The organism is Streptomyces botrytidirepellens (assembly GCF_003721215.1).
GTDB classification, from domain to species: Bacteria; Actinomycetota; Actinomycetes; order Streptomycetales; family Streptomycetaceae; genus Streptomyces; species Streptomyces himastatinicus.
Genome location: NZ_RIBZ01000330.1, coordinates 1 through 55689 on the forward strand (window position 1 = coordinate 1; position 55689 = coordinate 55689).

The 55689-nt window shown below is 70.7% G+C and carries 40 protein-coding genes, 2 tRNA genes and 1 pseudogene; 12 read left to right on the forward strand and 31 right to left on the reverse strand.

Annotated features, from left to right (window positions below):
- From EEJ42_RS51180 to EEJ42_RS29875, 14 genes and pseudogenes are all read right to left on the reverse strand, one after another.
- A pseudogene (locus tag EEJ42_RS51180) lies at positions 1-425 on the reverse strand (ribonuclease E/G); the annotation flags it as partial.
- A gap of 223 nt (positions 426-648) precedes the next feature.
- Positions 649-1428: a TIGR03936 family radical SAM-associated protein gene (locus EEJ42_RS29815; RefSeq protein WP_123104815.1), complete on the reverse strand. Its 780-nt coding sequence runs from the start codon at positions 1426-1428 to the stop codon at positions 649-651.
- A gap of 155 nt (positions 1429-1583) precedes the next feature.
- Positions 1584-3509: a TIGR03960 family B12-binding radical SAM protein gene (locus EEJ42_RS29820; RefSeq protein WP_123104817.1), complete on the reverse strand. Its 1926-nt coding sequence runs from the start codon at positions 3507-3509 to the stop codon at positions 1584-1586.
- A 76-nt stretch (positions 3510-3585) separates the two neighbouring features.
- Positions 3586-5187 (reverse strand): CYTH and CHAD domain-containing protein, encoded by a 1602-nt coding sequence (locus tag EEJ42_RS29825; RefSeq protein WP_123104819.1) that lies wholly within the window; start codon positions 5185-5187, stop codon positions 3586-3588.
- A gap of 51 nt (positions 5188-5238) precedes the next feature.
- A complete protein-coding gene (gene rodA / locus EEJ42_RS29830; protein WP_246097483.1) occupies positions 5239-6372 on the reverse strand; it encodes a rod shape-determining protein RodA in 1134 nt (377 codons plus the stop codon).
- Between the two features lie 65 nt (positions 6373-6437).
- Complete coding sequence (gene mrdA / locus EEJ42_RS29835) at positions 6438-8585, reverse strand: penicillin-binding protein 2 (RefSeq protein WP_123104823.1); 2148 nt, start codon at positions 8583-8585, stop codon at positions 6438-6440.
- 100 nt (positions 8586-8685) lie between these two features.
- The gene (mreD, locus tag EEJ42_RS29840) at positions 8686-9408 is read right to left on the reverse strand and encodes a rod shape-determining protein MreD (protein WP_123104889.1); all 723 of its coding nucleotides are present in this window, start codon (positions 9406-9408) and stop codon (positions 8686-8688) included.
- Positions 9409-9414: 6 nt separating this feature from the next.
- Complete coding sequence (gene mreC / locus EEJ42_RS29845) at positions 9415-10356, reverse strand: rod shape-determining protein MreC (RefSeq protein ID WP_123104825.1); 942 nt, start codon at positions 10354-10356, stop codon at positions 9415-9417.
- Positions 10357-10508: 152 nt separating this feature from the next.
- Entirely contained in the window at positions 10509-11528 is a 1020-nt protein-coding gene (locus EEJ42_RS29850) for a rod shape-determining protein (RefSeq protein WP_039941926.1), read from the reverse strand.
- Positions 11529-11846: 318 nt separating this feature from the next.
- Positions 11847-12260, reverse strand: coding sequence for a nucleoside-diphosphate kinase (gene ndk, locus EEJ42_RS29855; RefSeq protein ID WP_123104827.1), 414 nt, complete (start codon positions 12258-12260; stop codon positions 11847-11849).
- 88 nt (positions 12261-12348) lie between these two features.
- Positions 12349-12702: a DUF4233 domain-containing protein gene (locus tag EEJ42_RS29860; protein ID WP_123104829.1), complete on the reverse strand. Its 354-nt coding sequence runs from the start codon at positions 12700-12702 to the stop codon at positions 12349-12351.
- A 1-nt stretch (position 12703) separates the two neighbouring features.
- Positions 12704-14224: a bifunctional tetrahydrofolate synthase/dihydrofolate synthase gene (folC, locus tag EEJ42_RS29865; protein WP_123104831.1), complete on the reverse strand. Its 1521-nt coding sequence runs from the start codon at positions 14222-14224 to the stop codon at positions 12704-12706.
- A 79-nt stretch (positions 14225-14303) separates the two neighbouring features.
- The gene (locus tag EEJ42_RS29870) at positions 14304-15767 is read right to left on the reverse strand and encodes a peptidoglycan D,D-transpeptidase FtsI family protein (RefSeq protein ID WP_123104833.1); all 1464 of its coding nucleotides are present in this window, start codon (positions 15765-15767) and stop codon (positions 14304-14306) included.
- 180 nt (positions 15768-15947) lie between these two features.
- A complete protein-coding gene (locus EEJ42_RS29875; RefSeq protein WP_123104835.1) occupies positions 15948-18581 on the reverse strand; it encodes a valine--tRNA ligase in 2634 nt (877 codons plus the stop codon).
- A 121-nt stretch (positions 18582-18702) separates the two neighbouring features.
- Between EEJ42_RS29875 and EEJ42_RS29880 the strand changes: the two genes are divergently transcribed.
- From EEJ42_RS29880 to EEJ42_RS29890, 3 genes are read left to right on the forward strand one after another with little or no spacing between them, the layout of a single operon-like run.
- The gene (locus tag EEJ42_RS29880) at positions 18703-19641 is read left to right on the forward strand and encodes a hypothetical protein (protein WP_184503339.1); all 939 of its coding nucleotides are present in this window, start codon (positions 18703-18705) and stop codon (positions 19639-19641) included.
- Between the two features lie 32 nt (positions 19642-19673).
- The gene (locus EEJ42_RS29885) at positions 19674-20687 is read left to right on the forward strand and encodes a hypothetical protein (protein ID WP_123104839.1); all 1014 of its coding nucleotides are present in this window, start codon (positions 19674-19676) and stop codon (positions 20685-20687) included.
- Between the two features lie 60 nt (positions 20688-20747).
- Positions 20748-21602, forward strand: a complete 855-nt coding sequence (locus EEJ42_RS29890; RefSeq protein WP_123104841.1) for a hypothetical protein — start codon at positions 20748-20750, stop codon at positions 21600-21602.
- An 88-nt stretch (positions 21603-21690) separates the two neighbouring features.
- Here EEJ42_RS29890 and clpX read toward each other — a convergent pair whose 3' ends face one another.
- From clpX to EEJ42_RS29915, 5 genes are all read right to left on the reverse strand, one after another.
- Positions 21691-22977, reverse strand: coding sequence for an ATP-dependent Clp protease ATP-binding subunit ClpX (gene clpX / locus EEJ42_RS29895; RefSeq protein ID WP_123104843.1), 1287 nt, complete (start codon positions 22975-22977; stop codon positions 21691-21693).
- Positions 22978-23160: 183 nt separating this feature from the next.
- The gene (locus tag EEJ42_RS29900) at positions 23161-23817 is read right to left on the reverse strand and encodes an ATP-dependent Clp protease proteolytic subunit (RefSeq protein ID WP_039941924.1); all 657 of its coding nucleotides are present in this window, start codon (positions 23815-23817) and stop codon (positions 23161-23163) included.
- Between the two features lie 61 nt (positions 23818-23878).
- A complete protein-coding gene (locus tag EEJ42_RS29905; protein ID WP_281291531.1) occupies positions 23879-24493 on the reverse strand; it encodes an ATP-dependent Clp protease proteolytic subunit in 615 nt (204 codons plus the stop codon).
- 289 nt (positions 24494-24782) lie between these two features.
- Positions 24783-26231, reverse strand: coding sequence for a trigger factor (gene tig, locus EEJ42_RS29910; RefSeq protein WP_184503340.1), 1449 nt, complete (start codon positions 26229-26231; stop codon positions 24783-24785).
- 154 nt (positions 26232-26385) lie between these two features.
- Positions 26386-26462 (reverse strand) — tRNA-Pro (locus EEJ42_RS29915).
- 151 nt (positions 26463-26613) lie between these two features.
- On the opposite strand from EEJ42_RS29915, the gene EEJ42_RS29920 reads away from it, so the two are divergent.
- Positions 26614-26687: transfer RNA gene (locus EEJ42_RS29920), tRNA-Gly, on the forward strand.
- 913 nt (positions 26688-27600) lie between these two features.
- Complete coding sequence (locus EEJ42_RS29930; RefSeq protein ID WP_123104851.1) at positions 27601-28782, forward strand: acyltransferase family protein; 1182 nt, start codon at positions 27601-27603, stop codon at positions 28780-28782.
- Positions 28783-28862: 80 nt separating this feature from the next.
- On the opposite strand, the gene EEJ42_RS29935 is transcribed toward EEJ42_RS29930, so the two are convergent.
- The 5 genes from EEJ42_RS29935 to EEJ42_RS29955 form a co-directional block, all read right to left on the reverse strand.
- Complete coding sequence (locus EEJ42_RS29935; RefSeq protein WP_246097481.1) at positions 28863-31373, reverse strand: FtsX-like permease family protein; 2511 nt, start codon at positions 31371-31373, stop codon at positions 28863-28865.
- Positions 31370-32182, reverse strand: coding sequence for an ABC transporter ATP-binding protein (locus EEJ42_RS29940; RefSeq protein WP_123104853.1), 813 nt, complete (start codon positions 32180-32182; stop codon positions 31370-31372). Before EEJ42_RS29940 ends, EEJ42_RS29935 begins: the two co-directional genes overlap by 4 nt.
- Positions 32183-32309: 127 nt before the next feature.
- Entirely contained in the window at positions 32310-33455 is a 1146-nt protein-coding gene (locus EEJ42_RS29945; protein WP_123104855.1) for a PP2C family protein-serine/threonine phosphatase, read from the reverse strand.
- Between the two features lie 349 nt (positions 33456-33804).
- Positions 33805-34614 (reverse strand): Fpg/Nei family DNA glycosylase, encoded by an 810-nt coding sequence (locus tag EEJ42_RS29950; protein WP_123104857.1) that lies wholly within the window; start codon positions 34612-34614, stop codon positions 33805-33807.
- Complete coding sequence (locus tag EEJ42_RS29955; protein WP_123104859.1) at positions 34614-35102, reverse strand: ribose-5-phosphate isomerase; 489 nt, start codon at positions 35100-35102, stop codon at positions 34614-34616. Before EEJ42_RS29955 ends, EEJ42_RS29950 begins: the two co-directional genes overlap by 1 nt.
- Before the next feature lie 182 nt (positions 35103-35284).
- Here EEJ42_RS29955 and EEJ42_RS29960 point away from each other — a divergent pair, with 182 nt between their 5' ends.
- The gene (locus EEJ42_RS29960) at positions 35285-36718 is read left to right on the forward strand and encodes an amino acid permease (protein ID WP_123104861.1); all 1434 of its coding nucleotides are present in this window, start codon (positions 35285-35287) and stop codon (positions 36716-36718) included.
- Positions 36719-36791: 73 nt separating this feature from the next.
- On the opposite strand, the gene EEJ42_RS29965 is transcribed toward EEJ42_RS29960, so the two are convergent.
- Positions 36792-37385, reverse strand: a complete 594-nt coding sequence (locus EEJ42_RS29965) for a biotin transporter BioY (protein WP_123104863.1) — start codon at positions 37383-37385, stop codon at positions 36792-36794.
- Positions 37386-37652: 267 nt separating this feature from the next.
- Here EEJ42_RS29965 and EEJ42_RS29970 point away from each other — a divergent pair, with 267 nt between their 5' ends.
- Positions 37653-39074, forward strand: coding sequence for an amino acid permease (locus EEJ42_RS29970; protein ID WP_123104865.1), 1422 nt, complete (start codon positions 37653-37655; stop codon positions 39072-39074).
- 160 nt (positions 39075-39234) lie between these two features.
- The gene (locus tag EEJ42_RS29975) at positions 39235-39873 is read left to right on the forward strand and encodes a superoxide dismutase (protein ID WP_123104867.1); all 639 of its coding nucleotides are present in this window, start codon (positions 39235-39237) and stop codon (positions 39871-39873) included.
- Between the two features lie 96 nt (positions 39874-39969).
- On the opposite strand, the gene EEJ42_RS29980 is transcribed toward EEJ42_RS29975, so the two are convergent.
- Positions 39970-40605 (reverse strand): mycothiol-dependent nitroreductase Rv2466c family protein, encoded by a 636-nt coding sequence (locus tag EEJ42_RS29980; RefSeq protein WP_123104869.1) that lies wholly within the window; start codon positions 40603-40605, stop codon positions 39970-39972.
- Between the two features lie 164 nt (positions 40606-40769).
- Between EEJ42_RS29980 and pepN (EEJ42_RS29985) the strand changes: the two genes are divergently transcribed.
- Together pepN (EEJ42_RS29985) and EEJ42_RS29990 are read left to right on the forward strand one after the other, a co-directional pair.
- Complete coding sequence (pepN, locus tag EEJ42_RS29985) at positions 40770-43388, forward strand: aminopeptidase N (RefSeq protein WP_123104871.1); 2619 nt, start codon at positions 40770-40772, stop codon at positions 43386-43388.
- A gap of 122 nt (positions 43389-43510) precedes the next feature.
- Positions 43511-44533, forward strand: coding sequence for a hypothetical protein (locus EEJ42_RS29990; protein WP_123104873.1), 1023 nt, complete (start codon positions 43511-43513; stop codon positions 44531-44533).
- A gap of 20 nt (positions 44534-44553) precedes the next feature.
- Here the strand turns inward: EEJ42_RS29990 and EEJ42_RS29995 are convergent, their stop codons facing one another.
- Positions 44554-46290, reverse strand: coding sequence for a TIGR03767 family metallophosphoesterase (locus tag EEJ42_RS29995; RefSeq protein WP_123104875.1), 1737 nt, complete (start codon positions 46288-46290; stop codon positions 44554-44556).
- Positions 46291-46615: 325 nt separating this feature from the next.
- Here EEJ42_RS29995 and EEJ42_RS30000 point away from each other — a divergent pair, with 325 nt between their 5' ends.
- Together EEJ42_RS30000 and pepN (EEJ42_RS30005) are read left to right on the forward strand one after the other, a co-directional pair.
- Positions 46616-47641 carry an aspartate-semialdehyde dehydrogenase gene (locus EEJ42_RS30000; RefSeq protein WP_123104877.1) on the forward strand — a complete coding sequence of 342 codons (1026 nt, stop codon included), beginning with the start codon at positions 46616-46618 and terminating at the stop codon, positions 47639-47641.
- A 163-nt stretch (positions 47642-47804) separates the two neighbouring features.
- On the forward strand, positions 47805-50378 hold the full coding sequence (pepN, locus tag EEJ42_RS30005; protein ID WP_123104879.1) for an aminopeptidase N: 2574 nt from the start codon (positions 47805-47807) through the stop codon (positions 50376-50378).
- A gap of 129 nt (positions 50379-50507) precedes the next feature.
- Here the strand turns inward: pepN (EEJ42_RS30005) and EEJ42_RS30010 are convergent, their stop codons facing one another.
- From EEJ42_RS30010 to EEJ42_RS30025, 4 genes are all read right to left on the reverse strand, one after another.
- Positions 50508-52334: a tetratricopeptide repeat protein gene (locus EEJ42_RS30010; RefSeq protein WP_246097482.1), complete on the reverse strand. Its 1827-nt coding sequence runs from the start codon at positions 52332-52334 to the stop codon at positions 50508-50510.
- 21 nt (positions 52335-52355) lie between these two features.
- Positions 52356-53330 (reverse strand): acyl-ACP desaturase, encoded by a 975-nt coding sequence (locus tag EEJ42_RS30015; protein ID WP_123104883.1) that lies wholly within the window; start codon positions 53328-53330, stop codon positions 52356-52358.
- A 239-nt stretch (positions 53331-53569) separates the two neighbouring features.
- Positions 53570-53815 (reverse strand): hypothetical protein, encoded by a 246-nt coding sequence (locus tag EEJ42_RS30020; RefSeq protein WP_123104885.1) that lies wholly within the window; start codon positions 53813-53815, stop codon positions 53570-53572.
- 49 nt (positions 53816-53864) lie between these two features.
- The gene (locus EEJ42_RS30025) at positions 53865-55559 is read right to left on the reverse strand and encodes an alpha-L-fucosidase (protein ID WP_425472980.1); all 1695 of its coding nucleotides are present in this window, start codon (positions 55557-55559) and stop codon (positions 53865-53867) included.
- Positions 55560-55689: the final 130 nt, after the last annotated feature.

Consider the following 55689-nt stretch of genomic DNA (forward strand, 5'->3'; position numbering starts at 1 on the left):
GCCGGGGCCTCGGCGGGCTCGGACGGCTCGGCGGCCTCCGCCGGAACCACGGTCTCCGCGACCTCCGGCGCACCCGCCGGTGCGGCGGTCCTGCGCGTGGCCCGGCGGCGCGCACGGGCGGGCGGAGCGGCGGAAACGGTGTCACCGTCGGAGGCGGCGGAGGCGTCGGAGGCGCCGGACGCCTCGGCGGCGGCCACGGCGGCACCGGCGGCGATCGACTCGGCCGGTATGGCCGGGACGGCGGGCGTGGTCACCTCGGCGCCACTCGCGGCGCCCACCGGCGGACCGGCGGGGCGGGAGGCCGCACGACGGCGGCGCGGCGGCAGGGTGTCGCTGGGTGAGGTGGAATCCCCGGCGCCGGCGGCGCGCGGCGCGGCTTGTGCCTGGGGCTGGATAGGTTCGGTCGGCTCAATGGGCTCGAGCATGCGGGCGGTTCTCCCGTCACGCTCCCGGGCGCCGCGCCTGCTTCCGGCCGGGCCCCGCGCGCTGCGCGGGTTCCGCCGTCCGGGGCGCGGGCGCCGCACGGGAGCTGTCGTATCGCTCGCCGGGCCGGTTTTCAGGGCCGGGACCGGCGAAAGTCTCCTGGTCAGTGCGCCTGCCGGACCCGGGTGGCTCCCAAGTGCCTGGGCGGCGCATCGACGGCGGTCCTTACGCGGAACCTTCCGGCGCCACCATCGCGGCGGTCAGCTCGGCGGCCGTGGGTGGGGCGGCCTGAACTGCCTCGCGATCGGGCGCGAGCGGGTCGGTCACCGTGCCGGACTCCTCATCGAGCAGCCCCTGCGCCAGCCTGGTCACCGCTGCGGGGACCGGCGGCGCCAGGTCGGCCGTAGCGCGGAGACCGGACAGGACGTCGTCGGGTCGCACGGCAGGTGTCAGATGCCGTACTACCAGCCGCAGTATCGCACAGCCACCGTCGCCAGGCCTATCGCCCCGACCTGCGGACGCTTCCAGGCGGGCCACCGCGGCGCGGGCGTCGAAGGTGCGCATGCCGTTTTTCGTCCGGCGCTCGACCTCGACGGTCTCGGCCTCCAGGAAGGCCGCCACGGCCCGTTCGGCCTCCGCCGGGGCGACCCGGTCGAGCCGGATCTCCCACACGGACGCCTGGAGCCGGTCGGCGAGCCCGGAGGTGCGGGCCTCGACGGCGTCGGTGATGTCGAGCCCGTCGGGCAGCGACTCGTTGAGCAGCGCCCGCAGCGTCTCGGGGTCCCGCGCCTCGGTGAGCTGGATCTCCAGGTACTCGGCCTCACTGCCGGTGCCGGTGGGTGCGGCATTGGCGTACGACACCTTGGGGTGCGGGGTGAAGCCCGCCGAGTACGCCATGGGCACCTCGGCGCGGCGCAGCGCCCGCTCGAAGGCGCGCTGGAAGTCGCGGTGGCTGGTGAACCGGAGGCGGCCGCGCTTGGTGTAACGCAAACGGATGCGCTGCACCGCGGGTGCGGGCGGCGGGCCTTCGGGCTGTCGCTTGCCCAGGGGACTGTCTCCTTGTGCTTCTTCGCTTGTCGGCGCACGGGCCTGTGCGGCCCGTGCGCCTTCCAGCGTACTTTGTGACCGGCCGGTTGCCCGAGGGCTACCTCGCCCGAGGGCTACTTCACGACCGAGAGCGGCAGCAGCTTGCGGCCGGTGGGACCGATCTGGATGGACGTGTCCATCTGCGGGCAGACGCCGCAGTCGAAGCACGGGGTCCAGCGGCAGTCCTCGACCTCGGTCTCGTCGAGCGAGTCCTGCCAGTCCTCCCACAGCCAGTCCTTGTCGAGACCGGAGTCGAGGTGGTCCCAGGGCAGGACCTCCTCGTAGGTGCGCTCGCGGGTGGTGTACCAGTCGACGTCCAGCCCGAAGTCGGGCAGGGTGCGCTCGGCGCACTCCATCCAGCGGTCGTAGGAGAAGTGCTCGCGCCAGCCGTCGAAGCGGCCCCCGTCCTCGTAGACGGCGCGGATGACCGCGCCCACCCGGCGGTCGCCGCGCGACAGCAGGCCCTCGACGATGCCGGGCTTGCCGTCGTGGTAGCGGAAGCCGATCGAGCGGCCGTACTTCTTGTCGCCGCGGATCCGCTCGCGCAGCTTCTCCAGCCGGGCGTCGGTGTCCTCGGCGCTGAGCTGCGGCGCCCACTGGAACGGGGTGTGCGGCTTGGGGACGAACCCGCCGATCGAGACGGTGCAGCGGATGTCGTTCTTGCCGGACACCTCACGGCCCTTGGCGATCACCTTGGTCGCCATCTCGGCGATCTGGAGCACGTCCTCGTCGGTCTCGGTCGGCAGACCGCACATGAAGTACAGCTTCACCTGCCGCCAGCCGTTGCCGTACGCGGTGGACACCGTACGGATGAGGTCCTCTTCCGAGACCATCTTGTTGATGACCTTGCGGATGCGCTCGGAGCCGCCCTCGGGGGCGAAGGTGAGACCCGAGCGGCGGCCGTTGCGGGTCAGCTCGTTGGCCAGGTCGATGTTGAAGGCGTCCACCCGGGTCGACGGGAGGGACAGGCCGATCTTGTCTTCCTCGTACCGGTCGGCGAGGCCCTTGGCGATGTCGCCGATCTCGGTGTGGTCGGCGGAGGAGAGCGACAGCAGGCCGACCTCCTCGAAACCGGTGTTCTTGAGGCCCTTGTCGACCATCTCGCCGATGCCCGTGATGGAACGCTCGCGCACCGGGCGGGTGATCATGCCCGCCTGGCAGAAGCGGCAGCCGCGGGTGCAGCCGCGGAAGATCTCCACCGACATCCGCTCGTGCACGGTCTCGGCGAGCGGCACCAGCGGCTGCTTCGGGTACGGCCACTCGTCGAGGTCCATGACGGTGTGCTTGGAGACGCGCCACGGCACGCCCGAGCGGTTCGGCACGACGCGGGAGATCCGGCCGTCGGCCAGGTACTCCACGTCGTAGAACTTCGGCACGTAGATGCTGCCGGTGCGGGCGAGGCGGAAGAGCAGTTCGTCGCGGCCGCCCGGACGGCCCTCGGCCTTCCAGGCGCGGATGATCTCGGTCATCTCCAGGACGGCCTGCTCTCCGTCGCCGATCACCGCGCAGTCGATGAAGTCCGCGATGGGCTCCGGGTTGAACGCGGCGTGGCCGCCCGCGACCACGACCGGGTGGTCCACGGTGCGGTCGGCGGCGTCCAGCGGGATACCGGCGAGGTCGAGCGCGGTGAGCAGGTTGGTGTAGCCCAGCTCGGTCGAGAAGGAGACGCCGAAGACGTCGAAGGCGGACACCGGGCGGTGCGCGTCCACGGTGAACTGCGGCACCTGGTGCTCGCGCATCAGCTCTTCGAGGTCCGGCCAGACGCTGTACGTGCGCTCGGCGAGCACACCCTCGCGCTCGTTGAGCACCTCGTAGAGGATCATGACGCCCTGGTTGGGCAGCCCGACCTCATAGGCGTCCGGGTACATGAGCGCCCAGCGGACATCGCAGGAGTCCCACGGCTTGACCGTGGAGTTGAGCTCGCCGCCCACGTACTGGATCGGCTTCTGCACATGGGGGAGCAGGGCCTCAAGCTGTGGGAAGACCGACTCGACAGACATCAGTAACCTTCGTGCGCGGACAGGGGTGACCCTCAAGCGTACCGGTCCCGTCCGGGCCGGATCGCCACGGCCGGCTCTACGGTCGGCTCTCCAGCGCCGCCCGGTGCTCCCGGCGGGAGACCTCGGCCCACAAACCGGGCAGTTCACGCTCGCGGGCGGCCGCGAGGGCCTCCTCGCGGCCGTAGAGCAGGCCGACGGTGAAGGTGGACTCCCCCGCCGCCTGCGCCTGGACGGCCAGCTCGCGCAGCGCCTCCCGCGCGACCACGCTGTCCTGGTGGTCGCCGAGCAGCTCCTGCACCTCGGTCATCAGCCCCGCGAACGCCTTCGCGGGCGCGCCGAGCGCCGGGCGGGCGACCTCGGCGGCGTAGCGGGCGCGCTTGGCGTCCTTGCGGGCCTCGTGCAGGACGACGTCGCGCTCGGGCCCCGAGGGGGCGTCCAGGACCGGCTCCAGGCGGTCCGCGAGCCGTTCGTAGTCGCGCAGCACGGCCTTGCGGATCACCTCGGCGGCCGGGCGGGCGGCGGCCCGGCGCAGCGGCGGATCGGTCAGGAGCGCGTCGAGGGTGTCGAGCAGCGCGAGATAGCGCTCGCCGTCGAGGACGCCGATCAGCCGGTCGCGCGAACCGGTGCGGCGGGCGTGCGACCAGATCTCCAGTCGGGCGGCGACGGGGCCGAGCCGCAGTTCGACGGGCACCTCGGCGAGCCGTTCGCCGATGCGCGCGGTGAGCACTTCGCGGTCCCGGTCGATGCCCAGCTCGGCGGCCAGCCACTTCAGCTCGGCGCCGATGGGGTCGGTGACGGTGCGGTCCAGGACCTTGCGGTACGAGCGGAAGACGCTGCGCAGCCGGCGGGTGGCGACCCGCATGCGGTGCACGGAGTCGTAGGTGTCCAGGCGCACGGCGGGGTCGAGGGTGACGATCGCGGTGATCTGGCGGCGTACGTAGTCCAGGACGATGTCACCGGCGGTGGCCGTGGCCTTCTTCTTTCCTGCGGCCTTCTCTCCGGCCTTCTTCTTGCCGGGCTTCTTTCCGGGCTTCCGACCGGCCTTCTTCTGTCCGCCCTCGCGCGGGCCGGTTTCGGCCAGGGCGCGGGCGAGCTTGGAGGGGAGGTCGGCACGGCGCAGCCCGGCGTCCGTCAGATGCGGTTCCAGGGTGTCGAGCAGCACGGGGTCACCGCCCTCGGCCAGCTCCACCTCGACCTCGGTCCAGCTCACCGGGTCACTGGGGGCCGGGGCCAGTCGGCGCGCGGTGACGGTGTCGGCGGACAGCTCGGCGAGCAGCGTGCCGTCGTCGTCCACGAGGTGCCGGACATTCCGCTCCGACAGCAGGTGGACGAGGGGTACCAGGCCGGTGCCGCGGGTGCGGGAGCGTACGAGGCCCGCGAGGTGGGCGGGCAGCGTGTCCGAGAGCGGGGCGCGGATCTCGTCCCGTACGTCCGGGCCCACCGGCAGCTTGAGGTGCCAGCCGGCGTCGTCGCCCCCGGTGCGGCGGCGCAGCGTGATGCCGTCGGCGGCGAGCCGCTGCCCGGGGGTGTCGTAGTACGTGGCGTCGAGTGTGACGACGCCCCGGTCCCTCACCTGCGCGATCCCGGCGACCCCGGCCAGCTCGGGCAGGCCGCCGGTCCCGGCGTCACCATCGGTGGTCTCGTACTTGCGTTCGATCTCCCGCATCATGTCCACCATGGCCTGAATGTAGTCGCCCGGCGCCCTCGGCGGGAGGTCCCTCGGCGCGGGTCAGGCCGATACGGGGCGTTGCACCTTGATGGACTGGAGCAGTCCGATCCCGATCCATACGGCGAACATCGACGAGCCGCCGTACGAGACGAACGGCAGCGGCAGACCGGCCACCGGCATGATGCCCAGCGTCATCCCGATGTTCTCGAACGACTGGAACGCGAACCAGGCGATGATCCCGGCCGCGACGACCGTCCCGTACAGCTCGGTGGTGCCCCGGGCGATCCGGCAGGCGCGCCACAGGACGACGCCCAGCAGCACGATGATCAGGCCCGCGCCGAGGAAGCCCAGTTCCTCCCCCGCGACCGTGAAGACGAAGTCCGTCTGCTGCTCGGGCACGAACTGGCCGGTGGTCTGGGTGCCGTGGAAGAGCCCCTTGCCGGTGAGACCGCCCGAGCCGATCGCGATGCGCGCCTGGTTGGTGTTGTAGCCGACGCCCGCCGGGTCCAGGGCGGGGTTGGCGAAGGCGGCGAAGCGGTCGATCTGGTACTGGTCCAGGACGTGCAGCTGCCAGATCAGCAGCGCGCCGAGCACCGCGGTGGTGATCAGCCCGGCGATCCAGCGGTTGGACGCGCCGGAGGAGAGGAGCACCGCGAGCACGATCACCGCCATGACCATCACCGAGCCGAGGTCCGGCATCAGCATCACGATCGCGATGGGCAGCGCGGCCAGGCCGAGCGCCTGGACGACCGTGCGGTGGTCGGGACTGAGCCGGTCGCCCGCGTCGACGCGCGCGGCCAGCAGCATCGCCATGCCCAGGATGATCGTGATCTTGGCGAACTCGCCGGGCTGGAGGGAGAACCCGGCACCGATCACGATCCACGCGTGCGCGCCGTTGATGGTCGAGCCCAGCGGGGTGAGGACGGCGAGGACGAGGATGACGGACAGCCCGTACAGCACCGGCACCGCGCCGCGCAGGGTGCGGTGGCCGAGCCAGACGGTGCCGATCGCGAGCAGCAGCCCGATGCCGGTGTTCAGGGCGTGCCGGACCAGGAAGTAGTACGGATCGCCCTGGTTCAGCTCGGTGCGGTTGCGGGTCGCCGAGTACACCAGCACCGCGCCGATCGCGGACAGCGCGAGGCAGGTGAGCAGCAGCACCCAGTCCAGGCGGCGCAGCAGCGAGTCGCGCGCCATGAGCTTGCGCCAGGTGCCGCGCTCGGGAGTGAAGCGGGGGACGGAGTAGCCGTGGGTGGACGCGCTCACTGCTGCGCACCTCCCCGCCGCCGGGTGTCGCCGAGCAGGGCGAACGGCTTGCCCACCGGCTGGGCCTCGATCGAGCCGTCGGAGGAGATCTTGGGGAGGTCGGTCTGCGGCTTGGGCAGCAGCGCCTTCTTCTCGTTGATCTTGCCCTTGCCGTCGACCCCGTACAGCGCGTTGTAGATCTTGCGCACGGCCGGACCCGAGGCGCCGGAGCCGGTGCCGCCCTGCGAGATCGTCATGACGACCGAGTAGTCCTTGGTGTACGTCGCGAACCACGAGGTGGTCTGCTTGCCGTAGACCTCCGCGGTACCGGTCTTGGCGTGCATCGGGATCTTGTCCTGCGGCCAGCCCTGGAACCGCCAGGCGGCGGTGCCCCGGGTGGCGACGCCCGCGAGCGCCTTGTCGATCCGGTCGTGAGTGTCGCCCTTCATCGGCAGCTTGCCGTGGGACTTGGGCTTGATCTCCTGGATGTGCTTGCCGTCCGGGCTGACGATCGCCTTGCCGACGGTCGGGTCGTAGAGCGTGCCGCCGTTGCTGATCGCCGCGTAGATGGTGGCCATCTGGATCGGGGTGACGAGGGTGTCGCCCTGGCCGATCGAGTAGTTGACGGAGTCACCGGCGCGCATCTTCATGCCCTCGAGGCAGTTCTCGTAGGACAGCCGCTGGGTGTAGTTCCCGTCCTTCTTGCCGTTCTTGCACCAGGCGTCCTTGTTGGCCTTCCAGAAGTCCTTCTTCCACTGGCGGTCCGGGACCCGGCCGCTGACCTCGTTGGGGAGGTCGACGCCGGTCTCCTTGCCGAGGCCGAACTGATGGGCGGTCTTGTAGAACCAGTCCCCCGGGTGCTTCTTGGGCTTGTTGCCGCCGTCCTTCTTCCACTGCTCGTAGGCGAGCCGGTAGAAGACGGTGTCGCAGGAGACCTCCAGCGCGCGGCCGAGGCTGATCCCGCCGTGGTTCTCGGACTCGAAGTTCTTGAAGACCTGGCCGCCGATGTTGAACGAGCTGGTGCAGGCGTAGGGCCCGTCGAAGCCGTACCCGGCGTTGACCGCCGCGGTCGTCGGGATCACCTTGAAGATCGAGCCGGGGGCCGCCTGGCCCTGGATCGCCCGGTTCAGCAGCGGGTAGTTGCTGTCCTTGCCGGTGAGCTTCTTGTAGTCCTTGCCGGAGATGCCGCCGACCCAGGCGTTGGGGTCATAGGCCGGGTTGGACGCCATCGCCACCACCCGGCCGGTCTTGGCCTCCATGACGACGACCGAGCCGGAGTCCGCCTTGTACTTCGTGCCGGTGTTCCGGTCGTACTGCTTGCGGGCGTCCTTCATCGCCTGGTCCAGCTCTTTCTCCGCGACCGCCTGGACGCGTGCGTCGAGGCTGGTGACGACGTTGTCACCGGGCCGGGCCTGCTGGCTCTCCCGCTGGCCGATGACGCGGCCGAGGTTGTCGACCTCGTAGCGGGTCACCCCGGCCTTGCCGCGCAGCTTGCTGTCGTACTCGCTCTCCAGCCCGTTGGAGCCGACCTGGTCGGAGCGGAGCAGCGGCGACTTGGTGTGCTCGGCCTTCTTGATCTGCTCATCGGTGACCGGCGAGAGGTAGCCGAGCACCTGAGCGGCGTTGGAACCGGCCGGGGCGGCGTAGCGGCGCACGGCGGTGGGCTCGGCGCTGATCCCGGGGAAGTCCTCTTCGCGCTCGCGGATCTGGAGCGCCTGCTTGGCGCTGGCCTCGTCGGTGATCGGGATGGGCTGGTACGGGGAGCCGTTCCAGCAGGGCTGCGGGGTCTCGGCGTCGCACAGCCGGACCTTGTCCTGGACGTCCTTGGGCTTCATGTTCAGGACGCCCGCGAGCCGGGTGAGGACGGCCTCGCCGTCGTCGGGCTCCTTCATCAGCGCGGTGCGGCTGGCGGAGACCACGAGCCGGGTCTCGTTGTCGGCGAGGGGCACCCCGCGGGCGTCCAGTATCGAGCCGCGCACGGCCGGGTGGACGACCTGCTGGACGTGGTTGTTGGCGGCCTTCTCGGTGTATTCGTCGCCGTTGCGGATCTGTAGGTACCAGAGACGTCCGCCGAGGGTGAGCAGGAGCGAGAAGACGAGGATCTGGATGGCGACGAGGCGGACGGTGACCCGGGGAGTCCGTCCGGTCTCCGGGATATTGCTCATGGCGCTCCGTTGAGGGTGGAGGCGGGAGACGGGAGGGCTGCGGGCGACCGGAGGGCGGCGGTCGGCGGAAGAGCGGCGGGGGTCGGCGGGAGGGCTGTGCTCACAGGCGCTTGACCCCCTTGAGCTTGATGCGGCCGTCCTTGATGCGGCCGGTCCGCTTCGTCGCCTTCGTCAGCAGGCCGCCGCCCTGGCCGCCGAACCGGGCGGCCCGGCCGGGGCGACGGAACCGGCTCATCCGGCCGGCCCGGACGCTGCCCGCCGAGGTGATCCAGCGGGTGCCGCCCTCGGTGCCGGTGCCGCCGGTGCTGTCGGCCATCCGGTCGTTCTCCCCGCGTCTGGCCAGCCCCATGATCAGCGGCACCGTGAAGGGCGCCAGCAGCAGGTCGTAGAGGGCGGCCGTGAACAGCAGCTGGCCCAGGCCCACATGGCGGGCCGCGTCGTCGCCGACGAGGATGCCGACCCCCGCGTACAGCAGTGTGGCGCCGATGGCCGCCGCGACGACCACCGCCATCGGCCCGGCGGCCGACCGGAGCTGGCCGCTCTCGGGCTTGGCGAGCCCCGCCAGATAGCCGACCACGCACAGCACCAGGGCATAGCGCCCGGCGGCGTGGTCGGCGGGCGGGGCGAGGTCGGCGAGCAGCCCGGCGCCGAAGCCGACCAGGGCGCCGCCGGTGTGGCCGTAGACCAGCGCGAGGCCGAGGACGACGAGCAGCAGCAGGTCGGGGACGGCGCCGGGGAGTTGCAGCCGGGCGAGGACGCAGATCTGGACGACGAGGGCGATGACGACGAGGACGGTGGACAGGAGGACACGGTTGAGGCGCAGCATCGGTCAGCTCCTGTCGGCCGGGTTCGTGGCGGTGGCGGAGGGGGTGGCCGTGACGGTGACCGTGGGCGCCGGCTTGGGTTTGGCGGGCTTGGGCGGCAGCACGGTGTCGCGCGGGTTGGAGCGCGGCGGCTGGACGACCACGCCGACGATGTCCAGCCTGCTGAAGCGGACGTAGGGGCGCACCTGGAGGGTGCGGGTGAGGTCGCCGCCGGTGGGGTCGACGCGGACCACCTTGCCGACCGGGACGCCGGGCACGAACGGCTTGTCGGCCTGGGAGCCGAAGGTGACGAGCCGGTCGCCCTTCTTGATCTTGGCCTTGCCGTTGAGGAGCTGGACGTGCAGGGAGCGGTCGCCGCGTCCGGTGGCGAAGCCCAGCTCGCTGGACTTCTCCATCCGGGTGCCGACCGTGAAGTCGGGGTCGATGGCGAGCAGCACGGTGGAGGTGGAGGGGCCGACCGTGGTGACCCGGCCGACGAGTCCGTCGCCGTTGATGACGGTCTGGTCGCGCTGGATGCCGTCGTCGCTGCCGACGTCGAGGGTGACGGTCCAGGAGAAGCCCTGGGAGGCGCCGATGCCGATGACCTCGGCGCCCTTGATGCCGTACTGGCCGGTGCCCGCGACCCGGCGCAGCTTGTCGAGTTCGACGGAACGGGCGCGGTTGCGGTCGTCGCTGCCGAGCCGCTGCCTGAGTCTGGTGTTCTCCTGCTCCAGTTGACTGATCCGGTTGTGCCGCGCGTCGGAGTCCCGGACGGCGGCGACGGCGTTGCCGACCGGATCGACGGCGCTCGCGACGCCGTCCTCCACCGGGCCGAAGGCGGAAGCGGCGGCCTGACGGGCGCCGTCGAGGGGCGAGTCCTCGCCGCCGCGGATGTCCACCGTGATCAGTGCGAACGCGATGGCGATCAGCAGCACCAGGAGCAGCCGGCTCTCTCGTGTGTCCCTCACGTGCGGCGACGTGCCTTCCTCGTCGAAGTCGGACCGGTCCCGATCTCGTTGTGGCCGTCCGGTCCTTAAGGAGCCTTATGCCTGTATATCAGCGGATCCGCCGATGCGCCGTACGGGCGACACACCGCCCGCACGGCCGATCCGCCTGGTTGTCATCTGCGCGGCTGGGCGTCCAGCACCTGCTGGAGCGCCTCGAATTCCTCCACGCACTTGCCGGAGCCGAGCGCGACCGAATCCAGCGGATCCTCGGCGATGTGGATGGGCATGCCCGTCTCACGGCGCAGCCGCTCGTCGAGGCCGCGGAGCAGCGCGCCGCCGCCGGTGAGCACGATGCCGCGGTCCATGACGTCACCGGACAGCTCCGGCGGGCACTTGTCGAGCGTGGTCTTGACCGCGTCGACGATGGAGTTGACCGGCTCCTCCATGGCCTTGCGGACCTCGGCGGCGGAGATCACGACGGTCTTGGGGAGCCCGCTGACCAGGTCACGGCCGCGGATCTCGGTGTGCTCCTCTTCCTCGCTCTCGAACGCGGAGCCGATCGTGATCTTGATGTTCTCGGCGGTGCGCTCGCCAAGGAGGAGGCTGTACTCCTTCTTGATGTGCTGGATGATCGCGTTGTCCAGCTCGTCGCCGGCCACCCGGATGGACTGGGCGGTGACGATGCCGCCGAGCGAGATGACGGCGACCTCGGTGGTGCCGCCGCCGATGTCCACCACCATGTTGCCGGTGGCCTCGTGGACCGGGAGACCGGAACCGATGGCCGCGGCCATCGGTTCTTCGATGATGTGCACCTGGCGGGCGCCCGCCTGGGTGGACGCCTCGATGACGGCGCGGCGCTCGACTCCGGTGATTCCGGACGGAACGCACACGACCACCCGGGGCCGGGCCAGATAGCGGCGCTTATGGATCTTCAGAATGAAGTACCGCAGCATCCGCTCGGTGATCTCGAAGTCGGCGATAACGCCGTCCTTGAGCGGACGCACGGCGACGATGTTGCCAGGGGTGCGGCCGATCATCTTCTTTGCCTCGGCGCCCACGGCGAGAATTCCGCCGGTGTTGGTGTTGATGGCGACGACGGATGGCTCGTTGAGGACGATCCCGCGGCCCCTGACGTACACCAGCGTGTTGGCGGTCCCGAGGTCGACAGCCATGTCACGGCCGATGAACGACATGTTGTTCCCCATGAGGATACGTCAGGCCTTCCCTGCTGGAGCGATTGCTTGCTTGAGGTCGGCAGGATGTGGTGCGCTGCGAGCGCGGAAGCTTCATCGTAGTCACGCCCGCGCGAACACGCTGCGGGGGTCCTCCGCCATTGTCAGCAGAACACGAGCCCGCCCCCTCTAATGGTGACGTCGTGTCGCGGAGATGCGTTCCCCCGATCGGCCCGCATATGCCAAGGGGCGGCCGAGAAATTCGACCGCCCCCAGGTCAGCAGGGGTGTGACCACCTGATGATCGATCAGAGTGAGATCAAGCCGAGATCAGGTGGGATCAGGCGAGACCGGGAAAGAAAATCTTGATTTCCCGCTCCGCCGACTCTTCGGAGTCCGAGGCATGGATCAGATTTTCCCGAACGATGGTGCCGAAATCGCCACGGATGGAACCGGGCGCCGCGGCGATCGGGTCGGTCGGACCGGCCAGCGCCCGGACTCCCTCGATCACGCGCTCGCCCTCGACGACCAGCGCCACGACCGGCCCGGAGGACATGAACTCGACCAGGGGCTCGTAGAACGGCTTGCCGACGTGCTCGGCGTAGTGCTGCTCCAGCAGCTCACGACCCAGCCGGCGCAGCTCCAGGGCGGAGATCGTCCAGTCCGCCTTCTGCTCGATCCGGCCGAGAATCTCGCCCACCAGTCCGCGTCGTACGGCGTCGGGCTTGAGAAGGACGAGCGTGCGCTGGCTCACGGTGCGGGCTCCTTTGGCAGTGACATGGAAGAACTGGCATGCGGGTGAAGCTGTGCGGCTGAGGCTACATGGGTGATCGTCGGCCACGTCACGCAGCGTCAGGCGAGGCGGCGGAGGCCGCGGCGAACCGCTCCTTCGCCCGGTCGACCTTGCGGCCGAAGTGGACGGAGGCCCACCACAGCGCGGCGAAGACCACGCCGAGGAAGAACATGGTGGTCACGACGAAGCCGCTCAGCACCAGCCCGATCTGGAGGGCCCAGCCGATCTGCACCGCGCCGGGACGGCTCAGCATTCCGCACAGCAGTACACACAGTGCCATGGCGATGCCGCAGACCGTCCACACGGTGCCCATCGACAGGCCGGACACCTTCATCGCGACCAGCCCGGCGAAGCCGATCACGAAGAACTCGCCGATCAGAGTGGAGGCGCACAGCGTCCGCATTTCAGCCCTTTCCCAGAAGCAGCCGGGCCTCGCCGACCGTGATGACCGACCCGGTGACCAGCACCCCCGCCCCAGCGTATTCGCCCTCCTCCTCCGCGAGGGTGATCGCGGCCTCCAGGGCGTCGTCCAGCCGGGGCTCGACCTGCACGCGCTCGGAACCGAACACCTCGACCGCGAGCCCGGCCAACTCATCCGCGTCCATCGCACGATGGCTGGAATTACGGGTCACCACGATTTCGGCGAAAATCGGCTCAAATGCTTCCAAGAACCCACGAACGTCCTTGCCGTCGCTGGCCCCGACCACGCCGATGAGCCGACTGAAGTCGAACGCCTCGGTGACCGCCTCGGCCGCCGCCCGGGCGCCGCCGGGGTTGTGCGCGGCGTCCAGCACCACGGTCGGGCTGCGGCGCACGACCTCCATCCGGCCCGGCGAGCTGACCGAGGCGAAGGCGGAGCGGATGGTGTCCAGGTCGAGCGGCCGGGCGTGCTGGGAGCCGACGCCGAAGAACGCCTCGACGGCGGCCAGCGCGACCGCCGCGTTGTGCGCCTGGTGGGCGCCGTGCAGCGGGAGGAAGATCTCGGGGTACTCGCCGCCGAGGCCGCGCAGCGTCAGCAGCTGGCCGCCGACCGCCACCTCGCGGGAGACCACCCCGAACTCCATGCCCTCGCGGGCCACCGTGGCGTCCACCTCGACGGCGCGCTTGAGCACCACGGACGCGGCTTCCACGGGCTGCTGCGCGAGCACCACCGTGGCGTCCTGCTTCACTATCCCGGACTTCTCGGCCGCGATCTCCTCCGGAGTGGTGCCGAGCCGGTCGGTGTGGTCCAGGGAGATCGGCATGATCACCGCGACGTCCGAGTCGATCACATTGGTGGCGTCCCAGGAGCCCCCCATGCCGACCTCGACGACCGCGATGTCCACCGGCGCGTCCGCGAAGGCCGCGTACGCCATGCCGGTGAGCACCTCGAAGAACGACAGCCGGTACTCCTGCTGGGCGTCGACCATCTCGATGTACGGCGCGATGTCCTGGTAGGTCTCGATGAAGCGCTCGGCGGAGATCGGCGCCCCGTCCAGGCTGATCCGCTCGGTGATGGACTGCACGTGCGGGCTGGTGTAGCGGCCGGTGCGCAGCTCGAAGGAGCCCAGCAGCGCCTCGATCATGCGGGCGGTGCTGGTCTTGCCGTTCGTCCCGGTGATGTGGATCGAGGGATAGGCCCGGTGCGGCGAGCCGAGGATGTCCAGCAGCCCTTCGATGCGCACCAGCGAGGGGTCGAGCTTGGTCTCCTCCCACCGCGTGGCCAGCTCCGCCTCCACCTCGCGCAGCGCGCGGTCCAGCTCGGGGTCGGCGGGACGGGCCGGAATGCCGTCGCCCTCCGGCGGGCCGGACTGCGCACGCAGCGTGCGACTGCCGGCCTCGATCACCGCCAGATCGGGGTCGCGGTCGGTCTCGGCTCCGACGATCTCGTCGAATTCATCCGGTTCGTTCTGTTCGTCCGGTTCGTTCTGGGGGCGCTCGCTCACACGGACCAGTCTACGAGTGACCCCTGACAGGCCGAGGAAGCGCCCACGCGCTCGCGGAACGGCCGCTCGGGACACCCCCTCAGGAGGCCGCCCCGCCGTCCACGGCGGCGGACATCATCGACTTGGCGATCGGCCCGGCCAGGCCGCCACCGGAGATGTCCGCGCGCGGGGCGTCGCTGTCCTCGACCACCACCGCGACCGCGACCTTGTGGCCGCTGCCGTCATCCGCGTAACTCACGAACCACGCGAACGGATTACCGCTGTTGTTCTCGCCGTGCTGCGCGGTGCCGGTCTTGCCGCCGACCTCGACCCCGGGGATCTTCGCGTTGGTGCCCGTGCCCTTCTGCACGACCGTCTGCATCGCCGACCGCAGCTCCCGCGCCGTGGACCCCGCCATCGCCCGGGTGAAGGTCTGCGGGTCGGTGCGGTCCAGCGCGCTGGCGTTCCCGTCCGTCGTACGGTCCACCTCGTACGGCTTCATCAGCTTGCCGTCGTTCGCAATCGCCGAGGACACCATCGCCATCTGGAGCGGGGTCGCGGTCACGTCGAACTGGCCCATGCCGGTCAGCGCCGTCTGCGAGCGGTCCATGCCGCTCGGGTACACGCTCTTGGCGGCGCGCACCGGGATGTCCAGCTCCGAGGCGTCGAAGCCCAGCTTCTTGGCCTCGGCGCCCAGCTTGGACTCGCCCAGGTCCACGGCCATCTTCGCGAAGACCGTATTGCACGAGTACTGGAGGGCCGTGCGGATCGTCGCGTTCTTGCAGGGCGCCGACGCGTTCTCGTTCTTCATGTCGGTGACCGTGCCCGGCAGCCGGTACGGGTCCGGGCTCTTGGTCGGCTCGTCCACCGACGAGTACAGCCCGTCCTCCAGGGCGGCCGCCGCGACCACCAGCTTGAACGCCGACCCCGGCGGATACGTCTGGCGCAGCGCCCGGTTCAGCATCGGCTGATCCTTGTCCTTCGACAGCTTCAGCCAGGCCTTCTGATCGGAGGTGCCGGACCCGGCGAAGGCACTCGGGTCGTACGAGGGCGTGCTGGCCAGGGCGAGCACCTTGCCGGTCTCCGGATCGAGCGCAACGGCCGCGCCGGTGTTGTTCCCCAGCCCCTTGTACGCGGCCTTCTGCACGGCCGGATCGATCGTGGTCATCACGTCGCCCGGCTTCGACGGCTCCCGGGTCAGCGCCTCGAGGGGGTTCTTCAGCCGGGTGTCGGAGCCGTCGAGCACGGACCGGTCGAGGGCCTCCAGCTGGTTGCTGCCGTACGACTGCGAGGCATAGCCGGTGACCGGCGCGTAGACCTTCCCGTCCTTATAGGTCCGCTTGAACTTCAGATCGCCGGTGGTGGCGGAGGAGCCGGTGATGGGCTTGCCCCCGGCCATGATGTTGCCCAGCGGATTCGCGTACTGGCTGATGGCCGTGCGTTCGTTGTGGGAGTTGTCCCGGAACCCACCGCCCTCCACCACCTGGACATAGGTGACCCAGGCGAGCAGGACCAGCACGAGCAGCAGGGAGAAGACCGAGGCGCGCCGCAGCGGTTTGTTCATGGGAGGGGGGAGCTCCTTCCGGGACGTACGGGTGGATAACTCCCGGAAGACGGCCACGGGTTCCCGAGTGAGCCCGTGGATGGGCTTCCCCCGGGCCACTGTGGGACATCGCACACCGAGCCGCGAAGCACGGAGCGCCCCCGCCGTGAAGGACGGGGGCGCTCGGGCACCGGTCGGGGGTCAGCCCTGGGGCAGGGACGCCAACTGCGCGGTGATCCTGGCGATGTCGGCCTCGGCGGTCGTCTGCCGGACGCGGATCTTCTCCACCACGTGGTCGGGCGCCTTGGCCAGGAACCCTTCGTTGGACAGCTTGGCCGTCGTCTGCGCCTTCTCCTTCTCCGCCGCGGCGAGATCCTTGGCCAGCCGCTTGCGTTCGGCCTCCACGTCGATCACGCCGGACAGGTCCAGGGCCACGGTCGCGCCCGCCACCGGCAGCGAGGCGGTGGCGGTGAAGCCCTCCCCGGCCGGCTGGAGGCGCAGCAGGGAGCGCATCGCGTCCTCGTGCGCGGCGAGCGAGGTGCCGGACAGTTCGAGCCGGGCCGGGACCTTCTGGCCGGGCTGGAGGCCCTGGTCGGCGCGGAACCGGCGGACCTCGGTGACCACCTGCTGAAGGTTCTCGATCTCCCGCTCGGCGGCCTCGTCGCGGAAGCCGCTGTCCGTCGGCCAGTCGGCGATGACGACCGACTCCTGACCGGTGAGCGCGGTCCACAGCTTCTCGGTGACGAACGGGACCACCGGGTGCAGCAGCCGCAGCGTGACGTCGAGGACCTCGCCGAGGACGCGCCGCGAGGCGTCGGCCTCCGCGCCGCCCTTCTGGAAGGTGGTCTTGGACAGCTCGACGTACCAGTCGAAGACCTCGTCCCACGCGAAGTGGAAGAGCGTGTCCGAGAGCTTCGCGAACTGGTAGTCGTCGTAGAACGCGTCGACGTCCGCGACGACCTCGTTCAGCCGCGACAGGATCCAGCGGTCGGTGGCCGACAGCCGCTCGGGAGCGGGCAGTTCGCCCTCGACCGTCGCGCCGTTCATCAGCGCGAAGCGGGTCGCGTTCCAGATCTTGTTGGCGAAGTTACGGGACGCCTGGACCCAGTCCTCGCCGATCGGCACGTCCACGCCGGGGTTGGCGCCGCGGGCGAGGGTGAAGCGGACGGCGTCGGAGCCGTACTGGTCCATCCACTCCAGGGGATTGACGACATTGCCGAACGCCTTCGACATCTTCTTGCCGTTCTCGTCCCGGACCATGCCGTGCAGCACGATGGTGTGGAACGGCGCGGTGCCGTCCATCGCGTACAGGCCGAACATCATCATCCGGGCGACCCAGAAGAAGAGGATGTCGTAGCCGGTGACCAGGACCGAGTTCGGATAGAACTTCTCCAGGCTCTCGGTCTGCTCGGGCCAGCCGAGCGTGGAGAACGGCCACAGACCCGAGGAGAACCAGGTGTCCAGGACATCGGTCTCCTGCGTCCAGCCCTCGCCGCTCGGGGGCTCCTCGTCCGGTCCGACGCAGACGACCTCGCCGTCCGGCCCGTACCAGACCGGAATCCGGTGGCCCCACCACAGCTGGCGCGAGATGCACCAGTCGTGCAGGTTGTCGACCCAGTCGAAGTAGCGCTTCGACATGTCCTCCGGGTGGATCTTCACCCGGCCGTCGCGGACGGCGTCGCCCGCCTCCTTGGCCAGCGGGCCGACCTTGACCCACCACTGCATGGACAGCCGCGGCTCGATCGTGGTCTTGCAGCGCGAGCAGTGGCCCACGGAGTGGGTGTACGGGCGCTTCTCGGCGACGATCCGGCCGTCGGCGCGCAGGGCTCCGACGATGGCGCTGCGCGCCTCCAGCCGGTCCAGGCCCTGGAAGGGGCCGTGCGCGGTGATCACCGCGTGCTCGTCCATGACGCTGAGGTTCGGCAGGCCGTGGCGCTGCCCGATCTCGAAGTCGTTCGGGTCGTGGGCGGGGGTGACCTTGACCGCGCCGGTGCCGAACTCCGGGTCGACGTGGTCGTCGGCGACGACCGGGATGCGGCGGCCGGTGAGCGGCAGCTCGATCTCGGTGCCGACCATGTGCCGGTAGCGGTCGTCGTCGGGGTGGACGGCGACCGCGGTGTCGCCGAGCATCGTCTCGGCGCGGGTCGTGGCGACCACGATCGACGAGTCGCCCTCGCCGTACCGGATGGACACCAGCTCGCCGTCGTCGTCCTGGTACTCCACCTCGATGTCGGAGATGGCCGTAAGGCAGCGGGGGCACCAGTTGATGATGCGCTCGGCGCGGTAGATCAGCTCATCGTCGTAGAGCTTCTTGAAGATGGTCTGGACGGCCTTGGACAGCCCGTCGTCCATGGTGAACCGCTCGCGGTTCCACGCGACGCCGTCGCCCAGCCGCCGCATCTGGCCCGAAATCTGCCCGCCGGACTCGTTCTTCCACTGCCACACGCGCTCGACGAACGCCTCGCGGCCCAGGTCGTGGCGGGACAGGCCCTCCTTGGCCAGCTCGCGCTCGACCACGTTCTGGGTGGCGATACCGGCGTGGTCCATGCCCGGCTGCCACAGCGTCTCGTGGCCCTGCATCCGCTTCCGGCGGGTGAGCGCGTCGATGAGCGTGTGCTCGAAGGCATGGCCCAGGTGGAGCGATCCGGTCACGTTGGGCGGCGGAATAACGACGGTGTACGGATCCTTGCCGCTCTTGGCGTCCGCCTCGAAGTAACCGCGCTCTACCCAGCGCTCGTACAGCTGCCCCTCTACGTCGGCCGGCGCGTACTGGGTCGGCAGTTCAGGGTGGCTGTTCGGCCCGCTGTCGGGGCGCTGCTGAGAGTTCTCGGTCACCCCCGCAGTCTAAAGGGCCACCGGACTCCGTTACGAACCCGTTGCGGCCCCGCCGCAACGCCGCCGGGACGCGTCGGGAAGGATGTTCGGGACCTGTCATGCCGCATCTAGGAGAGGCACGATGAGCTATCAGCAGCCGCCGCCGCAGCCCGGCCCCTACGGGGCACAGCCGGGCCCTCACGGCGCCGGCCAGCCGCCAGTGCCGAATCCGTATGCCCAGCCCACCGGCTACGGTCACCCGCAGCCGGCGCAGCCCGGGCAGCCCGGGGGCTACGCGGCGCCCCCTCCGTACAACGGCGGCGGCCCGTACGCCTCCCCGGCGAACCCGTACGCCCAGCAGCCCCCGCAGGCGCCGCAGCCGGGCCAGCCGGGTCAGCCGCAGCAGGGCTTCTACGGCGAGCAGCCGACGCCGCCCGCCGCGCCCGGTGGCCGCGGCAAGGGCCGCACCATCGGCATGGCGGTGGGCGCGCTGGCGGTCGTGGGCGCGCTGACGGCGGGCGGGTTCCTGCTGTTCGGCGGCGACAGCGGGCCGTACAAGCTCACGACCCCGAAGACGGTCGCGGAGGAGTACCAGCGCCAGGGCAGCGGCACGGACGACGGCGATCTGTCGGCCGCGGGCAAGAAGGACCTCCAGCAGGTTCCGGTGGTCAAGGATCCGCACCTGGTGGCGGCCGACTACCAGACCGACGGCAAGGAGATGCTGAAGTTCACCGGTGTCTGGGGCGAGGTGACCGACCCCGAGCGGGGCGCGGACCTCGCGCTGGCGGTCATCGTCAAGGCGCTCCAGGACAACGGCACCGCGCAGGCGAAGGGGACCCCCCAGGAGTTCTCTCCGGACGGCTTCGACGGGGACGTCATGAAGTGCCAGTCCCTGAAGTTCACGTCGGATCAGGGATCCATGGAGGCACCCGCGTGCGTCTGGGGCGACAAGAGCACCCTGGGCGTCGCGGTGATGGCGGACCCGGCGGGGGCCGTTCTCGGCGGCAGCATGTCGCTGGAGGACGCCGCGGAGCTGACCGCCAAGGTGCGTGAGGACGCACGCGTCGAAATCGACAACTAGCTACAAGAGCACAACCTAACGAGGGAAACAGCATGAGCTACAACCAGCCGGGCCCCTACGGCCAGCAGCCCCAGCAGCCGGGTCCGTACGGACAAGGCGGTGCCGCCGGCCAGCCCGGCTACGGCTACCCGCAGCAGCCTCCCCAGCAGCCCGGTCCGTACGGACAGCCGCCGCAGTCCGGCTATGGTCATCCGCAGCCCGGCCAGCCCGGTCAGCCCGGTCAGCCCCCGAACCCGTACGGCCAGCCGCAGCAGCCGCCGTACGGTCAGCAGCCCTACGGACAGCAGCCGTACGGCCAGCCGGGCATGCCGGGGCCGTACCAGCCGGGCCCGGGCCAGGGCGGCGGCAAGAAGAAGGGCCTGGCGATAGCCATCGGCGCGGTGGTCGCGGTGGCCGCGGTGATCGGCGGCGTGATGGTGTTCAGCAGCAGCGACGACGGCGGCGGCACGGTCGCCGACGACGGCAAGCGGTACAAGCTCACCACCCCGCAGACGGTGGCCACCGAGTACAGCAAGCAGGATGGCAGCGACGACTCGATGACCTCCAGCGACACCAGCGACTTCGAGAAGTTCGGTGTGCAGAACCCGAAGGGCGCGGGCGCGAACTACAAGGCCGGCTCCGGGATGTCCGTGAAGCAGTTGCAGTTCAAGGGCGTCTGGGGCGAGGTGGAGGACCCCGGGACGGTCGTCGACGGCGCCTTCGCGAAGATGGCGAAGGAGGCCACCAAGGACCCGTCGACCGACAGCAGCGGCGGGAAGGCCGAACTGGTCGGCAGCCCGGAGAAGGTGACCCCCGCCGGGACGGACGACGCCGTCATCAAGTGCCAGAACGCCAAGTTCACCCCGGGCTCCGGCTCCAGCGCGAGCGGTGTGGGCAGCAAGGGCTTCACCGTTCCGATCTGCATGTGGGGCGACCACAGCACGGTCGGCTTCGTGATCGTGTCCGACGCCGCCTCCGTGATCTCCGGTGGGGGCATGTCGGTCGACCAGGCCGGGGGCATCACCGCGAAGGTGCGCAAGGACGTCCGCGTCGAGATCCCCAAGTAGCGGTTCCGCGCCGCGCCCGTCCATACGCCGCCCACCGTCCGGAGGGATACCCCTACACCCATGAGCCACAACCAGCCACCGCCGCCGCCCGGTCCCTACGGGGGCGGCGGGCCCGGCCCGTACGGGGGCGCCCAGCCCAATCCGTACGGCGGGGGGCAGCAGCCGTCCGCGGAGCCCAATCCGTACGCCCAGAACCCGGGTTACGGCTATCCGCAGGCACCCCCGCCGGGGTACGGCTATCCGCAGCAGGCGGGCCCGTATGGACAGGCTGCGCAGCCGGGCTACCCGGTGCCGCCCGGGCCCGCGCCGGGCCGCAATCGCACCAAGATCATCGCGATGTCGGCGGCGGGGCTCGTGGTGGTGGGGGCGATCGTCACCGGCGCCGTGGTGCTGTCCGGCGGCGACAGCGGTCCCGCGCCGATACGCCTGGTCACCCCCAAGTCGCTCGACGACGGCACGTACACCCTGGCCAAGGGCACCGATGAGCTGAAGGACGAGGGCACCAGCGTGCAGGGCAGCATGCCCGAGGGCGCGACCTCGGTCCTCGGCCAGTACAAGCGCGCCGACGACGAGAACTCGGGGCTCGCGTTCTCCGGCATGTACGGGGAGATCAACGACCCCGACACGGTGCGGGACCAGATGTTCAAGGGGTTCGAGGGCGGCGAGGGTTCCCCGGCGGTCGAGGAGGAGCGCAAGACGTTCCGGCCGGACGGCGCGGACGGGCCCGCCATCGACTGCGAGGTCGTGAAGATGTACGACCGGATCTACGCTCCGGCGTGCGCGTGGGCGGAGGAGACGGACGCGGCGATGGTGCTGGACGTCGACGCGGAGAACACCACCGCGTCGGACGTCGACGTGGAAGCCTTCGCGAAGGTGACCGCGGGCATCTACGAGGACACCCGCAAACCCGCCTGAACCGGCCGCAGGACGCCCTGCGGCCCCCAGGACCCAGAAGAGCCCCCGGGAGGACCGGGGGCTCTTCTCGTACGCGCTCTACGGGCGCTCAGGCGCTCTTCTCGTGCCGCTCGCCCGGCTCGGTGCCGCGCGAGCGGGGCACCAGCGTCGGGTTGACGTTCGAGTGGACGACGTCCTCGGTGATGACGACGCGGGCCACGTCCTTGCGGGACGGCACCTCGTACATCGCCGACATCAGGACCTCTTCGATGATGGCGCGCAGGCCCCGCGCGCCGGTGCCGCGCAGGATCGCCTGGTCGGCGATCGCCTCCAGGGCCGGGCGGTCGAAGTCCAGCTCCACGCCGTCGAGTTCGAACAGCCGCTGGTACTGCTTCACGAGCGCGTTCCGCGGCTCGACCAGGATCTGGAGCAGCGCCTCGCGGTCGAGGTTGTGGACGGAGGTGATGACGGGGAGACGGCCGATGAACTCCGGGATCATCCCGAACTTCACCAGGTCCTCCGGCATGACCTCCTGGAACTGGTCGCTGGCCTCGATCTCGCGCTTGGAGCGGATCGTGGCGCCGAAGCCGATGCCCTTGGCACCGGCCCGCGACTCGATGATCTTCTCCAGACCGGCGAAGGCACCGCCGACGATGAACAGCACGTTCGTCGTGTCGATCTGGATGAATTCCTGGTGCGGGTGCTTCCGGCCGCCCTGCGGCGGAACGGAGGCCGTGGTGCCCTCCAGGATCTTCAGGAGCGCCTGCTGCACACCCTCGCCGGAGACGTCACGGGTGATCGAGGGGTTCTCGCTCTTGCGGGCCACCTTGTCGATCTCATCAATGTAGATGATGCCCGTCTCGGCCTTCTTGACGTCGTAGTCGGCGGCCTGGATCAGCTTGAGGAGGATGTTCTCCACGTCCTCGCCGACGTAGCCCGCCTCGGTGAGCGCGGTGGCGTCGGCGATGGCGAAGGGAACGTTGAGCATCCGGGCGAGGGTCTGCGCGAGCAGGGTCTTCCCGGAGCCGGTCGGACCGAGCAGCAGGATGTTGGACTTCGCCAACTCGATGCCGTCGTCCTTGCTGTGGCTGCCGTTCTCCCCGGCCTGGACCCGCTTGTAGTGGTTGTAGACCGCGACGGACAGAGCCTTCTTGGCGGCCTCCTGGCCGACCACATAGCCCTCGAGGAACTCGTAGATCTCCCGCGGCTTGGGGAGTTCCTCCCACCGCACCTCGGAGGTCTCGGCCAGCTCTTCCTCGATGATCTCGTTGCAGAGATCGATGCACTCATCGCAGATGTACACACCAGGGCCCGCGATGAGCTTCTTCACCTGCTTCTGGCTCTTCCCGCAGAACGAGCACTTGAGCAGGTCGCCGCCGTCACCGATGCGTGCCACGAGGTGCTTCCCCTTCGCCTTGGATCCGCTTTGCTCCGCGGAACCGGGTGCTTGCGCTGCGAGCTTTCCGCTTGATGTTTCCGGGGGCCGGCCCCCAGCCCTCTATGACGGTACCTTGCCGGGCCCCCGGTTCGGGCCCCCCTTGGACCTAACTGGTCCAAGGGGCGCCGGGCCACCCGGGCTTCAGCCCAGGCCGACCGAGGTCTTACGGGTCGAGACGATCTGGTCGACCAGACCGTATTCCAGCGACTCCTCGGCGGTCAGGATCTTGTCCCGCTCGATGTCGTCACGGATCTTCTCGATCGGCGTGGTGGAGTGCTTGGCCAGCATCTCCTCCAGCTGCGACCGCATCCGCAGGATCTCGTTGGCCGCGATCTCCAGGTCGGAGACCTGACCACGCCCCGTCTCACTGTAGGGCTGGTGGATCAGGATACGTGCGTTGGGCAGCGCCATCCGCTTGCCGGGGGTGCCGGCGGCGAGCAGCACGGCCGCGGCGGACGCCGCCTGGCCCATGCAAACCGTCTGAATATCGGGCTTGACGAACTGCATCGTGTCGTAAATGGCGGTCAGCGCGGTGAACGAGCCGCCGGGCGAGTTGATGTAGACCGAGATGTCGCGGTCCGGGTCCATCGACTCCAGGCACAGGAGCTGCGCCATGACGTCGTTGGCCGAGGCGTCGTCGATCTGGACGCCCAGGAAGATCACGCGCTCCTCGAAGAGCTTCGCGTACGGGTCGTACTCCCGGACACCCTGGGAGGTGCGCTCGACGAAGCGCGGAACGACATAGCGCGATTCGGCCATCGGGCCGTCGTAGAGGCCGCTGCCGGGAAAGTTGTTCATCTGGGTGTTCACCATCCTGTGGCGATCAAAGGGCTGGAGGTCGGCTACGGGACGGCGGGGCTCAGGCCCCGGTGCCGCCCCCGCCCGGAACGCCCGAGGCCGAGGCCATGACGTCGTCGACCAGGCCGTACTCCTTGGCCTCCTGGGCGGAGAACCAGCGGTCGCGGTCGGAGTCGCGGGTGATCTGCTCAACGGTCTGACCGGTGTGGAACGCGGTCAGCTCGGCCATCCGCCGCTTGGTGTGCAGCAGCCGCTCGGCGTGGATCTTGATGTCCGAGGCCGAACCGGCCAGGCCCGCGGACGGCTGGTGGATCAGGATCTCGGCGTTCGGCAGCGCGAACCGCTTGCCGGGGGTGCCCGCGCTCAGCAGGAACTGCCCCATCGAGGCGGCGAGGCCCATGGCGATGGTGACGACGTCGTTCGGGATGAACTGCATGGTGTCGTAGATCGCCATGCCCGCCGAGATCGAGCCGCCCGGAGAGTTGATGTAGAGGTTGATGTCCTTGTCCGGGTCCGCGGCGAGCAGGAGCAGCTGCGCGGTGATCTTGTTGGCGATTTCGTCGTCGACCGGCTGGCCGAGGAAGATGATCCGCTCACCGAGCAGCCGGTTGTAGACCTGGTCGCCGAGGCCACCGCCGGTCGGCTCGCCGGCGGCGGAAGGCATCGTATTCGTCACGTATCCACCTGCTCGTCTCTGACGGCGACTGGCCGTCTCAGCGTCTTCTTCTGGGCTCGGGACGGGCCGGCCGGTGCGATCCGGCGGACCTGCGAGACTCCCTGCCCTCGTATCTACGGACCCTAACGCGCTGGTCGGCGGGCGCCATCCCGCATCAGGAACTGTTCGCTCTGAGCGCAGGTTCCGCGGGTCCGGGGCACCACCGGCCCGGGGACTTCGCGGAACACGAACGGGCCCGGACGCGTGCAGACGTTCGGGCCCGTTCGTACGGGCTGTGGAGCGGCGAGGATCAGCCCTCGGCCTTGTCCTGCGCCTTCTCCTGCTCGGGAGCGGCCTCGGCGGCAGCCTCGGTGGCCTCAGGGGCCTCGGAGGCCTCCGCGGCCTCATCGCCCTCGGCGGCGGCCTCGACCGTCTCGGCGGTCTCGTCCTCGTCGTCCAGGTCGACGGTCTCGCCCTTGTCGTCGACGACCTTGGCGGCCTCGACCACGACCGCGAGCGCCTTGCCGCGGGCGACCTCGCCGACGAGCATCGGCACCTGGCCGCCCTCGACGACCTGCTGGGCGAACTGGTCCGGGCTCATGCCGGAGGACTGCGCACGGCGCATCAGGTGCTCGGTGAGCTCCTCCTGGCCGACGGACAGCTTCTCCTTGTTGACCAGCTCGTCGAGGACGAACTGGGTCCGGATGCCCTTCTCGGCCTGCTCCTTGAGCTCGGCGTCGAACTCCTCGGCGGACTTGCCCTGAAGCTCCAGGTAGGACTCCAGGTTCAGGCCCATCTGGCCGAGCTGGTGGTGCTCCAGGTTGTGCTTCCGGGTCTGGATCTCGTCCTCGAGCAGCTTCTCGGGGATCGGCACCTCGACCAGCTCCAGGAGGGCGTCCAGCACCTTCTCCTGGGCCTGGGTGGCCTGGTCGTACTTCTTCGACTGCTCCAGCCGCTTGCGGCTGTCCTCGCGCAGTTCCTCGAGGGTGTCGAACTCGCTGGCCAGCTGGGCGAAGTCGTCGTCCAGCTCGGGCAGCTCGCGGGCCTTGACCTCGTTCACCTTGACGGAGACCTCGGCCTCCTTGCCCTGCGCGGAGCCGCCCTTCAGCTCGGAGGTGAAGGTGGCGGTGCCACCGGCCTCCAGGCCGGTCACGGCCTCGTCGATGCCGTCGAGCAGCTCGCCGGAGCCGATGGTGTAGGTGACGCCCTCGGCGACGCCGTCCTCCAGCACCTCGCCGTCGACCTTGGCCTCCAGGTCGATCACGACGATGTCGCCCTCGGCGGCGGCGCGCTCGACGGGGCTGGTGGTGGCGAAGCGGTCGCGCAGCTGCTCGACCGACTTGTCGATGTCCTCGTCCGAGACCTCGACGGAGTCGACGGTGACCTCGATGCCGGAGTAGTCCGGGATCTCGATCGACGGGCGGATGTCCACCTCGGCGGTGAACGTCAGGAGCTCGTTGTCCTTGAGCTCCGTGATGTCGACCTCGGGCTGCCCGAGCGGGTTCAGCTCACCCTCGTTGACCGCGTCGGTGTAGAACTTCGGGAGGGCGTCGTTGACGGCCTCCTCCAGCACCGCGCCGCGGCCGAAACGCTGGTCGATGATGCGGGCCGGAATCTTGCCCTTGCGGAAGCCAGGCACCGTGACCTGCTGGTTGATCTTCTTATACGCCGCGTCGAGGCTGGGCTTGAGCTCCTCGAAGGGCACCTCGACAGTGAGCCGAACCCGGGTCGGGTTCAGGTTCTCCACGGCGCTCTTCACGGTTCGGTCTCCTTGGGGCTGACGTGTGGTGTTCTGCTGCCTCGCACTGATGCTTCGCAGCGGATCGCGCCCGGTAAAGAAAGACACAGACGCGCAGCTTGCATAGTAACCGCAAGCATGACGCGGCCCACAACGCGATCTTGACGCCTGTGGATGGTCGGGGTGGCCGGATTCGAACCGACGACCTTCCGCTCCCAAAGCGGACGCGCTACCAAGCTGCGCCACACCCCGTCGGTGCGACACGTAGGGTACATGGCCGCGGACGCCCCGGCTGCCCGATATTCCACCGGCGGGCAAGGGTGTGCGGGAAAGGGCCCGGACCCGCTACGATGCTTCCCGTGCCGCGGCCCGGGTGATCAGACCCGGGCGACGCGCGGCGCGTGCGGGCGTAGCTCAATGGTAGAGCCCCAGTCTTCCAAACTGGCTACGCGGGTTCGATTCCCGTCGCCCGCTCCACTCGCACGACGGCCCGGCCCCGGAGGATCCTCCGGGGCCGGGCCGTCGGCGTATTCAGAGATTGATGTCGCTGATGGAGCTGGCGACCGAGTCGAGGAAGTCCTGGATGTTCGGCGCCAGGTCGGAAGAGGCCAGGAGAAAGCCGAAGAGCGCGGCGACGAGNAAGTCCTGGATGTTCGGCGCCAGGTCGGAAGAGGCCAGGAGAAAGCCGAAGAGCGCGGCGACGAGCGCCGGCCCCGCCTTCATCTTCCCGGCGCGGATCATCAGTACGAGGATGATCCCTACCAGCACCACCAATGACAGGGAAATGACCACAGCTGATCACGCTTCCTCGGTCGCTCATGTCTTCACCCGGCCCCGGAAGCACGCGACCTCGCACACCCCCGCTGCAACCATCGTGCCATCAACTACGGCTCCACAGCAGCAGGGTGAGGTGATCACCTGCGTCGGTGCACACCACACCCACCCAGCTGGTACCCCGTCAAGAATCCCTTACACGAGCGGACACGGGTGACGCTCCCCACAATTCCGCGGGGTATCCGAGAGGCCACGTGAGAGACCGCACACTGATCAATTTTCGACCTGATCGCATAACCCGAAAGGGAATTCCGATTTCCATGAATCAGACATTCCACCGGAGCCACTCGGGGGGCATATGCACCATTTAAGGGGGATGAAACCCGACAGAACGGACAGCCTCGTTCCTCATGTCGAACAACCGGATCGCTATGTCGACTTGATAACGGTCGGCTATCGGCCGGAGTGTGAACCGTATTACTGGGGAAGACCTGTACGAGGTTTTACGCATTAGAGGTTTCGGCGCTATCGTGCCTCAGATGTTCCACGCTGCCATCTCTCCCCCACGCGCAGTGCGGTCCCGGGTGCTCTCCCCCAGCTCCTGGTGGGAGGGCCTGTGACCAACTCCCTGCGCCCGCACGGTTCCCAGCGGTCCCCGCTCCCCCCGGCCCGGGAGGCCGAGGCCGGGGCGTCCCCCACACCGCAGCGCGAAGAAGCAGGGCGCCAGGCGACTCAGCCCGCCGCCAGCGCCCCTGCCGGGCCGAAGCCGAAGCAGCGGGACGCGTTCTTCGACAACGCGAAGTACCTCGCGATCGTGCTGGTCGCGATGGCCCACTCGTGGGAGCCGCTCACCGATACGAGCCGCACCGCGGAAGCCCTGTACATGACGGTGTACACCTTCCACATGCCGGCCTTCATCATCATCTCCGGCTTCTTCTCCCGCAGCTTCGACATGCGGCCGGACCGGCTCAAGCGGCTCATCACCGGGGTCGCGGTGCCGTACGTGCTGTTCGAGGTCGCGTACAGCTTCTTCAAGCGCTGGGCCGACGACGACCCGGGCCACCCGATCAGCCTGCTCGACCCCTGGTACCTGACCTGGTTCCTGGTCGCGCTGTTTGTGTGGCGGCTGACGACGCCGATCTGGAAACTGGTGCGCTGGCCGGTCCCGCTCTCGCTGGCGATCGCCACCCTGGCGTCCGTCTCGCCCGACATCGGCGACGACCTCGACCTCCAGCGGGTCCTCCAGTTCCTGCCGTTCTTCGTCATCGGCCTGTGCATGAAGCCCGAGCACTTCCAGCGGATGCGGGGCCCGAAGATGCGGATGGCCTCCGTGCCGATCTTCGCGTGCGCCCTGCTGTTCGCCTACTGGGCGGCGCCCCGGATGAACTCGGCCTGGTTCTACCACCGCGACAGCGTCCAGGAGCTGGCCGCCCCGGCGTGGACCGGCCCCGTGATGACCCTGGCCATGTTCGGCTGCTCGATGGTCCTCACCGCGTGCTTCTTCGCCTGGGTGCCGCGGCGCCACATGTGGTTCACGGTGCTCGGCGCCGGGACGCTGTACGGCTACCTGCTGCACGGCTTCCTCGCCAAGGGCTCCCGCTTCTGGGGCTGGTTCGACATCGACTGGCTGCACAAGCCGCTGGGTGAGATCACCGTCACCGTCGTCGCCGCCTCCGTCATCACCGTGCTGTGCACCCCGCCGGTGCAGCGCGCCTTCCGCTTCGCGATGGAGCCGAAGATGAAGTGGGCCTTCCGCAAGGACCCCGCCGAGCAGGCCCGTCACCGTACGGCCGCCTGACGGCTCGAAGATCGCCCGAAGGGGCCGGGACCGCATGGTCCCGGCCCCTTCGCCGTTCCCCGGCCCCTTCGTCGTTTCGCTCACCGCGCCCCTCCGGGCGCCTCGCGGCGCAGCACCGCGCGGGCGGGCAGGGCGGTCGCCGCGAGCCCGAGCGCCACGGCCGCGCCCACGAAACCCGCGTACGTCAGCGGCGGGACGTACGGGCCCTCGCCGGTCAGCCCGCGCGCCATCGGTACGAGCGTGGCCAGGGCGATCGCCGTGCCCAGCGCGACACCGGCCGTGGCCACCAGCAGCGCCTCCCAGCGCACCATCTCCAGCACCTGTCGCCGGGTCGATCCGATCAGGCGCAGGGTGCCCAGTTCCCGGCGGCGGTCGAGGACCGTCATCACCAGGGTGTTGGCGGCGGCGACCGCGGCGAAGCCACCGAGCACCGCGGCCATGGTGGTGTTGGACCAGGCGTTGAGGGCGCGGTCCCGGTCCTCGGCGGCCGCGTAGCCGTCCCGGCCGGTGATCTGCTCGCCGAGCCGCTTCCCGAGCGCCGCCGCGACGGCCTCGCGGTCCGCGCCCGCGTCGTCCCGTACCAGCACGTCGGCGTCGAAGGCCGACGTGACGTGGGCCGCCAGGGCCGTGCGGGGCAGGGTGACCCGGGCGATGCCCAGGCCCCGGCCGTACGTCGCGACCACCTCGGGGGCGGCCTTCGTACCGTCCGGGAGGCGGAGCCGGAGCCGGTCGCCCACACGGACGTGCGCCGACTGCGCGAGGCTCGCGTCGACCGCCACCCGGCCCGGCCCCAGGTCCGCCAGGCGGCCGGTGCGGACGTCCAGGTCCTGTACGGCGGCCAGCGCACGGCCGCTCCCGGAGACGCCCTGCGCCGTCTCGCCCTGGAGCGACGAGCCCGTCGTGACGAGCACCCCGGTGCGCAGCACGCCCACCGCCGCCGCCACGCCGGGCACGGAGGCGGCGCGGTCGGCCGTGTCGGCCGGGAGGCCGCCGGGTGCGGACACGACCTGGTCGGCGACGATCCCGGCGCGCCGCTGCCCGGCCCGCGCATGGTCCTCGCTGGTGTGCAGGAACACGAGCGTCGAGGAGAACGCCACGGCCAGCACGATCGGGGTGATCGCGGAGGCCAGCCGCCGGGCGTTGGCCAGGGTGTTGGCCGACGCCAGGACGGCCGGGGCCGCGCCCGCGCGCAGCGGCAGTCCGATCAGCCAGGCGCACAGCCGGGCGACCAGCGGGCCGAGCAGGGCCACGGCCAGCATGAAGAGCATCACGACCCCGAGCGCGGTGTTGGCCGCGTCCTCCCCCGAGGCCGAGGCGGCGACCCCGGCCAGCACGATGCCGCCGACCAGGGCCGCCGTGCCCAGCAGGGTGCGGACCACCCCGGGGCGCAGCCGTTCGACGGCCGCCTCGCCGAGCGCCTGGCCCGGCTTGATCCGGGCCGGGCGGCGGGCGGCCATCAGGCCCGCCAGCAGCGAGCTGACCAGGCCCGCGCCGACGGCGGTGACGAGCGGAATCCAGGAGACCGAGAGTTCCACGGGGGCGGGGATCGCGCCCTTGTCCTTCAGCTGTCCGAACCACCAGTGCGCGAGGGCGACGCCGGGCAGGCAGCCGAGCGCGCCCGCGAGCGGGGCGACGAGCAGCGCCTCGGCCGCGATGGAGCGGCGGATCTGGCGCGGGGTGGCGCCGATCGCGCGCAGCAGGGCGACCTCACGGGCGCGCTGGCCGACGGAGAGGGCGACGGTGCCCGCGGCGGTGAAGACGGCGACGGCGGTGGCGATCCCGCCGAAGGAGCCGCCGAGGGCGATGAGCAGTTCCCTGGCCCCGGCGAGCGAGGGATCCTCGGCCGCGCCGCGCCCGTCGCCGGTGTGCACCCGCGCGGTGCCGCCGTACGCGTCCTTCAGCTGTGCGGCCAGGCGGTCCGGGCTGGTGCCGGAGGCCGGGCGGACGAGGATCGCGTCGACGGTACGGGGGTGGCCGGAGAGGGCCCGGGCGCGGGCGTCGGTGAACCAGGCCGTGGGCCCGTCCTCGGCCGTGCCCCGGGCGATGCCGGACACCCGGAAGGCGTACCGGCCGTCCGGGGCGCTCACGGTGACGCTGTCGCCGATCCCGGTGTCCGTCGCGCGGGCGGCTCCCTCGTCGAGCACGACGTCGCCCGCCCGGGGCGGTGTGCCGGTGGTGAGCGTCACGCCGGTGAAGGGCGCCGCGCCCCAGCCGTGGCCGGAGAGTGTGCCCGGCGAGGCGGTGCGCAGCGGGACGGTCGTGTCGGGTGCGGCGGCGGCCGTTCCGGGGGCGCGGGCGGCGGTGGTGACGAGCGCGGCGTCGAGCCGGGCCCGGTCGGGGACCGGCTCGGACGCGTCCTCCCGCTCCTCGCCGCGGCCGGTGATGTGGTGCGCGCGCTGGTCGGCGGCGACGACGACCGGGGTGCTCGCGTAGCGCTCGGGCGGTACGGAGGCCCGTACTCCGGTCTCCAGCAGGATGCCGCAGGCGGACACGATCATCGCGGTCATCATCAGGGCGACGAAGGTGCCCGCGAAGGCGGCGGGCTTGAAGCGGACGGAGGCGCGGGCCAGTCCGTTGGTGAGCGCCCTCACCGGACGACGGCGAGGGCCGCGGGGGTGCGGGCGGTGAGATGGGTCATCCGGTCGGCGATCTCGTGCGCGGGGGCGCGGGTGAGCCGGTCGGCTACGCGTCCGTCCGCGAGGAACAGCACCCGGTCGGCGTAGCTCGCGGCCACCGGGTCGTGCGTGACCATCACCACGGTCGCGCCGAGCGCGTCCACCGCGTGCCGCAGCAGCCCGAGCACCTCGGCGGCGGTGACGGTGTCCAGGGCGCCGGTCGGCTCGTCGGCGAAGACGACGTCGGGGCGGGTGACGAGGGCGCGGGCGATGGCCACACGCTGCTGCTGCCCGCCGGACAGCTGTCCCGGGCGGCGCCGGGCGTGCTCGTGCAGCCCGACCTGGGCCAGGACCTCGCGGGCGCGTTGGCGGTCGGGGCGGGCTCCGGCGAGCCGCATCGGGAGCAGCACGTTCTGCTCGACGGTGAGGGAGGGCAGCAGGTTGAACGCCTGGAAGACGAAGCCGAGGCGGCTGCGGCGCAGCGTGGTGAGCTTGTTCTCGCTCAGTCCGGTGATCTCGGTGCCGCCGAGCGTGACGGTCCCGGCGGTCGGCCGGTCGAGCCCGGCGGCGCACTGGAGGAACGTCGACTTGCCCGAGCCCGAGGGGCCCATGACGGCGGTGAAGCTGCCGTGCGGGAGGGCGAGGTCGATGCCGCGGAGCGCGTGCACGGCGGTGCCGCCGCGGCCGTAGCGGCGCTGCACGCCATGGAGTTCGATGGCGTGGGTGGCAGGGGCGGGGTGCGGCGCCGGGGGCGCCGCTGTCGTACGCCGCTTGCGCAGCCGCATGGTGGTGGCCCTTCTCCGGAGTTCGCCCGATGTCTTTCGCGCCCTACGAACGTAGGGATCGGGGGTGTCCCGGGGCCATGGCGGCCGCCGCCGTACCGGGGTGGGGTTAACCCCCGGTACGGCGGCCCTACTGGCGGCAGATCAGCAGGAGCGCCCGGTCGTCGTTGACGTCCTTCGCCACCGTCTCGATCAGGTGCCAGGCCGCGCCGTGGAAGCCGGAGGCGACGTAGCGGTCGGCCTCGCCCGTCAGGTGGTCGATGCCCTCGCTGATGTCGCGGTCGGCGGTCTCGACGAGGCCGTCGGTGAACAGCATCAGGACGTCACCGGGGCGCAGGGTGCCCTTGGTGGGGTCGAACTGGGCGCCGTCGTAGACGCCCAGCAGCGGGCCGTCGGCGGACTTCTCCTCCCACTTGCCGGTGCCCGCGCTGAGCTGGAGCGCGGGCAGATGACCGGCCGAGAACAGCTCGAAGTCGCCGCTGTCGAGGTCGAGTACGAGGTGGACGGAGGTCGCGAAGCCCTCTTCCCAGTCCTGGCGCAGCAGATAGCCGTTGGCGGCCGGGAGGAAGCCGTGCGGGGGCAGCGAGCCGAGGAGGCCGCCGAAGGCGCCGGAGAGCAGGAGGGCGCGGGAGGCGGCGTCCATGCCCTTGCCGGAGACGTCGGTGAGGACGACTTCGAGGGTGCGGCCGCCGTTGCCGGTGCGGGCGGCGACCACGAAGTCGCCGGAGAAGGACTGGCCGCCGGCCGGGCGGAGGGCCATCTCGCGGTGCCAGCCGCGCGGCAGGGCGGGCAGCTTGCTCTGGACGCGGATGCGCTCGCGCAGGTCGAAGAGCATGGTGCCGCCGCGCCGCCAGGGCACGCCGACCCGGCTGCGGAACTGGGCGATGAGCAGCCCGGAGAAGCCGACGGCGGCGACCACGAGGATGGTGCCGGGGGTGACCCGGGCGGAGGTGTCCTCCTCGGTGTACGGGCCGAGGACGGCGGACTCCACGATGAGGGCGGTGGCGGCGGCCGCGTACAGGGCGAGCAGGCTGGCGGGGCGCAGCAGCAGTCCGCCCGCGACGATCGGCAGGACGAGGGCGGAGGGGGCGCACCAGTCGGGGGTCGCGATGGTGCCGCAGGCGATGGCGGGGACGGCGAGGAGCAGCAGGGTGAGGGCGAGCCGGTCGGAGCCCTCGCCGCGGAAGTAGTCGACTCCGGCTTTGCGCACGCCTGTGCGAGCCCGGTGCAGAGCTTTGCGCATCCGGGCCATCGGAGTGTCCGCGCCGCCAGTCATTGCATCGGGACCCTACCCACCCGTTCGGACGCGCGTCGATTCGTGGCGCGTTGAACCACCCAGCCAGGGGGGCAATCGTAAGCGATATTCGTGCGCGTGTACGGGAAACCGCTGCTGGGGATGGGGATATGAGCGCGGAGCGGGGGGTGCTCGATCGGCTGTTTGGGATGATTGGTACGGAAAGCTGGTACTCCCCTTCGGAGTCGTACCCCGGCCGCCGGAGAAATCCGCGTTCCGGCGGGAGTTGACCGAATGCGAGCGCTCTGTCGGCACCCCGGACGGCGGGTGGGCCGGTGGCCCCTTCTGACGGAGTGTCGGGGGCGTCCGACGCGAAGGGCGGCCGCGCGCCCTACGCCTGCTGGCAAGCGGGGCACCAGAACAGATTGCGGGCCGCGAGACCGGCGGTACGGATCTCACCGCCGCAGACGTGGCAGGGCTGCCCGGCCCGGCGGTAGACGTAGACCTCGCCGCCGTGGTCGTCGACGCGCGGCGGACGGCCCATGGCCTCGGGGGTGTGCTCGGGGCGGACCGTGTCGATCCGGTTGTTCCGTACGCCCTCGCGCATCAGCTCCGCGAGGTCGGACCAGATCGCGTCCCATTCGGCGCGGGCCAGCCCGCGGCCCGGGCGGTACGGGTCGATGCCGTGCCGGAACAGCACCTCGGCGCGGTAGACGTTACCCACGCCCGCGACCACCTTCTGGTCCATGAGCAGCGCGGCCACGCTGACCCGGCTGCGGGAGATCCGGGTCCAGGCGTCGCCGCCGTCGTCGTCGGGGCGCAGCGGATCGGGCCCGAGGCGGTCGTGGATCGCCTGCTTCTCGGGGTCGGTGATCAGGGCGCAGGCGGTCGGCCCGCGCAGGTCCGCGTACCCCCCGGGGCCCGCCAGCCGCAGCCGTACGGTCTCGGTGGACGGCGGGGCGGGGGCCGGGCCGAAGGTGTACTTGCCGAACAGCCCGAGGTGGACGTGGACCCATCCGGTGGCCGCGAAGTCCAGGAAGAGGTGTTTGCCGTGCGCCTCGGCGTGCTGGAGCACCTGCCCGTCCACGAGGGCCGCCCCGTCGGCGAACTTGCCCTGGGGGCTGGTGGCACGGACGGGCCGGCCGCCGAACCTCTCGAGGTGGTCGGCGGCCAGTCGGTGGATGGTGTGCCCTTCGGGCATCAGTCGCCGGCGGGGTGGTGGGCCGGGATGGGCGGCAGGTCGCCGGTGGTCTCGTACTCGGCGAGCATGTCGATGCGGCGGGTGTGCCGCTCCTCGCCCGAGTACGGGGTGCCCAGGAAGATCTCGACGAACTTGGTCGCCTCGTCCTGGGTGTGCATGCGCCCGCCGATGCTGATCACGTTGGCGTCGTTGTGCTCGCGCGCGAGGGCGGCGGTCTGCTCGCTCCAGGCCAGTGCGGCGCGTACCCCCTTGACCTTGTTCGCCGCGATCTGCTCGCCGTTGCCGGAGCCGCCGATCACGATGCCGAGGCTGTCGGCGTCGGCGGCGGTCCGCTCGGCGGCGCGCAGGCAGAACGGCGGGTAGTCGTCCTGGGCGTCGTAGATGTGCGGGCCGCAGTCGACGGGGTCATGACCGCCCGCCCGGAGCCACTCCACGAGGTGGTTCTTCAGTTCGTATCCGGCATGATCGGAGCCGAGGTACACGCGCATGCCCTGAGTGTGGCATGGCCGTGTCTTTCCCGCCGCGCCGGGTAGGCGCTCTGTGATTACCACGCAACACCAAGGAACCTCATGGAAACCTCAAGTAACGATTTGAAATCGAAGGTTCACCTGTCGGTTCTCCTGAGATTCACTGGCGTCGCTCCTATTCCGGAAGCAAAGGATCGAGCCATATGAGCGCACAACCAGCGACCTCCCCCGACGGCCTGAAGGCCGGGCTCAAGAATCGCCACCTGTCCATGATCGCGATTGGCGGGGTGATCGGCGCCGGGCTGTTCGTCGGCTCCAGCGCCGGCATCGCCAAGGCCGGACCGGGCATCCTCGTCTCCTACGCACTCGTCGGCCTCATGGTCGTCCTCGTGATGCGCATGCTGGGCGAAATGGCGGCCGCGAACCCGACCTCCGGCTCCTTCTCCGCCTATGCCGACCGGGCGCTCGGCCGCTGGGCGGGCTTCTCGATCGGCTGGCTCTACTGGTTCTTCTGGGTCGTGGTGCTGGCGGTCGAGGCGACCGCCGGTGCCAAGATCCTGGAGGAGTGGTGGCCCGCCGTGCCCCAGTGGGGCTGGGCGCTGATCGTGATGGTCGTGCTCACCGCCGCCAACCTGGTCTCGGTCTCCTCCTACGGTGAGTTCGAGTTCTGGTTCGCCGGGATCAAGGTCGTCGCGATCGCCGCCTTCATCGTCATCGGCGGGCTCGCGGTCTTCGGCCTCCTGCCCGGCTCCGAGAACGAGGGCGCCGGACTGGCCCACCTCACCGACCACAGCGGCTTCCTGCCCAACGGTCCGGGCGCGATCCTCACCGGTGTGCTGCTGGTCGTCTTCTCCTTCATGGGCAGTGAGATCGTCACCCTGGCCGCCGGTGAGTCCGAGGACCCGGAGCGGGCCGTCTCCAAGGCCACCAACAGCGTGATCTGGCGTATCGCGGTCTTCTACCTGGGCTCGATCTTCGTCGTGGTCACCCTGCTGCCCTGGGACTCCAAGTCGATCGCCAAGAACGGGTCGTACGTCGCCGCGCTCGACTCGATCGGCATTCCGCACGCCGGTCAGGTCATGAACGTCATCGTGCTGACCGCCGTGCTCTCCTGTCTCAACTCCGGCCTCTACACCGCCTCCCGGATGGCCTTCTCGCTCGGGCAGCGCGGAGACGCCCCGGCCGCGTTCGCGAGGACCACCGCGCGCGGTGTGCCGCAGGCCGCGATCCTCGGCTCGGTCGTCTTCGGCTTCGTCGCGGTCTGGTTCAACTACCAGTGGCCGGACACGGTCTTCGAGTTCCTGCTGAACTCCTCCGGCGCGGTCGCGCTCTTCGTCTGGCTGGTGATCTGCTTCACCCAGCTGCGGATGCGCGGCATCATCCTGCGCGAGAACCCGGACAAGCTCGTCGTCCGGATGTGGGGCTTCCCGTATCTGACCTGGGCGACCATCGGGATGATCTTGTTCGTGCTGGTCTACATGCTCACCGACGACGCCGGACGCGAGCAGGTGCTGCTGTCCACCCTGGCGGCGGCGCTCGTGGTGGGCATCGCGCTGGTACGGGACAAGGTCGCCGGGCCCAAGCCGGTCGCCGCGGCCCAGACCTCCTCCAAGGAGTCCGAGTCCGTGTCCCGGTAGCCTCCGGCACCGGATATGCGTCGGGCGGGCTGGAGGACCAGCCCGCCCGACGCCTATCGAAAGACGGTGACGCTCAGCCGCGGCGGCCCACCAGCTTCCAGGCGGCCGGCAGCGCGCCCATAGCCAGCGCGGCCTTCAGCGCGTCCCCGATCAGGAACGGGGTCAGACCGGCGGCCACCGCCTGGCCGAGGGAGATGTCCGTGGCCAGCGCCAGGTACGGGACGCCGATCGCGTAGATGATCGCGGAGCCGACCGCCATGGTGCCCACCGTGCGCAGCGCGCCCCGGTCACCGCCGCGCCGCGCCAGCGCGCCCACCACGGTCGCGGCGAGCAGCATGCCCAGCACGTAGCCGAAGGACGGCATGGCGGCGCCGGAGTCGCCCTCGGCGAACCAGGGCATGCCCGCCATCCCGGCCAGCGCGTACAGCGCGAGCGACAGGAAGCCCCGGCGGGCGCCGAGCGAGGTGCCCACCAGCAGCGCGGCGAACGTCTGGCCGGTCACCGGCACCGGCGAGCCGGGCACGGGCACCGAGATCTGCGCGGCGAGGCCGGTGAGCACGGCGCCGCCCACGACGAGCGCGGTGTCACGGGCGAGAACGCGCCGCGCGGGAAAGACCGCGTCGGCGAGGACCGTACCGGTCGAGGCGGTGGCAGAAACAGTGCTCATCAGCGGAACTCCGAGGTCGGGAGGGGGTGGACTACGCGACGGTAACCCGGCGTGGAGCGGCCGCACACCATCGGATGACCACAAAGGCCGGGCCCCGGGGTTGGCAGCTTCGGCAGATTGGTGCACAGATTGGCGCGATACGGAGCGTGACCATCATGTCCGATATCCAGAAAAGTTTGACATCAATGTTGTCCTGATCGGACGCACACCTCACACTGGGGGCGTTTTGCATCCGCCCGCCCCTCACACAAGGGACAGAGACCAGCCATGAACCCGACACCTGCGTCCTCCGCGCCGCAGAGCGGCACGACGGCGACCGACGCGGGCGCGGACGCCTCGCGACCGCTCTCGCACGGCCTCAAGCAGCGCCATCTGTCGATGATCGCCCTGGGCGGGGTCATCGGCGCCGGACTGTTCGTCGGCTCCGGTGCCGGAATCGCCGCCGCCGGACCCTCGATCATCCTGGCCTACGCGCTCTCCGGGCTGCTCGTGATGCTCGTGATGCGGATGCTCGGCGAGATGTCGGCGGCCAACCCGGCGTCCGGTTCGTTCTCCGTGCACGCCGAGCGCTCGATCGGGCCGTGGGCCGGATTCACCGTCGGCTGGATGTTCTGGACCCTGCTGTGCGTGGGCATCGCCGCCGAGGCGATCGGCGCGGCCGGGATCATGGTCCACTGGTTCCCGGGCACCGACTCCTGGATGTGGGTCGCCGTCTTCATGGCGATCTTCTGCGGCACCAACCTCGCGGCCGTCAGCAACTTCGGCGAGTTCGAGTTCTGGTTCGCCGCGCTGAAGATCGCCGCGATCTCCGTCTTCCTCATCCTCGGCGTCCTCGCCATCATCGGCGCCCTGCCCGGCACCGACGCCCCCGGCGGCAGCAACCTCACCGGCGAGGGCGGCTTCATGCCCAACGGCGCGAACGGCCTCGTCGTCGGCCTGCTCGCCTCCGTCTTCGCCTACGGCGGCCTGGAGACGGTGACGATCGCGGCGGCCGAGTCCGAGAACCCGGTCAAGAGCGTCGCCGGCGCCGTGCGCACCGCGATGTGGCGCATCGCCCTCTTCTACGTCGGCTCGATGGTCGTCGTCGTCACGGTCATCCCGTGGAACGACGCGGCCGTCGTCAAGGACGGCCCGTACGTGGCGGTCCTCGACCACCTCGACATCCCCGCGGCCGGCAACATCATGAACGTCATCGTGCTGATCGCCCTGCTCTCCGCGATGAACGCCAACATCTACGGCGCCTCCCGCATGTCCTACTCCCTGGTCGTCCGCGGCGAGGGCCCCTCCGTCCTCGGCCGGGTCTACGGCGGCGTCCCCCGCCTCACCGTGCTCGCCTCGTCCTTCTTCGGCTTCGTCGCGGTGCTGCTCAGCTACTGGTGGCCGGACACCATCTTCAAGTGGCTCCTCAACATGGTCGGCGCCGCGGTGCTGGTCGTCTGGGCCTTCATCGCCGTCTCCCAGCTCGTGATGCGCCGCCGCCTCCAGCGCGAGGCCCCCGAGAAGCTGGTGGTCAAGATGTGGCTCTTCCCGTACCTGACCTACGTCGCCCTGGCCGCCACCATCGCCGTCCTGCTGCTGATGCTCCGCGAGGACGACACCAGCACCCAGCTGTACTTCACCGTCGGCCTGACCGCGGTGCTCGCCCTCATCGGCTACGCACGGCAGAAGGCGGTGGCCGGGCGCCACTGACCCTCATCTCCTCCGCTTACGAGGCGGGGCGGGTCCTCAGTCCGAGGGCCCGCCCCGCCTCGGTCTTTTGGCGCAACCCCCGGGTCTCCACCGGCGGGACAAGCTCTTGCTGGTAGCGTGCAGTTGCAAGTTAATTGCAATAAAGTCCGGAGGGCTTGGCATGGCCATCTACACACTTCCTGAACTTCCGTACGACTACTCGGCGCTGGCCCCTGTCATCAGCCCCGAGATCATCGAGCTGCATCACGACAAGCACCACGCCACGTACGTGAAGGGCGCGAACGACACGCTGGAGCAGCTCGCGGAGGCGCGGGACAAGGACCAGTGGGGGTCGATCAACGGGCTGGAGAAGAACCTGGCCTTCCATCTGTCGGGCCACATCCTGCACAGCATCTACTGGACCAACATGACCGGTGACGGTGGTGGTGAGCCGCTGGCGAAGGACGGGGTGGGAGAGCTGGCCGATGCCATCGCCGAGCACTTCGGGTCCTTCGACCGGTTCAAGGCGCAGCTGTCCAAGGCGGCGGCGACCACCCAGGGGTCGGGGTGGGGTGTGCTGGCGTACGAGCCGGTGAGCGGGCGGCTGGTGGTGGAGCAGGTGTACGACCACCAGGGGAACGTGGGGCAGGGCTCGGTGCCGATCCTGGTGTTCGACGCCTGGGAGCACGCCTTCTACCTCCAGTACAAGAACCAGAAGGTGGACTTCATCGAGGCCATGTGGAAGGTCGTCAACTGGCAGGATGTCGCCCGCCGGTACACGGCGGCGAAGGAGCGTGCCCACAACCTCCTGCTCACGTGATCGTCTTCTCAGCCTTCACGGGCAGGCGGAAAAACAGGGCCCCCGCGCGGTCGAGTCGCGCGGGGGCCCTGCCGTATCGGGGTGCGGCGGCCCGGGTCAGTCGAAGATCGGGCCCACCGTGCGGGTGCGCTTGATCTCGTAGAAGCCGGGGATCGAGGCGACCATCAGGGTGCCGTCCCAGAGCCGGGCGGCGGCGTCGCCCTTGGGGGCGGGAGTGACGACCGGGCCGAAGAAGGCGATCTGCTCGCCGTCCGAGCCGGGGACGGCGATGACCGGGGTGCCGACCTCCTGGCCGACCAGGTCGATGCCCGCCTTGTGGGAGGCGCGCAGCTCGGTGTCGTAGGCGTCGGAGTCGGCCGCGTCCGCGAGGTCGGCGGGCAGCCCGGCCTCCTCCAGGGCGGCCACGATCGTCTCGCGGTCCTTCTCCAGGCCCTGGTTGTGGAAGCGGGTGCCGAGGGCGGTGTAGAGCGGGCCGAGGACGTCGCTGCCGTGCTTCTGCTCGGCGGCTATGCAGACCCGGACCGGGCCCCAGGCGGTCTTCATCAGCTCCTGGTACCGCTCGGGGAGCTCGTCCAGCTTGGGTTCGTTGAGCACGGCGAGGCTCATCACGTGCCAGCGCACCTCGACCGGGCGCACCTTTTCCACCTCGAGCATCCAGCGCGAGGTCATCCAGGCCCACGGACACAGCGGATCGAACCAGAAGTCGGCGGGCGTCTTGGCAGTCTCGGTCACGGTCTCTCCTCGGACGGGCACGCGCGGATAAAGAGGTATCGAGGGTTGTCTCGTACGAACAACGTGGCCGGACCCGGGGACCATTCCCCGATGCCGGGTGTCAGTGCCGCGTGACATGATTCCCGCTGTCCGAATGGCGAGAGGGACCCGAGGGGAGCCGCTACGTGCCCGGTGAGAACCTGACCCGTGAAGAGGCCCGCGAGCGGGCGAGGCTGCTGTCGGTGGACGCGTACGACGTGGCCCTCGACCTGCGGTCCGCGGTCGGGGCGGATACCGGACCGGGGCCGCGCACCTTCCGCTCGACGACGACCGTGCGCTTCCGCTGCGCCGAGCCGGGGGCCGCGTCCTTCGCCGACCTGGTGGCGCCGGAGGTCGTCGCGGTGAAGCTCAACGGACGGGAGCTGGACCCGGCGGCCGTCTTCGACGGGGCCCGGATCGCCCTGGAGGGGCTGGCCGGGGAGAACGAGCTGGTGGTGGACGCGCGGTGCGCGTACAGCCGCACGGGCGAGGGGCTGCACCGCTTCGTGGACCCCGAGGACGGCGAGGTGTACCTGTACACCCAGTACGAGCCGGCCGACGCCCGCCGCGTCTTCGCCAACTTCGAACAGCCCGATCTGAAGGCGCCGTTCACCTTCTCGGTGACCGCCCCCGCGGGCTGGACGGTGCTGAGCAACGGGACGGCCACCGGGGTCGAGCCGTCCGGTGACGGGGACGGGGCGACCACCCGCTTCACCCCGACCCTGCCCATCTCGACGTACATCACGGCCGTCGTCGCGGGCCCGTACCACTACGTGAGCGACCGCTACCGCCGCACCCAGCCGGACGGCTCGGTGCTGGAGGTCCCGCTCGGCGCGCTGTGCCGCAAGGGGCTCGCCAAGCACTTCGACGCGGACGACATCTTCACCGTCACCAAGCAGGGCCTGGACTTCTTCCACGACCACTTCGACTATCCGTACCCCTTCGGGAAGTACGACCAGGCGTTCGTGCCGGAGTACAACATCGGCGCGATGGAGAACCCGGGGTGCGTGACCTTCCGCGAGGAGTTCGTCTTCCGCGGCAAGGTCACCCAGACGTCGTACGAGCACCGGGCGACGGTCATCCTGCACGAGATGGCGCACATGTGGTTCGGCGACCTCGTGACCATGGAGTGGTGGGACGACCTGTGGCTCAAGGAGTCGTTCGCCGACTTCATGGGGGCCTTCGCGCTGGTCGGGGCGACCCGCTTCACCGACGGCTGGATCACCTTCGCCAACCGCCGCAAGTCCTGGGCGTACCGGGCGGACCAACTGCCGTCCACCCATCCGGTCACGGCCGACATCCGGGACCTGGAGGACGCCAAGCTCAACTTCGACGGGATCACGTACGCCAAGGGCGCGTCCGTGCTCAAGCAGCTGGTGGCCTACGCCGGGCAGGACGCCTTCCTGGAGGGCGCCCGCCGGTACTTCAAGCGGCATGCGTACGGCAACACCCGGCTGGCCGATCTGCTGGCGGTGCTCACCGAGACCTCCGGCCGGGACATGGCGGCCTGGTCGCGGGCCTGGCTGGAGACCGCGGGCGTCAACGTGCTGACCCCGCAGGCCGTCTATGACGCCGAGGGGCACATCACCGAGCTGGCCGTCCTCCAGGAGGCCGGGGCCGACACCCATCCTGCTCTGCGCCCGCACCGGGTCGCGGTCGGGCTGTACCGGAAGGACGCGGCCGCCGGGGAGCGCGCCGGGGCGCTGGTGCGGTACGCGCGCGCCGAGGTGGACGTCGACGGCCCCCGTACGGTCGTCACCGAGCTGACCGGGGCGGAGCGGCCCGATCTGATCCTGGTCAACGACGAGGACCTCACCTACTGCAAGATCCGCTTCGACGAGGTCTCGCTGGACACCCTGCGCGAGCACCTGGGCGAGCTGAGCGACCCGCTCGCCCGCGCGCTGTGCTGGTCCGCGCTGTGGAACCTCACCCGGGACGGGCTGATGCCCGCCCGCGACTACCTCGCGCTGGTGGAGCGGTTCGCCGGGGCGGAGACCGACATCGGCGTGCTCCAGATGGTCCAGGCGTGGGCGCAGTCGGCCCTCCATCACTACAGCGCGCCGGAGGGCCGCGCCGAGGCCGGGGCCCGGATCGCCGAGGGCGCGCTGCGCGAGCTGCGGCTCGCCGCGCCGGGCAGCGGACACCAGCTCGCCTGGGCGCGGTTCTTCGCCCAGGTCGCCTCCGCCGACACCGAGCTGCGGATGCTGCGCGGGCTGCTGGAGGGCTCGGCGCGGATCGACGGGCTCGATGTGGACCAGGAGCTGCGCTGGACGTTCCTGGCGTCGCTCGCCGCGCAGGGTGAGGCCGACGAGAAGGCGATCGCGGCGGAGCTGTCCCGCGACGACACCGCGTCCGGCAAGCGCCATCAGGTGCGCCTCCTGGCCGCCCGGCCCTCGGCCGCGGTCAAGGCCGAGGCGTGGACGGCCGTGGTGGACACCGACCGGCTCTCGAACGCGCTGGTGGAGGCCACCATCGCGGGCTTCGACCAGCCGAACCAGCGCGAGCTGCTGACCCCGTACGCGCCGCGCTACTTCGAGGCGATCGAGCGCATCTGGCAGGAGCGGTCGATCGAGATCGCCATGGCGATCGTGCGCGGGCTGTTCCCGTCCACCCAGGGCGACGCCACCACCCTGGCGGCGACCGACGCCTGGCTGACCGGCCACCCGGAGGCGCCGCCCGCGCTGCGCCGGCTGGTGCTGGAGTCCCGCGACGACCTCGCGCGGACCCTGCGCGGGCAGGAGTGCGACGCGCGGGCCGCCGGATGACCGACCGCGGCGGGGGCCCTTTCGGCATTCGAACTGCCGTACTTTAGTGCGGTGTTGTCCGGTTTTGTCGACGGTTCTGTCACAGCGGTGAGTGGGGCGAAGCGGGCGGGAATGGCGGGGTCATGAACCACAACACACCGCTGTCCCCCCGCCCGCTCCACCACCTCTCGGACGCCCGCCGCCGGGTCCTGACGACGCATCAACTGCGCGACCACGGCGTGACGGCGGCCCAGACCGCCGAGCGCTGCCGACCCGGTGGCCCCTGGCAGCGGATGCTGCCGGGCGTGCACCTCCTGCACCCGGGTCCCCCGACCGGCGAGGAGCGGCTGTACGCGGCGCTGCTGTACACCGCGAGCCGCGGCCACGCGGGCGGTGACGGATCAGCGAGGGACGGCGAATACGGCGAGGCGATGATCACCGGGCTCGCGGCCCTCGCCCTGCACCACTTCTCCTCCGCTCCCCCGCTGGCCTCCCTCGACCGCATCGACGTCCTCGTGCCCCGCGCCCGGCGGCTGCGCTCCACCGGCTTCGTGCGCTTCGTCCGCGCCCACCCCCTCCCGTCGCCGCAGGAGCGCGCCGGGATGCCCATCGCCCCGGTGGCCCGGGCGCTGGCCGACGCGGTCGCCCGGCTCTCCGACGCGGTGACGGTGCGCGCGCTGCTCACCGAGTCCGTGCGCCGGGGGCACTGCGACGCCGCGACCGTGGTCACGGAGCTGAGCGGGGCCCGGCTGCTGTCCCGGCCGCATGTCGTCGACGCCGTGGACGCGCTGCTCGCCGAGGGGCGGGCCATCGCCGAGGGGCGGCTGTACGACATGGTGCGCGGCTACGACCTGCCCGAACCACTGTGGAACGTCGAGCTGCGGCTGCCGGGCGGGCCCGCGCTCGGCGGGGTGGACGCGTACTGGCGGGACCAGGGCGTCGCGCTGGAGATCGACGCCCGGGCGCCGCGCCACGGCGGGCCGGTCCCGGGCACCGCCCAGGCCCGGCGGCGCGAGCATCTGGAGGAGATGGGCATCACGGTCGTGCGCGTCACGCCCAAGCGGCTCCGGGAGGGCCTGGAGGAGCAGGCCGCGGTGGTCCGTACGGCGCTGATCGCGTCGGCCGACCGCGGCCCGGCCCCCCAGGTGATGCTCCTGCCGCGCTGATCCTCAACCGGCCGTGCCCGTCAGGGCTTGCGCAGCAGCAGCTCGGTGTTGCGGTCGTCCGGGTCACCGGCGAGCGTCTCGCTGGCGCCGGGCGCGTTGAAGGCCAGTTCGCGGTAGAGCGCGGCGAGTCCGGTCTGCGACAGGTCCTCGAAGTCGGTGCGGCGCGGGGCGGCAGCCTCGATGAGCGTGGTGAACAGGGACAGCGTGCCGTCGTGGTTGTCCACGACCTCGATGACCCGGGCCAGCTGGGGGAAGTCCACGTGGGAGGCGGTGGTGATCTCCCAGAAGGTGTCGTGCGGCGTGATCTCGTTCTGGTGGCTGTGGCCGTTGATCCAGGCCAGCACGTGGGGGTTTGCCTGGAAGAGGGAGACCACCTCGTCGCCGCCGTGCCGGGCCTCATCCGGGCGGGACGGGTCGGCGTTCATGTTGTCCATGCTGTCGCTGTAGTGGTGGCTGTAGACGATGACGTAGTCGTCCTTGTGCTCCTTCAGCGTCCTCTCCAGCCACTTCAGCTGGGCGGTGCCGATCGAGCCGGCGTAGTGGCCGCCCGGGTCGGTGGTGTCCAGGCTGATGCCGATGACGTTCTCGGAGATCCGGAACGAGTAGTAGAGGGTGCCCTCTTCGAGGTTGTCCTTGGTGTAGCCGTGGCCGACCGGGCCCGGCCCGGCGGCCAGCGGGTCGAGGTGGGCGGCGAGGTACTCCCGCTGGGTGAAGGGCGCGCGGCGCTCGTCCGGGGTGACCGTGCGCATCTCCTTGGCGTGCGCCTCCACCACCGCCTTCATGTCGGTGCCCTTGGGGTCGACGCCCTTGCGCTGGCCCTTGTAGATCGCCGCGGCCTCGTCGCCCGGGATGAGCTGGAGCTTCCGCTTGCCGGTCGCGATGTCCGCGAGGTAGTCGCCGCCGAACGAGTAGACGCCGCCCGCCAGATCGTCGTGGTTGCCGATGGTGGAGTACCACGGCAGCCGCAGCCCGGGGCTGTTGACGGTGCGCAGGGCGGCGTCGAGGAAGCCCTCGATGCGCGGGAAGCCGAGCTGCTTGTCGGAGTCGCGCAGCGCCTGCTCGGGGTGCCAGAACTCCTTGAGCCCGCTGTTCTGCACGCCCTCGTAGTGGCGCGGATCGCCGGTGTTGGGAGTGATCCGGCCGCCGTTCATGGCGGTGAGGAACCAGTCCAGCTCGATCTTCGCGTTGTTGTCGGTGTTGTCACCGGTGGTCATCACGAAGGAGAGCGGGGCGCCGGTGGCCGGGCCGCCGCGCAGCCCGTTGACCCGCTCGATGAGGGAGGCGAGGCCCACGACGGTGAGCGCCTCGTGGGGGCGCCAGGCGCCGGTGCGCCCGGAGCGCAGGAACTCGTAGCGCAGCGGGTGCTGAACGTCCGACAGGTGCATGTCCGTCAGCTGGACGAACGAGGCGAGGGCGGTGCGCCGGTCCTCCCGGCCCGCCTTGGCGCCGGTGATGTCGGTGCGTATCCGGCGGTCCCAGGCCGGGCCGTCGCCGAGGCGCCGGTAGCCCTCGGTGCCGGTGATCGGCGCGGAGAACGTCTCCAGCGTGGTACCGGCGTTGGAGGGGGCGGCGGGCGCCTGGGCCACCCTGCGTCCCACGGTGCGTGCCGTGGCGGGCTGCGAGGCCCGTGCCGATCCGCTGCCGGGCCCGAAGGCGATGCCGAGGCCTGCCGTGGCGCCGGTGGCTGCCGCGGCGGTGAGGAAGGTGCGACGGTCGAGCGCGGCGACGGCGGAGGCAGCGGACCGTATGCGGGACATGCGCGATCTCTCCCCGAGTGGATTCGCGAAGCGGGCGGACAGCGGCGGCTGTCGTCACTTCGGATCGTTGGCATCGGGGATGGCCTGGGAGTGAACGACGCGGCAACGCCGGTCGCCGATCTCCTCACGTTGATCTTCGTGAAGAAAACGGCCATCACGCCCTCGTGAACAGGAATTCTTCCGCTCACTTCGTGTTCACTCGCGCGGGAAGCCCGGGCAGCGCTGACCAGTGCGACATTGGTCACGGAAGGGTTACGGCGAGGCCTGAGACACTGGCCGGAGGGGTAGGGGCCGCTGAGAGACACGACCGAGGAAAAGGGTTCATATGAGGATCGGAATTGTCGGAGCGACCGGCCAGGTCGGCGGAGTGATGCGGAGGATCCTCGCCGAGCGCGACTTCCCCGCCGACCAGCTGAGGCTGTTCGCATCCGCCCGTTCCGCAGGGCGCACGCTCCCCTGGGGCGGCACCGAGGTCACCGTCGAGGACGCGGCCACGGCCGACTACTCCGGCCTGGACATCGTGCTGTTCTCGGCGGGCGGCGCCACCTCCCGCGCGCTGGCCGAGAAGGTCGCCGCGCAGGGCCCGGTCGTGATCGACAACTCGTCCGCCTGGCGCATGGACCCCGACGTTCCGCTGGTCGTCTCCGAGGTCAACCCGCATGCGGCGGTGCAGCGCCCCAAGGGCATCATCGCCAACCCGAACTGCACCACCATGGCCGCCATGCCGGTGCTGCGCCCGCTGCACCGGGAGGCAGGGCTGACCGCCCTGGTCGCCACCACCTACCAGGCCGTCTCCGGCTCCGGGCTCTCCGGCGTCGCCGAGCTGGACAACCAGCTCCGCAAGGGCGCCGAGCGGGCGACCGAGCTGACCCACGACGGTTCGGCGGTCGACCTCCCCGAGCCTGAGGTCTACGCCCGCCCGATCGCCTACAACGTGCTCCCGCTGGCCGGGAAGATCGTCGAGGACGGGCGGCTGGAGACCGACGAGGAGCAGAAGCTCCGCAACGAGAGCCGCAAGATCCTGGAGATCCCGGACCTGAAGGTCTCCGGCACCTGCGTCCGGGTCCCGGTCTTCACCGGCCACTCGATCCAGGTGAACGCCCGCTTCGAGCGTCCGATCAGCGTGGAGCGGGCCGTGGAGCTGCTGGCCGGCGCCCCGGGCGTGGCCCTCAGCGACATCCCGACCCCGCTCCAGGCCGCGGGCCAGGACCCGAGCTTCGTGGGCCGGATCCGGGTGGACGAGACGGTCGAGAACGGTCTCGCGCTGTTCCTGTCCAACGACAACCTGCGCAAGGGCGCGGCGCTGAACGCGGTGCAGATCGCCGAGCTGGTGGCGGCCGACCTGAGCTGACGCCACACCTGTCCCGAGGGGGAGCGGCCACGGCCGCTCCCCCTCGGCGTTTCCCGGGCCGGTCATGTACCGGCGCTGACCGGCTCCGACGTGCGAGGATGGCAATCCGCCTGACGTATGGCGTACCGCACATACCGCACATGACGAACGGGAGAGAGCCGACGTGCCTGGTACCAACCTCACCCGGGAGGAAGCGCAAGAGCGAGCGCGCCTCCTGACCGTGGACGCGTACGAGATCGAGCTGGACCTGAGCGGCGCGCAGGAGGGCGGCACCTACCGATCGGTGACCTCGGTGCGCTTCGACGCCGCCGAGGCGGGTGCGTCCTCGTTCATCGACCTGGTGGCGCCCACCGTGCACGAGGTGGTCCTCAACGGGGACGCCCTGGACCCCGCCGAGGTCTTCCAGGACTCGCGGATCGCGCTGCCGTCGCTGCTGGCCGGGCGCAACGAGCTGCGGGTCGTCGCCGACTGCGAGTACACCAATACCGGTGAGGGGCTGCACCGCTTCGTCGACCCGGTCGACCAGCAGGCCTACCTCTACACGCAGTTCGAGGTGCCGGACGCCCGCCGGGTGTACGCGAGCTTCGAGCAGCCGGACCTGAAGGCCACCTTCCAGTTCACCGTGACCGCGCCCGAGGGCTGGACGGTGATCTCCAACTCGCCGACGCCCGAGCCCAAGGACAACGTCTGGCGCTTCGAGCCGACGCCGCGCATCTCGACGTACATCACCGCGCTCATCGTCGGCCCGTACCACAGCGTGCACAGCAGCTGGGACGGCGCCGACGGCCGGTCGGTGCCGCTGGGCATCTACTGCCGCCCCTCGCTCGCCGAGTTCCTCGACTCGGACGCCATCTTCGCGGTGACGCGGCAGGGCTTCGACTGGTTCGAGGAGAAGTTCGACTACGCGTACCCGTTCGCCAAGTACGACCAGCTCTTCGTGCCGGAGTTCAACGCGGGCGCCATGGAGAACGCGGGCGCGGTCACCATCCGCGACCAGTACGTCTTCCGCTCCAAGGTGACGGACGCGGCGTACGAGGTGCGCGCCGAGACCATCCTCCACGAGCTGGCCCACATGTGGTTCGGCGACCTGGTCACCATGGAGTGGTGGAACGACCTGTGGCTGAACGAGTCGTTCGCCACCTACACCTCCATCGCCTGCCAGGCGTACGCACCGGGCAGCAAGTGGCCGCACTCGTGGACCACCTTCGCCAACTCCATGAAGACCTGGGCCTACCGGCAGGACCAGCTGCCGTCCACCCACCCGATCATGGCCGAGATCAACGACCTGGACGACGTCCTGGTCAACTTCGACGGCATCACGTACGCCAAGGGCGCGAGCGTGCTCAAGCAGCTCGTCGCGTACGTCGGCATGGACGAGTTCTTCCGCGGCGTACAGGCGTACTTCAAGCGCCACGCCTACAAGAACACCCGGCTCACCGATCTGCTCGGCGCGCTGGAGGAGACCAGCGGACGGGACCTCAAGACCTGGTCGAAGGCGTGGCTGGAGACCGCGGGCATCAACGTGCTGCGGCCGGAGATCGCCACGGACGCCTCCGGCACCATCACCTCCTTCGCGATCCGGCAGGAGGCCCCCGCGCTGCCGACCGGCGCCAAGGGTGAGCCGACGCTGCGTCCGCACCGCATCGCGATCGGGCTGTACGACCTCGACGCGACCGGCAAGCTGGTCCGCTCCGAGCGGATCGAACTGGACGTGGACGGCGAGCTGACCGAGGTGCCCGGCCTGGTCGGCACGAAGCGGTCCGCCGTCATCCTGCTCAACGACGACGACCTCTCGTACGCCAAGGTCCGGCTCGACGCCGACTCCCTGGCCGTCGTCACCGACCACCTCGGCGACTTCGAGGCGTCCCTGCCGCGGGCCCTGTCCTGGGCCTCCGCCTGGGACATGACCCGGGACGGCGAACTGGCCACCCGCGACTACCTGGCGCTCGTGCTGTCCGGCGTGGCCAAGGAGTCGGACATCGGTGTGGTGCAGTCGCTGCACCGGCAGGTGAAGCTCGCGCTCGAGCTGTACGCCGCGCCCGACTGGCGTGAGACCGGGCTCGCCCAGTGGACCGACGCCACGCTGGAGCACCTGCGCGCCGCCGCCCCCGGCAGCGACCACCAGCTCGCCTGGGCCCGCGCCTTCGCCGCGACCGCTCGCACCGACGCCCAGCTCGACCTGATCGCCGGGCTGCTGGACGGCAGCGAGACGATCGAAGGCCTGGCCGTCGACACGGAGCTGCGCTGGGCGCTGGTGGAGCGGCTCGCCGCCACCGGGCGCGCCGACGAGGCCGAGATCGCCGCCGAGCTGGAGCGCGACAAGACGTCGGCGGGTGAGCGGCACGCCGCCACCGCGCGGGCCGCGCGGCCGACCGAGGCCGCCAAGGCGGAGGCGTGGGCGTCGGTCGTGGAGGGCGACAAGCTGCCGAACGCGGTGCAGGAGGCGGTGATCGGGGGGTTCGTCCAGACCGATCAGCGGGAGCTGCTGGCGCCGTACGCCGAGAAGTACTTCGCGGCGGTCAAGGACGTCTGGAACAGCCGCAGCCATGAGATGGCGCAGCAGATCGCGGTGGGGCTGTACCCGGCGCTCCAGGTGTCCCAGGAGACGCTGGACGCCACCGATGCGTGGCTGGCCTCCGCCGAGCCCAGTGCGGCGTTGCGGCGGCTGGTGACCGAGTCGCGGGCGGGTGTCGAGCGCGCCCTCAAGGCCCGCGCGGCGGACGCGGCGGCTGGCTGACCCGTTGTGGGCAATCGTTCCGCGGGGCGGAACGGGTGGGCACAACCCACCCACCGCCCCGCGGACGGCAACGAAAGCTCAGCTTGTACCTGGCTAGGCCGTCCCCGGCCGGGGTTTCGCGGTCGGGTGCTAGTTGCGGCCCAGTTCCGTGAGGACTTCCGCGAGTTCGCGGCGGGGGTCGGGGATGGCCTGGCGGGACATGGGGCCGTAGTCGCGCAGGACCTGGGGGTGGCGTTCGACGGCCGTCCGCAGCCACCGCTCGGCCTCCTCCGGGCGGCCGAGCCCCCGCACGGCCTTGGCCAGCCAGTACGCGGCCTCCGCGTGGCCGCCGTCGTGGGCGGTGTGCAGCAGCGGTACGGCGTCGGCGTGGGCGCCGCGGCGGACCATGCTGCGGCCCGCGAGGAAGGCGGGCGGTACGAGGCCGGTGCGGGCGGCGCGGACGTACCAGCGCTCGGCCTGCTGCGGATCGCCGCCGCGCTCCTCGGAGGTCCGGCCGAGCCACCACGCGGCGCCCCCGTGGCCGAGCCCGGCCGCGCGGTGGAACCAGATCTCGGCGGTGCGCCGGTCCCCGGCCTCGTCGTGGATGCGCCCGATGTCGTACGCGGCGGAGGCGTCGCCCTCGCCCGCGGCGGGTTCGTAGTACGGCACCATCAACGTGCCCTTGGCGCCGCCCGACCCGTACAGCATCCGGCCGAGGGCGAGGAGGGCGCGCGGGGTGCCCGCCTTGCGGTACCACTCGGCGGCTTCGGGGAGCCGGTGGATGTGGTCGAGGGCCTCGGCGTAGGCGTACCAGGCGTCGGGCCCGCCGTCCTGGGCGCGGGCGCGCAGCCCGGGGATGCGGTCGCGCCACTGGGCGGAGCCCTGCCGCGCGGGGTCGGCGCGGATGGCGGCGACGTCCTCCAGGGCTCTGATGACCCGTTCCTCGCTCTCCGAGAACGGGTCCCAGTGCTCCGGGTCGATGCCGGTGGACAGCAGCCACTCCTCGGCCTCGTCCAGCCGCCGCTGGCGGGTGCACAGCACGCCCAGGTTGTAGCAGGCCCAGAAGTGACCGCCGTCGGCGTCGTCGGCGGTGCGGTACCAGGTCTCCGCGGCCCGCAGCTCGCCGCGTTCCTCGGCCCAGACGCCGAGCACGAACGCGGCGCCGTCGTAGCCGAGCTCATGGGCGCGCTCGACCAGGGCGCGGGCCTCGTCCCAGCGGGCGGCGTCGCGGGAGACGAAGATGGCCTGGTCGACCAGCGCCTTGACGCTGCCGACCGCCGCGGCGCGGGCGTACAGCGCCTCGGCCTCGGCGACCAGGTGCGGATAGGCGTCGTACATCCCCTGCCGGTCGGGGTCGAGGAGCGCGCGCAGCGCCTCGTACGCGGCCTCGGGGTCGTCCGCGGCCTCGGCCGCGGCGAGGGCGTCGCGCCAGCCCGCCAGCTCGTCGAGGAGGTCCTCGATCACCTTGCGGGTGCGGGTGGCGACGTCGTCGCCCCCGGCGGACGCCTCGGCCAGCCGCTCCAGGGCGGTGTTCCACTCGCCCCGGGCGGCCAGCATCATGGCGCCGTTGGTCGTGCAGGAGACGCTGCCGAGCGCGGCGCCGCGCCCGTACCACTCCTCGGCGCCGGCCGGGTCGCCCGCCTCCTGGAGGAGCCGGGCGAGCCCGAAGGCGCAGCCGCCGTCGCGGTCGGCGGCGGTGCGGTACCACCGTTCGGCCTCGGCGAAGTCGCCGCGGTCCTTGTGGCATATCGCGAGGGTGCGCGAGGCGTCCGCGTCACCGGCGTCGGCCGCCCTGGCCCACCAGGGCAGGGCCTCGTCCAACTGCCCGCGCTCGGTGAGGAGTTCGGCGTACGCGCGGTAGGCGCCCGGCTCCCCGGCCGCCGCCGCGGCCCGCAACTCGGCTGCCACGTCAGGGTGGTCACCGGGGGTGTCCTCGGGTGCCGCGCCGGACGTCCCGTGCGAAGGATGATCGACCATCACCCGATGGTGCCAGAGTGATCAATCCCGTTCGGCACGGGCCCTGCGCCGGGCGAGCAGCGCCTCGCGGCGCTCGTCGAACTTGGTGGCCTGGTCGTCCAGTCCGCCCATGTACAGACCCAGTTCCTCCTGCGCCTTGAGCCCCTCCGGGCCGAGCCCGCCGATCTGGAGCACCTTGAGGAAGCGCAGCACCGGCTGGAGCACGTCGTCGTGGTGGATGCGCAGGTTGTAGATGCCGCCGATCGCTATCTGCGCGGCGGCGCGCTCGAAGCCGGGCATGCCGTGGCCGGGCATGCGGAAGTTGACGACGACGTCGCGGACGGCGCACATGGTCTGGTCCGGCGCCAGCTCGAACGCCTTCGAGAGCAGGTTCCGGTAGAAGATCATGTGCAGGTTCTCATCGGTGGCGATGCGCGCCAGCATCCGGTCGCAGACCGGGTCGCCGGAGTGGTGGCCGGTGTTGCGGTGCGAGATGCGGGTGGCCAGCTCCTGGAAGGCGACGTAGGCCACCGTGTGCAGCATGCTGTGGTTGTTGTCGGACTCGAAGCCCTCGCCCATGTGCGTCATGCGGAACCGCTCCAGCTGCACCGGGTCGACGGCGCGGCTGGTGAGCAGGTAGTCGCGCATGACGATGCCGTGCCGGCCCTCCTCCGCCGTCCAGCGGTGCACCCAGGTGCCCCAGGCGCCGTCGCGGCCGAAGAGGGTCGCGATCTCGTGGTGGTAGCTGGGGAGGTTGTCCTCGGTGAGGAGGTTCACCACGAGCGCGATGCGGCCGACGTCGCTGACCTTGGACTGGTCGGGGGCCCAGGCTTCGCCGCCCATCACCCCGTCGAAGTTGCGGCCGTCGCTCCACGGCACGTACTCGTGGGGCATCCATTCCTTGGCGACCTTCAGGTGCCGGTTCAGCTCGGTCTCGACGACTTCTTCGAGCGCGTACAGGAGCTGGGTATCGCTCCACACGGCCTGACCGTTGCGGCTGGAGGGGGCGAGGGTCACTGAGAAGCTCCTGGGGACGGGTGCAAGGGGCTTTACCTACGGCTCCGTAGGTTACGACACCGTAGGTTAAAGCGAAAATAAACCGCTCGGTTCCCGTGTGTTTCGGCCGCGGATACGGGAGCGATACGGGAGCGGACAGGGGAGACGTTGCCCACATACGACGAGGGCGCCCCCGGCCTGTTCGGCCAGGGGCGCCCTCGCAGCGCCGTTCAGCGCTTTCGTCTCTCGTTCGCCCGTCGTCAGTCGGTGGTCTGCTGACCGGACTTCTTGTCTCCCAGCATGACGAGGCCCGCGATCACCAGGAACAGAAGGATCGGGGCGACGACGAAGAGGCCCAGCGTCTCGGCGACGCTCAGGCCCGGACCCGGGTCGTCACCGTCGTCGCGGGTGAGCGCGAACGCGGGGGACGACATCAGCTGCATCGCCGTCGTCGCGGCGATGACGGCACCGGCGCGCACGGCGTTCTTTTTGACCTCGTTGCTCACACGCTCAAGCTATCGGACGCCCGTGGGTGGCGCGTGCGCGGGGTGGCCCTTAAGGCCCTTCCTGGAGTTTCTGCGCCCGGTGGACGGTCACCGGCAGCAGCCGCGGCGTCGCGCGGGACTCCCGCACCCGCACCCGCACCGCGTCGGCGGTCACGGCCGAGGGCAGCGCCAGGATGCGGCGCGCGCCGATGGTGGTGCCGGAGGCGATGTCGCGCCAGGTTCCCGCGGTACGCGCCTGCACGGTGAACGCCTCGACCCGCTGCCCGTACCGGATGTCCTCGCCGACCCGCACCCGGTCGAACGTCACCGGCCCGTCGCCGATCGGCAGGCCGGAGCCGTACGTGTGGGCCACAGCCGTACCGAAGGCGGTCAGCGAGGCGACGTCGGCGTCGTCGATCCGGCCGTTCTTCGCGGGTGGCACGTTGAGCAGCAGCGAGGCGTTGCGGCCCACGCTGCGCTCGTACAGCGACATCAGCTGCGCGGCCGTCTTGGGGCGCTCGGCGGGGTGGTGGAACCAGCCGGGGCGCAGCGAGACGTCCGCCTCGGCCGGGTACCACTGGAGGTACTTCACGCCGGGGGCGGTCAGCTTCGCGCGCGAGCCGATGTCGGCGTCGGTCGAGTCGTTGGGCAGCCCTCCGCCGATCACGGTCCAGGGGTCGACGGCGGACGGGGTCACCGACCACTCCGTCTCGCGGGCGACGCCGCTCTCGTTGCCCACCCAGCGCACGCCCTGAGCGCCCTGGAAAACGACGCTGTCCGGGGAGAGGGCGCGGATCAGCCGGAACCAGTTGGTGACGTTGTACTTCTGCGTGATCCCGGCGCCCGACCAGGGGTTCGCGCCGTCCAGCCAGAATTCGTCGACGGGGCCGTACTGGGTGAGGATCTCGTAGATCTGGTTGAGGTAGTACGCGTCGTAGTCGTCGGCCGTGAAGCGGAAGCTGGGCAGCTTGCCGGAGGCGACGTCGGCGGCGCGGTCGTCGCCGGGCACGAGCGTCGGGATGGTGCGCTCCGTGGGCGTGCTGCCGTTGCCGTACCGCCCCTGGCCCGCGGGCGCGCGGCCCGCGTCCTCCAGCGCCATGCGCTCCGGCAGCGACAGCTGCTCGCCGTTCGCCTGCTTCTCCTTGACCTTCTCCACCCACTGGGCGTGCCAGGCGTGCGGCAGCTCGGCCCCGTCGGCGGGCGACAGGTACACCCCGACCTTCAGCCCCGCCGCCCGGGCCGCCTTCACGTACGCCCCGAGCACGTCCCCGTCCGGGTTCCTGCCGCCGGGGCCGCGGGTCCACCAGGGGCTGGCGGCCACGTCGTGGTCCGTGTAGCGGCTGGGGTAGAGCGTGAAGCCGTCGTGGTGCTTGGCGGTGAGCATGACCTGCCGGGCCCCGGCCGCCTTGTACGTACGCATCCACTGGCCGAAGTCGAGCGCGGCGGGGTCGAACAGCTCCTCGTCCTCGGTGCCGGAGCCCCACTCGCGGTTGGTGAAGGTGTTCATGCCGAAGTGGGTGAAGGCGGTGACTTCTCGCTGCTGCCAGGCGAGCTGGCCGGGGGTGGGGACGGTGTGGACGGCCTTGTCGACGATGCGGGCGGGGGTGTCGCAGGCCTCGATGACGTGCTGTGCCGCGTCGCTGATAGGGGCCTCGCAGGTGTCCTGGGCGGCGGCTCCGCCGCCCATGGGTATCAGTGTGGCTGCGGCGGCCATGGTGGCGAGGGCGAGGGTGCGGAGTCTTCGGGCGGGTCGTCGTCCGGACATGGGTCCCCTCCGGTATGCGGTTGTGTCCATGACAGCAATCCCCCACCCCGCCCCTCCCCGAAACCGGGGCCCAGCCCCCGGCCCCCGCTCCCGGGGCCCCGCCCCGGGGCCGCGGCCGGGGCGGCCGGTG

Bases quoted from the DNA above. Each gene is read 5' to 3' on its own strand.
- EEJ42_RS30025 (WP_425472980.1), bottom strand. From the start codon at position 55,559: ATGTCCGGACGACGACCCGCCCGAAGACTCCGCACCCTCGCCCTCGCC.
- EEJ42_RS29825 (WP_123104819.1), bottom strand. From the start codon at position 5,187: ATGGTGGACATGATGCGGGAGATCGAACGCAAGTACGAGACCACCGAT.
- EEJ42_RS29965 (WP_123104863.1), bottom strand. From the start codon at position 37,385: ATGAGCACTGTTTCTGCCACCGCCTCGACCGGTACGGTCCTCGCCGAC.
- EEJ42_RS29970 (WP_123104865.1), top strand. From the start codon at position 37,653: ATGAACCCGACACCTGCGTCCTCCGCGCCGCAGAGCGGCACGACGGCG.
- EEJ42_RS29940 (WP_123104853.1), bottom strand. From the start codon at position 32,182: ATGCGGCTGCGCAAGCGGCGTACGACAGCGGCGCCCCCGGCGCCGCAC.
- EEJ42_RS29850 (WP_039941926.1), bottom strand. From the start codon at position 11,528: ATGTCGTTCATCGGCCGTGACATGGCTGTCGACCTCGGGACCGCCAAC.
- EEJ42_RS29885 (WP_123104839.1), top strand. From the start codon at position 19,674: ATGAGCTACAACCAGCCGGGCCCCTACGGCCAGCAGCCCCAGCAGCCG.
- EEJ42_RS29860 (WP_123104829.1), bottom strand. From the start codon at position 12,702: ATGCGGACGCTGTGCGCCTCCACTCTGATCGGCGAGTTCTTCGTGATC.
- EEJ42_RS29870 (WP_123104833.1), bottom strand. From the start codon at position 15,767: ATGAACAAACCGCTGCGGCGCGCCTCGGTCTTCTCCCTGCTGCTCGTG.
- mrdA (WP_123104823.1), bottom strand. From the start codon at position 8,585: ATGAGCAATATCCCGGAGACCGGACGGACTCCCCGGGTCACCGTCCGC.
- EEJ42_RS29950 (WP_123104857.1), bottom strand. From the start codon at position 34,614: ATGCCCGAAGGGCACACCATCCACCGACTGGCCGCCGACCACCTCGAG.
- EEJ42_RS29880 (WP_184503339.1), top strand. From the start codon at position 18,703: ATGAGCTATCAGCAGCCGCCGCCGCAGCCCGGCCCCTACGGGGCACAG.
- rodA (WP_246097483.1), bottom strand. From the start codon at position 6,372: ATGGCGCGCGACTCGCTGCTGCGCCGCCTGGACTGGGTGCTGCTGCTC.
- EEJ42_RS29820 (WP_123104817.1), bottom strand. From the start codon at position 3,509: ATGTCTGTCGAGTCGGTCTTCCCACAGCTTGAGGCCCTGCTCCCCCAT.
- EEJ42_RS29960 (WP_123104861.1), top strand. From the start codon at position 35,285: ATGAGCGCACAACCAGCGACCTCCCCCGACGGCCTGAAGGCCGGGCTC.
- EEJ42_RS29890 (WP_123104841.1), top strand. From the start codon at position 20,748: ATGAGCCACAACCAGCCACCGCCGCCGCCCGGTCCCTACGGGGGCGGC.
- EEJ42_RS29995 (WP_123104875.1), bottom strand. From the start codon at position 46,290: ATGTCCCGCATACGGTCCGCTGCCTCCGCCGTCGCCGCGCTCGACCGT.
- EEJ42_RS29900 (WP_039941924.1), bottom strand. From the start codon at position 23,817: ATGAACAACTTTCCCGGCAGCGGCCTCTACGACGGCCCGATGGCCGAA.
- EEJ42_RS30010 (WP_246097482.1), bottom strand. From the start codon at position 52,334: ATGGTCGATCATCCTTCGCACGGGACGTCCGGCGCGGCACCCGAGGAC.
- EEJ42_RS29975 (WP_123104867.1), top strand. From the start codon at position 39,235: ATGGCCATCTACACACTTCCTGAACTTCCGTACGACTACTCGGCGCTG.
- EEJ42_RS29955 (WP_123104859.1), bottom strand. From the start codon at position 35,102: ATGCGCGTGTACCTCGGCTCCGATCATGCCGGATACGAACTGAAGAAC.
- EEJ42_RS29945 (WP_123104855.1), bottom strand. From the start codon at position 33,455: ATGACTGGCGGCGCGGACACTCCGATGGCCCGGATGCGCAAAGCTCTG.
- EEJ42_RS29990 (WP_123104873.1), top strand. From the start codon at position 43,511: ATGAACCACAACACACCGCTGTCCCCCCGCCCGCTCCACCACCTCTCG.
- EEJ42_RS30000 (WP_123104877.1), top strand. From the start codon at position 46,616: ATGAGGATCGGAATTGTCGGAGCGACCGGCCAGGTCGGCGGAGTGATG.